Below are 57,671 nucleotides of genomic sequence, written 5' to 3'. Positions count from 1 at the left end.
CTTGCTGATGCGCTCCACCAACTGGCCCTTTTTGCAGGCCGGGCAGTCAAACTGCTCGGTTTGCGTAGCCTCTTCATGCACCACAAAGTCACATGCCGGGTAATTGCTGCAACCGATAAACATGCCATAACGCCCATTTTTTACCGCCAGCGGCTGGCCGCAGCTTGGGCAAGGCTCGTGTGGCAACACTTTAACCAGGCTGTGCTCATGTTCGTGCAGGGGCTTGAGGTAATGACAGGTCGGATAATTGCTGCAACCAAGAAAAGGGCCACTTTTGCCAGATTTGATCTGCAACGGATGTTGGCACAAAGGGCAGTCGCCCTGATGCTGAGGCAGTTTGAACAGTGGATCGGAAGGCGACGACATAGCTCAGGCTACCAACTTTAAACGAAGGTAGCCAGTATGCCATAACCTTAGGCCGGACCCAACCAAGCCATGACTATCAGTGCAGCTGGCCGTCAGGCTCGTCAAAGATCAGATCTTCCATCTGAGCATAAGCGCTTTCCCGGCCGGGTACATTAAACAACACCATCAGTACCACCCACTTCAGATCGTCCAGGCAAATGCTCTGGCCATCCAGGTCCATCACCCGATCCAGTACCATCTCACGGGTGCTGGCATCCAGCACATTGATTTGCTCCAGGAACATCAGAAAACCCCGGCACTGCGCATCCAGCTTGCGACTCTCTTCCACCGTATAGATACGGACAGAGCTGACCGTCAACTTGGTCAGATAGGGCTTAACATGACTTTCCTGCAGTTTGGAGAGACTATCGAGCCACTGCAAAGCCCGGAAAATATCGTCATCATGAAAACCGGCCAGGCTGAGCTCTTTGGTCAGGTCAGCACGATCCGCATAAATTTCCGATTCATTGTGGATGTAGTTTTCGAACAGGTAAACGAGGATATCAAACATACTTAGGTACTCCTCACTCTGATGTAGCCACCAGGCACTACTGCCACCAGACCTGCCAGCTCAAGCTGCAGCAAAGCAATGGTCGTATCCGCCACCGACAGTTGAGACCGTTCTGCGATCTGATCAACCGCAGTAGCTTCATCTCCTACGTTAGCTAACAAAGTGTCATCGAACAAGTCCGGCGTTGAGTTTTTTTCACTTTGCTGCTGTTTTAGACCCGATTTTGCGAAAAAAGTCCATTCTTCCAAAATATCGGCAACACAGGTGGTTAATTTAGCCCCTTGCTGGATCAGAGCATGGCAGCCAGCAGATTGCGGGTGGTAGATCGAGCCTGGGATAGCAAATACATCCCGATTGGCTTCCACCGCCAAATGCGCACTAATCAAGGAGCCACTTTTTAGCGCCGCTTCCACCACCAAAGTTCCTTGCGACAGGCCCACCACAATGCGATTTCGCTGCGGAAAATGTGCTGGCCTGGCATCCACCTCAGGGAAATACTCTGACACCAGGGCACCTTGCTGCACAATCTGTGCAGCCAAAGCCTGATTGGACTTAGGATAGACCCGTGACAAACCATGGCCCAACACAGCTATGGTTGGCCCATCTAGCGACAAAGCGCCTTGATGGGCACAGCTGTCGATGCCTCGCGCCATGCCACTGGTGATCACATAACCCTGCCGCACCAACTCGGCGGCAAATTGATGCGCGGTTTTTTTGCCGGTAGGGCTAGGCTGACGACTGCCAACAATGGCAATTTGAGGCTGACTGAGTAAAGCTGGATTGCCAGCGACAAAAAGCAAAACAGGAGGCTGTCGACTTTGTTTGAGCAAAGCAGGATAACGCGGATCTTCATAGCCAATCAGCTGATGCAGTTCACTTTGCAGCAGCCAGCGTTCGGCTTGCCGTAATAAAGCGGGATCTGGTTTTTGTATCCCAGAGGCCTGACGTTCAGTCAGGCCCAATTGGCGTAAAGTACTGGCTGGTTGTCGGCAAAGCTCAGCAAGAGTGCAATGCGGTGCCAGCCGCTGCAGGTGATAACCATTGATGCCAGCCTGAGCCAACACCAGATAATGCAGTCTATCTTCCATGATAGATTCCCTATCGCATTAAAAACTCACTGGAAAAAAACGCTAGGGGCTAACGATATGATCGCCTACCCTCACCGGCCGATAGGTATCCGTGACAATGGCAAAGCTGGCTTGCTCTGTCACCTTGAAGACCATTAAATGACCGACTCTTTCTCGCGGCATTTTGATTTGTTCATGACCGAAATTACTGGCTAAACGCTGATAACGGCTGGAGTCTTCCAGATAGACCGGCTGGCCATTTCGACTGTCCACTACGGTCGGGGAAGGCCGCAGGATATCCAGCATATGTCCTGGCTTTAGCTGATCGCTTGCGCCACGATTAATGATCACAATATCCCACTTTGAAAACTCTCGCAGCTTGGAGGTGGTATCAATAATCAAGCCATTGAGCTCCTGCTCTGGTCGGCTCATATGAAAATAAGCCGGCAACGACTCACTATCAATGGCAGGCAATACAAGATCACCCTGCCGGATTTCCCGTTTTACATCCAAAATGTGCAAGGAAGCTGGTTCACTGCGCTCGGCATTACCAGCCCGAAAAGCCCGGCTGGTCGCAACCAGCGTCATGGCATAACCCAGATTATCACCCGTTTCCGGATCGATGTAAGGCCGCCCTTTCCGATAAATGGCATAGCCTTTTCCAGGCTCCAGCTCACCTCTGGCATACAACGTATGACCTACAGTGGCATTTTTCACATTGCTGCTGGCGCCAAGAATATAAGGTTTGCCTTCCAGCGCCGAGGCGCTTAGTAACTGATCATGCGCCAGAAACGGTCGGATCATCGCCAGCGGCAATGTGGTGATTGCATCCGGCTGAGTGTCGGTGACCCGAGTGTGCGGCGATAATCGGCGGACCCGCTCATCACGCACCAGCATCGGCCGACCATCAGCATCATAAATCAGCCGAAGTACATCACCGGGGAAAATCAAATGTGGGTTTTCGATTTGTGGGTTCATTCGCCACAGCTGTGGCCAACGCCAAGGCTGACTGAGATAAATTGCTGAAATATCCCAAAGGGTATCGCCTTTTTTCACCACATAGCGCTCTGGTGCATCCTCACGCACCTGCAGCACATCAGCAGCAGCGGTAACAGCAAAGCAGAAAGCGCAAAGCGCTAAAAAGTTAAGGACAGGTTTTAACATGCCAGCATCCCCAGCGTGATCTTGTTGTAATTATGACAGACGAAGCTGTTCATTGCGCACATTAATGGCTAAAATTAGACCTTAGCACAGTTATTTCCTTTAAGCATAGTATTTGTGGAGCCTATGAGCGTACTACGAGTGTTGCATTTTCCCGACGACAGACTGCGAACCGTCGCCAAGCCGGTTGCAGAGATTACTCCTGAAATTCAGCAGCTTGTCAACGACATGCTGGAAACCATGTATGATGAGAATGGCATCGGATTGGCGGCAACGCAAGTTGATCGTCACGTCCGGGTGGTGGTGATTGATGTCTCAGAGCAGCGGGATGATCCTTTGGTGCTGATTAACCCGGAAATTATCAGCAAAGGTGGCGATACCACCTACGAAGAAGGCTGTCTGTCTGTACCGAATAGTTACGCCAAAGTAGAGCGTGCGGCGGAAGTTACCGTTAAGGCGCAACATGCCAATGGTGACTGGTTCGAGCTGCAAGCCGATGGTTTATTGGCTATTTGTATCCAGCACGAACTGGATCATTTAATGGGCAAACTTTTTATTGATTACCTGTCGCCGTTAAAACGGGATCGGATCCGCAAAAAGCTGGAAAAAGAAGCCCGGCTGGCTGCCCGCCACGCCCTCTAACACAGGATAGATTGTGACTGCCCCACTGCGAATAGTTTTTGCCGGCACCCCCGACTTTGCTGCCGAGCACCTGAAAGCATTGCTTGACAGCGATCACCAAATCCTGGCGGCTTATACCCAACCAGACCGCCCAGCTGGTCGCGGCCAGCAACTTACGGCCAGCCCGGTCAAACAACTGGCACAGCAGCACCAAATACCGGTCTTTCAACCAGCCAACTTCAAAGATCCGGCGGCACAGCAACAACTGGCAGAGCTGAATGCTGATGTTATGGTGGTGGTGGCCTATGGCCTGTTACTGCCTCAAGCTGTGCTGGATACGCCCCGTCTTGGTTGCATCAATGTGCACGGCTCTTTGCTGCCACGCTGGCGCGGTGCTGCGCCTATTCAACGCGCTATCTGGGCCGGCGATCATCAAACCGGCATTACCATTATGCAAATGGATAAGGGGTTGGATACCGGCGCCATGCTGAGCAAAGTGGCTTGTGCCATCAGTGATCAGGATACCAGCGCCAGCCTGTATGGAAAATTAGCAGAGCTTGGCCCACAAGCCCTGCTAAGCGCTCTGGATGACTTACCCGCCTTGCAACAAAAAGCTGAAGTGCAGGATGAGCGCCAGGCTTGCTATGCAGCGAAACTCAGCAAAGACGAAGCCGAACTGGATTTTGACAAAACTGCAGCTCAGCTGGAACGGGAAATTCGTGCATTTAACCCCTGGCCTATCAGTATGCTGGCACATGGTGCCCACCGCATCAAGGTGCTGGCGGCACAGATAGAGCCAACGGTTGAGCAAGCACCACCTGGCCAGATCCTAGCACTGAACCGCCAGGGTCTTAAGATTGCCACTGCCGAAGATGTGCTGGTAATCACCAAGCTGCAGCCTGCCGGCAAGAAACCCATGGCCATCGCCGACTTTCTGAATGGCCGCGCCGACTGGTTTCAGGTCGGCAGTCTGATCCAAGCCAGCACTAGTCAAGCAAACAATGCCGGTTAATCTGCGCGCGCTGGCAGCGCAATCCTGTTACCAGGTCGTCGATCAGGGGCGCTCGTTATCCGAAGTACTGCCCAAAGCGCAGCAACAATTGCCAGACAGCAAAGATCAGGCGCTGCTACAGGAGATCTGCTTCGGTGTGCTGCGTCATCTGGCTCAGTTGGATCATGTCTGTCGTCAGCTGATGGATAAGCCGCTGGTGAAAAAGCTCCGGCCCCTGCAGTTTTTACTCTATGTCGGGATTTATCAGCTGCACTGGCTCCGAATTCCGGATCATGCCGCCATCAGCGAAACCGTCGATGGTGCCCGGGAGCTAAAAGGCAAATCCATGACCGGTCTGATTAACGGCGTGCTGCGCTCAGTGCAGCGGCGGCCGGAGTTATTGCAATTTGATCAGCAGCCCCCGGCCATTCGCTTTAGCCATCCTGGCTGGTTGGTGCAGCAGTTGCAGCAGGACTACCCGGAGCAATGGCAGGACATCTTACTGGCGAACCAGCAAAAAGCGCCGCTTTGGCTCAGGGTCAATCAACAGCAGATCGCCGTCACCGACTTTACCGCCGCCCTTAGCGCGGAAGATATTGGCTGGCAACAGCCTCTGGCCGATGTGCCGGAAGCCATTTTGCTGGAACACGCCCGCGATATCACCAGCCTGCCCGGCTATCAGCAAGGCTGGTTTGCCGTGCAGGATGGCGCTGCTCAATACGCGGCACATTTACTTCAGCCAGCCAATGGTCAACGCATTCTGGATGCTTGTTGTGCGCCTGGCGGTAAAACCAGTCACCTTTTGGAGTTGGCTCCTCAAGCCCGGGTGCTGGCGCTGGATGTCGATGCCAGCCGTCTTGAGCGGGTGCACGCTAACCTGGCACGTTTGCAGCATCAGGCAGAGGTACGGGCTGCCGATGCCAGCGAGCCGCACCAATGGTGGGATGGCGAAAGCTTTGACCGCATCCTGCTGGATGCCCCCTGCTCGGCTAGTGGCGTGATTCGCCGCCACCCGGACATACGCTGGCTGCGTAAAGCATCCGATATTGCCGCTTTGACCGGGATCCAGGCGCGTATGCTCCAGCAGCTCTGGCCCCTTCTCAAACCAGGTGGCATCTTGCTTTATGCAACCTGCAGCGTGTTCAGCGCCGAGAATCAACAGCAAATGCAGCACTTTTTACAGCAGACCCCGGATGCCGAGCTACTGCCGATAAACGATAGCGCCAATAGCTGGCAAATCCTACCCGGCCAGCAGCAGATGGATGGCTTTTTCTATGCTAAAGTGATGAAACGGCTTGAGGCAGAACAAACTTCATGAAAATCATCATTCTTGGCGCAGGACAGGTCGGCGGTACCCTGGCAGAAAATCTGGTTGGGGAAATGAATGAAATCACCGTAGTCGACACCAATATGGAGAAACTGCGGTTATTGCAGGATCGTTTCGACTTGCAGGTGATCCATGGCTATGGTGCTCACCCCGACATTTTGAAAAAAGCCGGCGCCGAAGATGCCGATATGCTGGTGGCCGTTACCAGCAGCGATGAAGTCAATATCGTCGCTTGTCAGGTCGCGTACAGTATTTTTCATACCCCGCTTAAAATTGCCCGCATTCGTAGCAATCAATACCTGAAATACCGCGATCAACTATTTCGCCGCGAAGACATGCCGGTCGATCACTTTATTGCCCCGGAAACTCTGGTCACCGACTACATCCGCCGGCTGATTGATTACCCCGGCGCCCTGCAGGTGGTGGAATTTGCTCAGGGTAAAGTCAGTCTGGTTGGCTTACGGGCCTATTATGGTGGCATGCTGGTTGGGCACGCGCTATCGACTCTGAGAGTGCATATGCCCAATATTGATGCCCGGGTTGCCGCCATTTATCGCCGTGGCACCTCGATCAAACCATTGGGGACCACGGTCATTGAAGCCGATGACGAAGTGTTTTTCGTGGCAGCCACCAAGCATATCCGGGTGGTGATGAGCGAGCTGCAAAAGCTGGAAAGCAGCTACCGCCGCATCATGATTGCCGGCGGCGGCAATGTGGGCTATGGCCTGGCACGAGCGCTGGAGAACCATTACAGCGTCAAACTGATTGAGCGCAGCAAAGAGCGGGCCGAATTTCTGTCCGGCGTGCTGGACAACACGCTAGTCTATGTCGGCGATATCTCCGATCCCGAGTTACTAGAAGAAGAGAACATCGAGCAAATCGATGTCTTTATTGCTGTCACCAATGATGACGAAGCCAATATTATGTCGGCCATGCTGGCCAAACGGATGGGTGCCCAGAAAACCATCGTGCTGATTAAACGCGGCGCTTATGTCGATTTGCTGCAAGGTGGTGAAGTCGATATTGCGGTATCCCCGCAGCAGGCCACTATTTCGGCGCTGCTAACCCATATTCGCCGTGGCGATATCGTCAATGTCCACTCACTGCGCCGCGGTGCGGCCGAAGCCATTGAGGCCATTGCCCATGGCGATGAAACCACTTCCAAGGTGGTTGGCCGCGCTATTGGCGATATTAAACTACCGCCGGGCGCCACCATAGGGGCTATTGTGCGGGGCGATGAGGTGATTATTGCCCACGATCATATCCGCATTCAGACCGACGATCACATCATCCTGTTTCTGGTGGATAAAAAGCACATCAGTGAAGTGGAAAAACTGTTCCAGGTTAGCGCCATCTTTATTTAGCGCCCCCCCGGTTAGTTTTTCCAGAAGGCCGGCGTAAAGAGCACCAGCAAGGTGAAAATCTCCAACCGGCCAAATACCATTGCGATCACCAACAAGTACTTGCTCACATCCGGGATATCACCAAAGTGTGACGCCACATCGCCAAGGCCAGGCCCCAGGTTATTCAGGCAAGCGGCCGTGGCTGAAAAAGCCGTCATATTGTCCAGCCCGGTCATAATCAGCAGCAGCATAATAATCACAAACACTAGCGCGTAAGCGGCAAAAAAGCCCCAGACCGCCTCCACCACCCGATCTGGCACCGCGCGACGCCCCAGCTTAATGCTATAGATGGCGCGCGGATGCACCAGCCGGTTCAGCTCCCGCTTGCCTTGCAAGAACAGCAATAACACGCGCACCACCTTCATGCCGCCCCCGGTCGAACCGGCGCAGCCACCAATAAAACTGGAGAAAATCAACAGAATCGGCAGATACAAGGGCCAATAGGCAAAACCATCTGTGGCAAAGCCTGCTGTAGTTGAAATAGAAACCGCCTGAAATAAACCATGATCAAAAGCTTCCCAGGTGCTGTCGTACACCTGGCTGCGCAAGAGACCAATAAATATCAGCAGCACCAAAGAGCCCTGAATAAACAAAAAGGCTCTAAGCTCGGGATCACGCCAGTAGGTCAAAATATTTTTGCCGCGCATGGCGGCAAAATGCAGCGGGTAGTTCAGCGCACTTAGCAACAAAAACACCACACAGATGATATTGATAGTACTGCTGTTGAAGTGACCAATGCTGGCATCGTAGGTAGAAAAACCACCGATAGCAACGGTAGAAAACGAATGCCCCACCGCATCAAACCAACCCATGCCTGCCAGGCGATAGGCCAACGCACAGCTAACGGTAAGTACCACATAAATCAACCACAGGTGCTTGGCGGTATCGGCAATGCGCGGTGTAACTTTGTTGTCTTTCACCGGGCCGGGGGTTTCCGCTTTGTACAGCTGCATGCCCCCAACGCCCAGCATCGGCAGAATAGCCACCGCCAAAACGATGATCCCCATACCGCCCAACCATTGCAGTTGCTGGCGATAAAACAAAATGGCTTTCGGCAGGGTTTCAATGCCAGTCAGTACGGTGGCCCCTGTGGTGGTGAGACCTGAGAAAGCCTCAAAAGTAGCATCGGCCAGGTTCATGCCGGTTTCCGGCGATAAATAAAGCGGCAAGGTACCAACGGCGCCGAGCACCAGCCAGAACATCACCACGATCAAAAAGCCATCACGAACTTTCAAATCGCGCTGATAACTGCGGTTGGGGTACCAAATTAGCAAGCCAGCCGTGACACAAATGACAAAGGACAGCAGGAAAGGCACGCCAGCGCCATCTTGATACCAGAGCGATACCAATGCCGGCGGCAGCATGCTGACGCTGAACACAGCGACCAGTAACCCCAGAATGCGGATAATGGAGCGATATTGCATAGTTCCCCGAACTGGCCCTGCGCCAGACGGCTGCTCGCTGGTTAATCCAGCTGCAGCTCTCTGGTCATATTTTCATTGCGCTCCCGGTGTACGATGACATTGTCTTCGATCCGGATGCCACCAAAAGGCTTAAATGCCTGAATTTTATCCCAGTTTAGCAGTTTTTTCTGCGCATCAGGCAGTTCATCCAGTAAGGAGTCGATAAAGTACAGACCAGGTTCAATGGTGTAGACCATAGATGGCTCGATCAAACGGGTGCAGCGCAAAAACGGATGTTGCTCTGGTGGCGGCAAATGGGTACCACGCTCATCCAGCATAAAGCCACCGACATCGTGTACTTGCAAGCCAAGATGATGGCCCAAACCATGCGGGAAAAAGGCCCGGGTAATTTGTTGCTCCACCATAGCTTCAGCATCCAGCCGGACAAAATCAAAGTCTGCCAGCACTTCGGCAATCAACCGGTGCGTTTGCAGGTGCAACTCAGTGTATTTGATGCCCGGTTTCAGGCCATCGACCATCTGCAGCGTAATGGCATCCACCCGCTCGATCAGCTCAGCAAACTCGTGGCCGCTATCAAAGCTGTAGGTGCGGGTAATATCGGCAGCATAGCCGTGAAACTCGGCACCGGCATCGATCAGAAAACTATGGTGGTGTGTTGGCTTTTTCCGTTCCAACGCGGTGTAGTGCAAAATAGCGCAGTTTTGATTCAAGGCAACGATGTTGCCATAAGGCACCTCGTTCTCGGTCTGCCCGACGGCAGCCAGGTAGGCCAACTGAATATCAAACTCACTGCCACCGGCGTAAAACGCGGCTTTAGCGGCCCTGTGGCCAGCCACCGCCATGCAATTGGCCTGGCGCAAGCACTGCAATTCATACTCGGTTTTGTAAGCCCGGTGGTAATGCAGGAAATTCAGCACCGGCTCCGGGTTGATTTCGCTAAAACCAAGCGCCTGAGCCACTTCCAGGTATTCACCAAGGTAAGCCAAGCGTCCTTTGTCATAGGGCAGTAACTGCTCTACCTGGTTAGCCTTTTCCAAAAGTTGAATATCAAAATGCTCGGCCCAAAAGTCGCCCGGAACATCCGGCACCTTGTGCCAGAAATCTTTTGGCCGGTAAAAAATCAGTTTCGGTTTATTGACGCCATCCACCTGCAACCAGCAATGCGGGTTATCCACTACCGGTAGCCAAGCCTTAAAGTGTGGGTTGGCTTTAAAAGGATAATCCATGTCATCAAGGAATTTGCGCTTGGTCTGGCCGGAGTGAATCACCATGCCGTCCAGGTTTTCCCGCTCCAGTAACTGGCGGGTTCGTTGTTGCAGAACCTGAATATGGCTGGCATAGCTTGCAGGATCAATCACCGTCATAGCATCCTTCTTCCTGTGTTGTAGCGACGAGAATACGATGCCTCATGATAGCATCAATCCTGGCCCTGCCCAATCCGCATCCCCACCAGAGGCGCAAACACATCCACCGGCTGATCCATGCGGATGTTGTAAATCTGGTAATACGCCATCACGGCTTTGACGTATTCGCGGGTTTCCCGAAACGGAATGGTTTCAATCCAGATATCGGCCGGGATGGCTTCATCTTTCGGGATCCACTGCCGTACCCGGCCATAGCCGGCATTGTAAGATGCAGTCGCAATCAGCAGGTTGCCATCGTTACGGCGCATCAGGTAATTCAGATAGTTGGTGCCATAGTCGATATTGGTGATGGGGTTGTACAACTGGCCCAGCTGCACCGGCTGGCGGGCGATGTAATTGGCGGTATCCGGCATAATCTGCATCAGACCACGGGCCCCAACTGGCGAATTAGCATCCACCATAAAGGAGCTTTCACGCCGGGTAATCGCCATGGCCCAGGCGGGATCCACCTCGGCTTTGCCGGCAAACTCTGCCATTTCCTCTTTGAAAGCCAGTGGAAAGCGCAATTCTATATCATCCCAAAAACCAACATCAGCTAATGAAAAAATCGACCGCTCGTACCAATGCATCTGTGCTGCTAGGCGAGCAGAAGCCAACTTGGTTTGCTCATCGGCCGTACGCTGCAAATGGTTCCACTCGCGCCGGGCCTCCGTCATCCGACCCAGCGCCAGCCACTCCTGCGCCCGCCGTACAGAGGGATGCCCACCCAGCTCGGCCACTTCTCCGTCGGTCACAGGCACCGGCCGATGCGATAAGCTGGGCGGCAACCCTAAGCGCGATGCCGCCATAAAGCCATAATAATTGCGCCGCTGTGCCAGCTCACGCCATAGCACATCGGCAGCAGTTTGCTTGCCCTGTTGTTCCAGCGCCCGCGCCAGCCAGTATTGCCAGGCCGCACCTTGCTGCAGCTCATGTGGCATGCTTTCTATCAGCTGCTGCACTCTGGGCCAGTCCTGCTGCTTTAACACATGGGCAATGCGCCAATGTGCCAGTGTATCGTCCATATGTTCAACCGGTACCTGCACCATCCAGGCATCGGCCCGTTCATCGCCGCGGCTGGCCAAAGCCACAGCAAAAGCACGGATCACCATCTGGCGCTGAGCCTCCGTAAAGTGCGGGTCCTCAGCAAAGCGCTGCCAGGTACTCAGGGCCTGATCCGGATTACGCCAGATCAAGCGGCGCAGCCCATAGGCCAGCACCTCGCGCTCACGCGGGTCGCGGCGTGGAAAAAAGTTACTCTGCGCCACCACAACAGGGTTGCGCCTGGCCCGGATCCATAAATCCACCAAATACTGATCACGCGCAGGCAGCAAACCACGCAAATAGGGCAATAAATTGGCCTGACCACCATCGGCTACCTTGCCTACCCGCTGCCAGATCACCTCCGGCGTCATCTGACCGGCATCACGCCAACGGGCGAATAGAGGATCACAAGCTCTTGGCTGCGATACCCCTACCGTCCAGAGTTCACGCACCTCTGGCCAAATCTGTGCTGGCGCTTCTTTTTCCAGCCGAAAACGCAGCGCATGGCAATGCAGCTCGGCATCCTGGGTGGGGCGGTAATTGGCTAAAAATAATTCGGCTGAGCGGCGCTGCGCCAGATACAGCAGCCAACGTTTGCGTAAGGGCCAGTCCATTGGCGTACCCTGATAGCGGGTTAAAAAACGCTCTATGGCATCGCTGGCCGATAAGCGTCCTTCCAGCCAGCGTTGCTCCAGATAGGGTTGCAAAGGGTAGTCGGCCAGTTGCTCAAGCCATGCTTCGGCTTGGGCTCGGTTGGTTGAGCCAATCCGCAGCTCCGCATGCAGAAATTGCTCGCGTTGCTGGCTAAGCAATAAGGCGTCTTCGTCCACGGGTTCGCCAGCAAAAAGCCCTGCCGGCAACACCAGCCAGGCACTGAGTGCCATCCACCATCCTGCCCGCTGTTTTATCGAACGCTTTAGCATGCTTTCAATCCATTTCCTGCCTATAGTTAGTTGCATTGTCGTGCTAACATCGATGGATCTGGCAAAAATCAAACACCTGTTTAAAAAATAGTTGAATTTTTCAGGCATCCACGACACACTGAACATAACGCTATCTCATCGTACCAGTTAGCGCGTGACCGTACGCAACATGACCTGACTTAAAGGGAGACCATGCATGATGTATCAAAGTCCACGCATTACCGTCGAAAAACTCGTCGACGGCATTGCCAAGTTTACCTTCAATGCTGAAGGCTCCGTCAACAAGTTCGACCAACAAACCTTAGCAGATTGCAAGGCTGCTTTGGAACAGCTGCAGCAAGATAAATCGGTAACTGGCGTGCTTTTCACCAGCGGCAAAGACAACTTTATCGTAGGCGCCGATATCACCGAGTTCTTGCCTATCTTCCAGCGTGACGAACAAGAACTCATCCCCTGGATTAAACAAGCTTCCGATGTTTTTGATCTCTGCGAAGATCTGCCAGTTCCAACGGTGGTTGCTGTTGGCGGTTTCGCCTTAGGCGGTGGCTGTGAATGGACCCTAGCCTGTGATTACCGGGTCGGTGACAGCAGCACCAAAATTGGTCTGCCGGAAGTAAAACTGGGCCTGATGCCTGGTTTCGGTGGCACGGTCCGCTTGCCACGTATTATTGGTGCCGATAACGCCATGGAGTGGATCACCACCGGCAAAGATCGCAATGCGGCCAAAGCGCAGCAGGAAGGCCTGATTGATGCAGTGACCACTCCGGACAAACTGGAGACAGTGGCCCTGTCGATGTTGCAGGATGCCATTGCCGGCAATCTGGACTGGCGGAAGAAGCGTTCGGCCAAGCTGCAACCACTGAAACTGAATAAAACCGAAGCCACTATGAGCTTCACGACTGCCAAAGGTATGGTGTTCGCCACCGCTGGCAAGCATTACCCGGCGCCCATGGTGGCCGTACAAACCATTGAAGCCGCTGCTGGGCTGGATCGGGCTGGCGCTATGGCGCTGGAAAATCAGGGCTTTGCCAAACTGGCGAAGACCGATGCAGCGATCGCGCAAATTGGCCTCTTTCTGAACGACCAGCTGATTAAGAGCAAAGCGAAAAAAGCGGCCAAAACTGCCAGTAAAGCGGTGCATAAAGCGGCGGTGCTGGGTGCCGGCATTATGGGTGGCGGCATTGCCTACCAGTCTGCCAGCAAAGGCGTGCCGGCGGTGATGAAAGACATCAGTCAGCAAGCGCTGGAGCTCGGTATGGGCGAAGCCACCAAGCTACTGGCCAAGCAAGTTGAGCGCGGTCGGCTGGATGCAGTCGGTATGGCCAAAGTGATTGCCAGCATTACCCCATCGCTCAGCTACGACAGCGTGAAAGACGTTGATATCGTGGTGGAAGCCGTGGTGGAAAACCCGAAAATCAAAGGCGCCGTGTTAAAAGAAACCGAAGCCTTACTCAGCGAGGATGCCATTTTAACCTCCAATACCTCGACCATTTCCATCAACTCACTGGCAGAAAATCTAAGCCGCCCGCAAAACTTCTGTGGCATGCACTTCTTCAACCCGGTGCACCGGATGCCATTGGTCGAAGTGATCCGTGGTAAAGACACCTCGGAAGAAACCGTAGCGGCTGTGGTGGCCTATGCCGCTAAAATGGGCAAGTCCCCGATTGTGGTCAACGACTGCCCTGGCTTTTTTGTCAACCGGGTGCTGTTCCCTTACTTCGCTGGCTTCAGCAAACTGGTGCTGGATGGTGCCGACTTCACCCAGATTGATAAGGTGATGGAAAAGCAGTTCGGCTGGCCGATGGGTCCGGCTTATTTGCTGGATGTGGTCGGCTTAGATACCGCTTTCCACTGTACCGATGTGATGGCGGCAGGTTTCCCAACCCGCATGGCCAAGCTGGACAATGATCCGGTGGCAGCCATGTACCAGGCCAACCGCTATGGTCAGAAAAACGGCTTTGGTTTTTATGCCTACAGCAAAGATGCCAAAGGCAAGCCAAAGAAAGCCGTGGATGACGCCAGCCGCGAGCTGCTGGCCGGTATTTGCCATAGCGCGACCGAGTTTAGCGCCGAAGAAATCATTGCCCGCACCATGGTACCGATGATCAATGAAACTATTCGCTGTCTGGAAGAAGGCATCGTTGGCAGCGCGGCTGAAGCCGATATGGGCCTGATTTACGGCCTGGGCTTCCCGCCCTTCCGCGGTGGTCCGTTACGCTACGTCGATACCATTGGCCTAGCCAACTTTGTGTCCCTGGCCGATAAATACGCCCACCTGGGTGAGATTTACCAGGTTACCGACAAAACCCGCGCCATGGCCGCCGATGGCCAGCGTTTCTTTCCGGTCTAAGCGCAGGAGTAAAGCAGATGAAAAACGCCGTAATTGTTGATTGCATCCGAACCCCGATGGGGCGTTCTAAGAATGGCATCTACCGCAATATCCGCGCCGAGTCGTTATCAGCGCATGTGATGGCTTCCTTGCTGGCCCGTAACCCCCAGCTGGACGCCAGTGAGGTGGACGACATCATCTGGGGTTGCGTACAGCAAACCCTGGAACAAGGCTTTAACGTAGCGCGCAATGCCGCCTTACTGGCCGGTATCCCGCACTCGGTACCAGCTGCAACCATTAACCGCCTGTGTGGCTCTTCGATGCAGGCGCTGCACGATGCGGTCAAATCCATTCAGACCGGCATGGGTGACGTCTACCTGATTGGCGGGGTGGAGCATATGGGCCATGTGCCGATGAACCATGGTGTCGATTTCCACCCAGGCCTGGCAACTTCGGTCGCCAAAGCCGCTGGTATGATGGGCCTTACCGCCGAACTGCTGGGCAAGATGCATGGCATCAGCCGCCAGCAACAAGACGAGTTTGCCGCCCGCTCACACCGGCTGGCGCATGAGGCCACGGTGCAGGGCCGCTTTAAAAACGAAATCATCCCAACCGAGGGCCACGATGCCGATGGCGCTTTGCGGGTGTTCGATACCGATGAAGTGATCCGGCCGGAAACCACGGTCGAAGGCTTAAGCCAGCTGCGGCCGGTGTTTGATCCTGCCAATGGCACAGTCACTGCCGGCAGTTCGTCTGCCTTGTCGGACGGTGCCTCAGGCATGCTGGTGATGAGTGAAGACAAAGCCAAAGCGCTGGGCTTGCCCATTCGTGCCTATGTCCGCGGTATGGGTGTGGCTGGCTGCGATCCATCCATTATGGGGTATGGCCCGGTGCCAGCGTCGAAAAAAGCGCTGAAAATGGCTGGTATCAGCATCAGCGACATCGACTACGCCGAGTTAAACGAAGCTTTTGCCGCTCAGGCATTGCCGGTGATGAAGGATTTGGGCCTGCTGGAAGTGGCCGAGCAGAAAGTCAACCTGAACGGTGGCGCCATTGCGCTTGGCCATCCACTCGGCTGCTCGGGCTCACGCATCAGCACCACCTTGCTGAATGTGATGGAAGATAAAGGCGGTAAATTCGGCCTGGCGACCATGTGCATTGGCTTAGGTCAGGGCATTGCCACCGTGTTTGAGCGGCCGTAAGCTGGCAGCAACCAACACAATCACTTAGAATAAGGGCCCTATACAGGGCCCTTTTTTATGCTCCCGATAACGCCCGAACCTTTGCAGCGAGAAAAGGCTGCACGCTTAGGGTTGAAACGCAGCAGAAACACCCTATTTACTGAAGTGAGCACTGTGGAGTACTGATGCAACAACTATTTGAAAATGCCAGCCAGACGCTGGATGCACTGGGCCTGCGTTGCCCGGAGCCGGTGATGATGATCCGGCTGGCCATCCGCAAAATGGCAGTGGGTGAAACCCTGCTGATCATTGCCGATGATCCGGCAACGACACGGGATATCCCCAGTTTCTGCCGCTTTATGGATCATCAGTTGCTGGCCAGCGATACCACGGAGTTGCCTTATCGGTATCTCGTAAAAAAAGGAACTTAATATGCTTTGGCCCTACATCAAAAATTCCCGGACCACTCAAGCGCTGCTCTCTCTGGGTATCCTGCTGCTTATTTTTTGGCAGGGCTACTATGTGGTGTTGCTGCTGTTGATCTTCGCCATTGTGGAAGGATTGACAGCCTTTTACTTTCAACGCAACACGTCGGAATGGACTGACATCCGCGATGTCCAGGCACTCCTTTCCATCGACAAGGATGGCAAGCTCCGCGTTGGTATGGAGCAGGCGGCCAGCCCAGAGGCGGTAAAGATTCAGCTTAAATGCGATAAAAAATACGGCTACCTGCAAATCACCCTGAATTATCATGGTCCTTTATTTTACCGCTTCCCTTTAGAGCAGCTCGAGCCATTGCAGCAGTGGTTTAGCACAGAGCTGCCCGATGTTCAGGTTGAGTATCAGCTTAGAAACTAAGCCTCCGACAAGCGCTGCTTTTTTGTGCTAGCATCTAAGCATCTGTTTGCAAGTAGGATGCTCATTTGACGCCAGGCCTGAATCAGCAGCGCAGCCAGCAATCCCAGCATATTGATGCCCGCCGACGGCATCATATTCTTGCTTTCGTCAGTTACATCACCAGTGCCGTCATGTTTGTCTATGGCTATAAAAATCTGCACGCCGAGCAATGGCTGTTACCGCTGATTTTATTTATCACCGGTTCCTGCTTTCTGCTGAACGTTCTTATCTACCAGGCAACCCAAAAATTGCAGCGCGCCTGTACCATAGAGGCGCTGCTGGTGGGTGCTTTTGTGCTTAGCCTGGTCTATCAGGGGGGGCATCAAAACACCGCCTTGTACTGGGTGTTTCCATTTCCGGCCATTCTGTTTGGTTTGCTGGGTGTGCGCCACGCCCTGATCAGCAACGCTGCACTGGTAATGATCCTGGCCGTGATGTTGTTTATCCCCGAGTTGATCCTGGCTGAATACAAAGAGGCTGAAGCCAGCCGTTTTCTGGCCTCGTTATTGATCGTCATCATTGTCTGCTGGATTAACGACCATTACAGGGAACGCAGCCATCAAGCAATGGAGCTGCTGCAGCAGAGCAAAGAGCTACAGGCCAATACCGATGCACTTACCGGACTGGCCAACCGCCGCTTTCTGGATTCCAGCCTACTGCCGGCTCTGGCGCAGCAAAGTAATGAGTTCTTTCCGCTGGCAGTTATTATGTGTGATATCGATCACTTTAAGCAGCTGAACGATCAATACGGACACGATGTTGGGGATGAAGTGCTGAAAGGCGTCGCCAATTTATTTCAGCAAAACCTTCGCCAACAAGACATTGCCTGCCGTATTGGCGGTGAAGAGTTTTTACTGATCCTGCCCCACACCAGCGCCACAGATGCCCGCAATGTCGCGGAAAAAATCCGCCAGCAATTCGCCCAGCAGCGCTGGGTTACCAGTGATAAAGACTATAAGGTCACTGCCAGCTTCGGCGTTGCCGAATGCAACCAGGCCGAGCAATTTAACGAGGCAGTGAAACTGGCCGATCAGCAACTCTACCAGGCCAAACATTTGGGCCGTAATCAGGTCTGTGGTTAGTACGCGGCATCTGAAAACGACCATATCGCAAAATACAGGGTGTTCATGGCCTGCTGCTGGCTTTGCCCGTATGCTGTTGCCACACTGAAAAGAAAACACGAGGCCCCTATGCGAACTTTACTCCTTGGCGTATTACTCGCCAGCCTGTTATACCCACTCCACGCTACTGAACGAACCCCCTCCGCGCCGGAGCGCGATCAAGGTGATGGCCCATATTCACGGCTGATTTTACGCGGTGGTACCTTGATCAGCGGCGAGGGTGCGCCACCGGTTGGCCCGGTCGATATCGTCATTGAACAAGACCGCATTGTTCAGGTCGCCATTGTCGGGTACCCGGACGTGCCCATCCTGGAAAACCGCCGGCCAAAGGCTGCAGCTGGTGATAAGGAGATGGATGTCAGTGGTATGTACATCCTGCCTGGCTTTATTGATATGCATGCCCATATCGGTGGTTCAGCCCAGGGGATCCCCGCTGAGTATGTGTTCAAACTTTGGTTGGCCCATGGCATTACTACAGTGCGTGAACCCGGCAGCTTTAATGGCCTGGAGTGGACCTTACGCCACGTCAAAGCAGCCGAAGCAAACAGCATTGTAGCGCCACGCATTATTCCTTATGTCGGCTTTGGACAGGGCCTGAGCCGCCCAATAGGCAATGCCGAACAAGCCAGACAGTGGGTACGGCAGCTCAAACAGGCCGGTGCCGCTGGCATCAAGTTTTTTGGTGCTACCCCAACCATTATCTCCGCCGCGCTGGATGAGGCACAACAGCAGGGACTTGGTACCATGATGCATCATGCTCAGCTGAATGTGATGCGTACCAATGTGCTGGACAGCGCCCGTATGGGCCTGAACTCGATGGAGCACTGGTATGGCTTGCCGGAAGCCTTATTTACCCGTCAGGTGATTCAGCATTACCCCGCCCATTACAACTATCAGAACGAGCAGGATCGCTTTGGCGCCGCCGGAGAGCTCTGGCGCCAGGCCGCAGAGCCTGGCTCCGATAAATGGAATGCCGTACGGGATGAACTGATTGCGCTGGACTTTACCATCAACCCCACCCTTACCATCTATGAAGCCAGCCGCGATGCCGCAGCGCAGCGTAATGCCGAGTGGCATCAGCACTATACCCTGCCCACCTTGGAGCGTTTTTTTACCCCCAGTCGCTATGCCCATGGTTCTTACTGGTTTGACTGGACCACCGATCATGAAATCAGCTGGCGCGAAAACTACCGGATCTGGATGCAGTTTTTAAATGACTTTAAAAATCATGGCGGCCGGGTCACGGTTGGTTCAGATGCCGGTTACATCTACAAAATCTATGGTTTTGCTTTTGTGCAGGAACTGGAGCTGCTGCGCGAGGCTGGTTTTAATGCGCTGGAAGTGATTCAGTCAGCTACCTTAAACGGCGCCATTGCCCTTGGCATGGAAGATGAGATTGGCAGTGTGGTTCCCGGTAAAAAGGCCGATTTGCTGATTGTGGCAGAAAACCCGTTGGCTAATTTTAAAGTGCTGTATGGTACTGGTCATTATCGGTTGGATGACAAAAACCAACCGATGCGAACGAAAGGTGTTCGTTATACCATCAAAGATGGCATTGTGTATGATGCCCAGCGCCTGCTGGCCGATGTACGTGTCATGGTGGAGCAGGCCAAAGCAGCCGAAGCAAAGCCATAGCACCATCTCTTTTCCTGCCTGTAAACAGCCCCACCTCTTTGGGGCTGCTCAATGCCCTAACTATTTCGGTCAGAACTTAATGGCTTTATACTCTTTAAAGGTTGTGCCAGAATAAAATTTTGCAGTAGGAATCAGTATGCAGCTTTCAACTCAGGACCTTGATATTTTGCTGGCCGAGCCTTCGGATGTGCAGCGCAAGATTATCCGGCAAAAACTTAAAGCAGAAGACGTGCATCAGGTGGCGGAAGCGGCCAGTTTGCAACAAGCCATTACGGCTATCCGCCAGCACAGGCCGGACGCCATTGCCAGCGCGCTGCATTTTGCCGATGGCACTGCGCTGGAGCTGCTGCAGCAGCTAAAAACTGAGCCTGCCACCGCTGATATACCGTTTTTACTGGTCTCCAGTGAAACTCGTAAAGAACAGTTAGAAGCCTTCAAGCAATCCGGTGTGATTGCGATTTTGCCCAAGCCCTTTGATGCCGAGCAGCTTGGAAAAGCGCTTAATGCCGCCATCGATTACATCAGTCCTTCTGAGCTGGAACTGGATTTATTCGATGTGCATGATGTGCGGGTGCTTATTGTTGATGACAGCCGGCTGGCACGCAATCATATTCGCCGGGTGCTGCAAAACCTTGGCATGCAGCACATCAGTGAAGCAGACGATGGCAAGGCTGCGATGGAGTTTATGCAACAACAGTTAGTTGATCTGGTGGTCACCGACTACAATATGCCGGAAGTCAATGGCGAGGAGCTTACCCGCTTTATCCGCGAGCACAGCACCCTGTCACACATCCCCATCCTGATGGTCACCAGTGAAGCCAATGATGCCCATCTGGCCAATATCGCCCAAAGCGGTATCAATGCCCTGTGCGATAAGCCCTTTGAGCCAGCCGCGGTGAAAGAGTTGCTGTATCGCATTCTGGGTCAGGACTAAGCCGGCTGGCAACGTGTCACAAAAAAGCCAGCATCGATGCTGGCTTTTTCAAATCGTACTGCGCTGTTAGCTTTGCAACAGCGAAATATCCGCTACCTGCAAGAACAGTTCACGCAGCTGCTTCAACAGCGCCTGGCGGTTAGCGCGAATGGCCGCATCCTCGGCATTGACCATCACCTGATCAAAGAAATTATCGATGGCCGTGCGCATTGCAGCCAGATGGGCCAGCCCATCGCTGTAGAATGGTGCTGTTGCCTGGTACTGCTGTTCAGCGACAATGGCCTGATACAGTGCCTGCTCTGCGGCTTCTGACAACAGCTCCGGTTTCACTACTTCCGCGATGTCACCTTCGACTTTAGCCAAAATATTGGCGACCCGCTTATTAGCCGCCGCCAGTGCTTCAGCAGCGTCCAGCTCGCGAAAGGCTGCCACGGCTTTGATCCTCCGATCAAAATCAGCTGGCGTGGTTGGCCGACGAGCCAGCACCGCCTGGATTACATCCACCGCATAGCCTTGCTCCTGATACCAGCTACGGAAGCGCCCCAGCACAAAATCCAGCACATCCTCTGCTACCTGAGTGTTGCTAAGCTTGCTACCAAAGCTCTGTTTGCTGGCGTCAATCAAGGCTACCAAATCAAGCGGCAATTGTTTTTCTACCAAAATACGTAAAGCACCTATTGCGGCCCGACGCAAAGCAAAGGGATCTTTATCACCTTTCGGTGCCTGACCAATGCCAAAAATACCAACCAGCGTATCCAGTTTATCGGCGATGGCTACTGCACAGCTTTCCAGTTGGGTTGGCAAGTCGTCACCGGCAAAGCGCGGCATGTACTGCTCGTTTAGAGCCAACGCTACGGCTTCGTCTTCACCATCCAGCCGGGCGTAATGCATGCCCATAATACCCTGCACTTCCGGGAACTCGCCCACCATATTGGTCATCAGATCGGTTTTCGACAACAAGCCAGCCCGGCTGGCCGCGGTCGCATCGGCGTCAATCTGCCCTGCGATCCAACCAGCTAGCTGACTGATCCGATCTGACTTTTCAGCCAGAGTACCCAGCTGTTGCTGGAACAACACCGTAGCCAAACTTGGCAGGCGATCCGCCAGTTTGGTTTTCTGATCGGTGACAAAGAAAAACTCGGCATCGGCCAAACGAGGCCGTACCACTTTTTCATTGCCTTCAATGATTTGCTGTGGATCCTTACTGCGAACATTGCTGATAAAAATAAACTGATTCAATAATTTACCATCAACATCCTGCAGTGGGATGTATTTTTGGTTGTCTTTCATGGTGGAGATCAATGGCTCAGCCGGCACCGCCAAAAAGCGCTGCTCAAAACTGCCAACCAACAACTCGGGCCATTCCACCAAAGCAGTAATTTCATCCAGCAAGGCCTGGTCCAGCAAAGGCACGGCCTTAAGTTCTTTGGCTGTACTGGCCACTGCGTCAGCAATCAGCTGCTGCCGCTCAGCAAAGTCAGCCACCACGAAAGCCGCTTTGAGCTGTGGCAGGTAATCGTCGGCATGGTTAAAACTGACTTTGTCCGGGGCATGGAAGCGGTGGCCATAGCTTTGCCGGCCAGCCTCACGTCCCAAGATGGTAGCAGGAACCACCTCAGTACCATACAACATCACCACGGTGTGTACCGGCCGGATAAACAAGGCATCCGAGTTACCCCAGCGCATCGGCTTGGCAATGGGTAGCTTCTGCAGCGCCATCTTCACCACATCGGCCAGCAGTTGTCGGGTATCACTACCAGCTTGCTGTTGCTTAAACAAAAGCCAGGCGCCCTTCTCGGTTTCCAGTCGCTCTGCTTCAGAGACATCAATACCCAAGCCTCTGGCCCAGCCTGCAGCTGCCTTGCTGGGATTACCATCGGCATCAAAAGCGGCACTAAGCGCTGGCCCGCGCTTTTCCACCAACTTGTCGGCTTGCTTGGCTTGCAGCTGATTGACCCGAACAGCCAAACGGCGTGGTGCGGCGTACCAGCTAACGTCGCCATGCGTTAGCTCCAGTGACGCAAGCTCGGCCTTAATGTTGTCGGCAAAAGCCGTTGCTAATGTTTTCAGCGCTTTCGGTGGCAACTCTTCGGTACCAATTTCTACCAGAAAATCCTGCGTCATTGCGATGCCTCCTGCGCTGAAGTTTTACAAAGAGGAAAGCCCAGCGCTTCGCGGGCGGCGTAGTACGCTTCGGCACAGGCTTTCGCCAGAGTACGTACCCGTAGGATGTAACGCTGGCGCTCAGTCACCGAAATCGCATGGCGGGCATCCAGCATATTAAAGGCATGTGATGCTTTCATCACTTTCTCATAAGCTGGTAATGGCAGGCCCTGTTCGATTAAATAGTGACTTTCTTTTTCGCATTGATCAAATAAGGCAAACAAGGCGGGTACGTCGGCATGCTCGAAGTTATAACGCGACTGTTCTACTTCATTTTGATGGAACACATCACCATAACTGACTTTTCCAAGCGGGCCATCGGCCCAGACCAGATCATAGATGCTATCCACACCCTGGATGTACATGGCCAGGCGCTCCAGACCATAAGTAATTTCGCCTGATACCGGTTTGCACTCCAGGCCACCAACTTGCTGGAAATAGGTAAACTGCGTGACTTCCATGCCATTGAGCCAAACTTCCCAGCCCAACCCCCAGGCGCCTAAAGTTGGTGACTCCCAGTTGTCTTCAACAAAGCGGATATCATGCACCAGGGTATCGATGCCCAGTTCACGCAAAGAGCCCAGATACAGCTCCTGGATATTGTCCGGAGAAGGTTTCAGTAGCACCTGAAACTGATAGTAATGCTGTAAACGGTTTGGGTTTTCGCCATAGCGGCCATCGGTTGGCCGACGACAAGGCTGCACGTAAGCTACATTTGTCGGCTCAGGGCCCAGGGAGCGCAAAAAAGTCATCGGGTGAAAGGTACCTGCGCCCACTTCCAAGTCCAGCGGCTGTACGATAACGCAGCCCTGGCGTGCCCAGTAGTCCTGTAAAGCCAGGATCAGGCCCTGAAAGGTATTTAAGTCATACTTTTGCATGGGTTTTGTATTCCATCTATGTAAAAAGGGGCAGGCAGATGCTGGCCCCTTTTGGGTTCGTTTCGTCAATCGCTACCGGGGGCTTAAACGTCCAGGTTAGCGACCCGCAACGCATTCTCTTCAATAAAGGCCCGGCGCGGCTCAACGTGATCACCCATCAGGGTGGAGAACAGCTGATCGGCACCAATGGCATCTTCAATGGTCACCTGCAGCATGCGGCGGGTATTCGGGTCCATGGTGGTTTCCCACAGCTGGTCCGGGTTCATTTCGCCCAGACCTTTGTAGCGCTGAATGTAGAGCCCTTTTTTCGACTCGCTCATCAGCCACTCCAGCGCTTCTTTAAAGCTGCTCACCGGCTTGGTCTTCTCACCACGGCGTACGTACGCGCCCTCTTCCATCAGATCGCGGATTTCATTACCAAGTGCAGCAATGCTCAGGTAATCTCTGGAGCTGATAAAGTCGTGGTGCAGGACATAGTCGTATTCGATACCATGCTGACGAACGGTGATTTTAGGCAAGAACAAATGACGCTCGCGGTCTTCATGCACCTGATGTACATAGCTGGTGCCATTGCCTTCCAGTTGTTGCAGCTGCTCGACCAGGTTCTTCACCCAACCACTGACAAAATCATGATCTTTACACTGCTCAACGCTAAGCGATGGCACATAAATCAGTTCATGCAGTAACAGATAGGGAATTTTTCGGGCCAGCCGATCCAGCGTATCCATCACTTTGTGGTATTGGCGTACTAAGGTTTCCAGCTGAGCACCACCGATACCAGGCGCATTCTCGTTGACATGCAAACTGGCTTCATTCAACGCCAGCGTGGTCAGGTACTCAATCCGGGCAGCTTCATCTTTCAGGTATTGCTCCTGCTTGCCCTTTTTCACCTTGTACAGTGGCGGTTGGGCAATGTAGATATAGCCTTTTTCAATCAGTTCCGGCATCTGCCGATAGAAGAAAGTCAGCAACAGGGTGCGGATATGTGAACCGTCGACGTCCGCATCCGTCATCAGAATGATGCTGTGGTAACGAATTTTATCCGGGTTGTACTCTTCGCGGCCAATCCCACAACCAAGCGCTGTGATGAGTGTGCCTACTTCCTGCGAAGAAAGCATCTTATCGAAACGGGCTTTTTCCACGTTCAGGATTTTACCTTTCAGTGGCAAAATGGCCTGATTCTTTCGGTTACGGCCTTGTTTGGCGGAGCCACCGGCCGAGTCACCCTCCACGATGTACAGTTCAGATAAAGCAGGATCTTTTTCCTGACAATCGGCCAGCTTACCGGGTAAGCCAGCGATATCTAAAGCGCCTTTACGTCGCGTCATTTCCCGCGCTTTACGCGCAGCCTCACGGGCTCGGGCAGCATCCACAATTTTGGTCACGATGATTTTAGCATCGTTCGGGCTTTCCAGTAGGTACTCGTTCAGGCGCTCGTGCATAGCACTTTCAACAGCCGATTTGACTTCCGACGACACCAGTTTGTCTTTGGTCTGCGAACTGAACTTCGGGTCCGGTACCTTGACACTGATAACAGCCGTTAAGCCTTCACGGGCATCATCGCCAGAAGCTGCCACCTTCATTTTTTTGGCGTAGCCTTCCTGATCAATGTAGGTATTCAGAACCCGGGTCAAAGCTGAGCGAAAGCCAGCTAAATGGGTACCACCATCGCGCTGTGGGATGTTGTTGGTAAAGCAGAAAATATTTTCCTGGTAGCTGTCATTCCACTGCATGGCCACTTCAACCGAAATACCATCTTCCCGCTCTTGCGTAAAGGTGAAGACTTTGGGGTGAATGGCGGTTTTATTCTGGTTCAGATAAGCAACAAAGGCCTGAATACCACCTTCGTATTTGAAGTGATCCCGTTTGTCGGTGCGCTCATCGGTCAGAATAATGCTGACACCTGAGTTCAGGAAGGATAATTCACGCAATCGCTTGGCCAGGATATCGTAGTGGTAATTGATGTCGGTAAATACGGTAGGACTTGGCCAGAAACGAATTTCGGTGCCACTGTCTTCAGTTTCACCAATAACGGCTAAAGGAGCTTGTGGTACACCCAGGTGGTATTCTTGCTCAAACACCTGCCCTTTACGACGGATGGTCAGCGCCAGTTTATCGGATAGCGCATTCACCACCGATACACCTACTCCGTGCAAACCACCGGATACTTTGTACGAGTTGTCGTCGAACTTACCACCGGCATGCAGGACTGTCATAATGACTTCAGCGGCTGATACGCCCTCTTCATGCATATCAGTCGGAATGCCACGACCATTGTCACGCACGGATACCGAGTTATCGCTGTAGATAGTGACCCAGATATCGCTGCAATGCCCTGCCAGCGCTTCGTCAATGGAGTTGTCCACCACCTCGAATACCATGTGATGCAAGCCTGAGCCGTCATCGGTGTCACCGATGTACATGCCCGGGCGTTTACGAACTGCATCCAGTCCTTTTAATACTTTGATACTCGATGAATCATAATCATGTTCGGCCATAATCGTCTGTCCGTAGTGTCAATGTACCATGTTCCACGTGAAACACCGCTGTACTGTCTTGCGGCATAAATTGCAGAACTGGTTCAGGTTCAATTGCGGTCACAAAAACCTGTGAGTTAATTGTTTTAAGTAATTGAAACACCTGCTGCATGGAGTCCGCATCCAGCTCGGAAGCCAGATCATCGATCAACAGGATTGGTTGCTTACTAGCAACCGCGCCAATTACATTGCTCTGAGCAATTTTAAGTGCAAATAATAACATCTTTAGCTGCCCACGTGATAACACTTCTTCTGCAGGCTGCTGCTCTACTTTAATCCGTAAATCTGCTTTTTGCGGCCCGGCTTGGGTAAAGCCCATTTTGGCATCCGTAGCCCGGTTCTGCTGCAACAAATCGGCCAGGCTGTGTTGTTGATTCCAGCCAGGATAAAATTGCAGTTGCACTTGACTAAGCAACGCATGGCTGGCTACCAAGCGCTGAAATTCATCACTAAGTTGCTGCAAGTAGTTTTCTCGCAGTGAAGTGATCGCCTCGGCACTCTGGCAAAAAAAGTTATCCCAGTAGCGGAACTGCTCTGCCGTGGCTCCTTGCTTTAACAACGCATTGCGCTGCTTATTCGCTTTACTGAACACTTGCCAGTGTTGATAAAAGGAAGGTTCCACGTGAAACAATCCCATATCAAAGAAATGCCGTCGCTCTTTCGGCCCGCCAAAAAAAATACGAAAGCTATCAGGAGTAATCAATTGCACCGGCAATAGGTGGGCAATGTCCGCCAAGCGTTTTGCTGTTTCGCCATTTAACCGCAGCGTCAGCTCCCCTTGCTTACTGCGCTGCATACCAACTACATTCAACTGGCCGGCTTGCATGATTTTGGCATGCACAACGCTGAGCTCAGACTCAAAGCGAATCATGCGTTGCAGCCTGGCCGTGCGGAAGGAGCGGCCATGGGCCAAAAAATAAATGGCCTCCAGCAAACTGGTTTTGCCGCTGCCGTTGGCCCCGCAGATTAAATTAAAGCCGGCGGCGGGCTGAAACTGCTGGCTGGCAAAATTACGAAAATCGGTGACGGATAACAGCTGAAGCGACATGCCGGTGCGAATTCTACAGACGCATCGGCATTACAACGTAGGACGCCTGGGCGTTGCCAACCCCTTCAATCAACACACTGGAATTGCTATCACTCAAATGCAGCATCACCAAATCGGTATTTAAGCTGTTCAGAACATCCAGCACATAGCTAACATTAAAACCAATCTCAAGTGCATCGCCTTGATACTCGACCTCAATCACTTCTTCCGCTTGCTCATGCTCTGGGTTATTGGCGGTGATCTGTAGCTCACTGGGTGCCAGATTAAAGCGCACACCACGGTATTTTTCATTGGACAAAATCGAAGCCCTAGTACAGGCATCTTTTAACACGGGTCGATGAGCCGTTACCTGCTTGGTGCTGTTACGTGGGATCACCCGGCGGTAATCGGGAAAACGCCCATCAATCAACTTGCTGCTGAAACTAAAAGCAGCATGGACCAGACGGATATGATTTGAGCCCAGGCTCAGCGTCAGGCTGCCATCATCATCTGGCAATAAGCGCAGCATTTCCAACACGCCTTTGCGGGGAATAATCAGCTGTTGCTGGGCATTGACGGGTTCACTGAGTTGCAACTGGCTCATGGCCAGTCGATGCCCATCGGTGGCGACGGTCCGCACCAGTTGCTGATCCACCTCAAACAACAGGCCATTTAAGTAATAGCGCACATCCTGATTTGCCATGGAAAAAGCGGTCTCTTCCAGCAAACGCTTTAACTCAGCACGTGACAACTGCAGATTGACCTCTCCCTGCCAACTTTCAAGATTCGGATAGTCCAAGGCTGGCAAGGTAGTCAGGGTGAACTTTGCTTTGCCGGAACTTATCACAAAATGCTCGCCAACCAGTGTCAGCTCAATTTGACAGCCATCCGGTAAGCTACGACAGATATCCAGCAATTTACGCGCAGGCACAGTAATGCGCCCTTGCTGATGCACCTGACTGACCGATACACTGGCCACCATTTCAATTTCCAGATCAGTTCCGGTTAACGACAACTGATCCTGTTGCACATCCAGCAGCACATTGGAAAGGATCGGCAAGGTATGACGGCGTTCGATGGCGCCAGAAACCATTTGCAGTGGCTTTAACAGTGTTTCTTTGTCGATGCTAAGGTGCATAACGGGTCCCTATTATGACGATAAGGTGCGCAGTAAATTCTGAAAATCTTCTTTGATTTCGTGCGTTTCTTCTTTTAATGACTCAATCTTACGACAGGCATGCAATACCGTGGTGTGATCGCGACCGCCAAAAGCATCACCAATTTCCGGCAAGCTATGATTGGTCAACTCTTTTGCCAATGCCATTGCCATCTGCCGTGGCCGGGCAACTGAGCGACTGCGACGTTTCGATAGCAAATCGGCGACACGGATTTTGTAGTATTCGGCGACGGTCTTCTGGATATTTTCAATAGTAACCAGCTTGTCCTGCAGGGCCAGCAAGTCGCGCAGCGCTTCACGGACAAAGTCGATGGTGATCGGACGACCGGTGAAATTGGCATTGGCAATCACACGGTTAAGTGCACCTTCGAGCTCACGCACATTCGAGCGCAGCCGTTTAGCAATAAAGAACGCGACTTCTTCCGGCAAACGGATCTGATTCTCTTGCGCTTTACGCATCAGGATCGCCACCCGGGTTTCCAGCTCTGGCGGTTCAATGGCAATGGTCAGGCCCCAGCCAAAGCGGCTTTTCAGCCGATCTTCCACGCCGTCAATTTCTTTCGGGTAGCGATCGCTGGTCAGAATAATTTGCTGATTGCCTTCCAGCAGCGCATTAAAAGTATGGAAAAACTCTTCCTGTGAACGCTCTTTGTTGGCAAAGAACTGGATATCATCGATTAGCAATGCGTCCACAGATCGATAATAGCGTTTAAACTCTTCAATGGCGTTGTTCTGCAGCGCTTTGACCATATCTTGGACAAAGCGCTCGGAATGCATATAGATGACTTTGGCATTTTCCTTTTGCGCCAGGATGCCATTACCGACGGCATGCAATAAGTGAGTCTTACCTAAACCGGTACCACCATAAATGAACAGCGGGTTGTAGGCCGTACCTGGATTATCCGCCACCTGACTTGCAGCAGCCCTGGCCAACTGGTTTGATTTACCTTCAACAAAGTTTTCAAAGGTATAGCTGGCCTTGACATTGGATTTAACGATTGATTTAGGCGCTGGCTCTGGCATGGCAGGGCGGCTACTGGCAGGTGCACTTGCCGGTGCCGCATGCGGCTGCTCATTCTGATGACCTTCCTGAGGTTGTGGCCGGCTGCCAACATCAAATCGCAGCCTAGGTGCATTATCCCCGCAGTAATCATGAATCAACTCATTGATTCTATTTAGGTATTTCTCACGAACCCAGTCAAGCACAAAGCGATTAGGCGCATAGAGTGTCAAAGCTTCATCAGAGCTTGCGGCTTGCAGCGGTCGGATCCACATGCTGAAATGTTGTGCTGGCAATTCCTGCTGCAACGTTTGCAGGCAATTTTTCCATACGGACTGGTACACCCTAGCTCCCTGAATCGTTTCTTATGGCTGTAGCGCATCTTAAAATAGGTAAGCGAGCATTATGAGCCTAGTTATCCACAACTTCAATATTGACTTTTTATAAAAAGCTCCTCGCTTAGACAGTTAATGGCAAGCCATTGAATATATACAATATTAATTTCCAGGCAATGGCTTTTTATCCATATGGTCAGAGCTGCTGCCAGTGCCCGTCACCATGGATAGGCAAACAAAATTGCACACACTTTATTCAAAGCGAACGACGCGCCTGTGGAAAACAGTGGATCGGCCAGGATCTTGACAGATATTCCTTAGGATCGCATTGACTTTCAAGTCAGGACTACGTAAAATTCGCGCTCATTTTTATCAACTGTGTTTTGGTGTTTCACTGAGGTAATACTAAAACAGAGCTAATTCTTAGTATTATCTTAAGCGGACGGACAAGAATATGAGCAAAAGAACTTTTCAACCTAGCGTATTAAAGCGTAAGCGTGTGCACGGTTTCCGTGCTCGTATGGCGACTAAAAATGGCCGTCAGGTCCTGGCGCGTCGTCGTGCCAAAGGCCGTAAGCGTTTAGCTGTCTAACCGACAGCTAAGTGCTACGTGCAAAACTTTAAATTCGGCAGGGAGTTACGTCTGCTAACTCCTGGCGAATTTAATGCCGTCTTTCAACAGCCATTTCGGGCTGGCTCTCCTCTCTTTACCATCCTTTGCAGCAACAATAACCTCGATCATCCAAGGTTAGGTCTGATTATTGCCAAAAAACGTGCTAAATTAGCCGTGGATCGCAATCGCATCAAACGCTGCATCCGGGAAAACTTCCGTTTGCAACAGCATCGCCTGCCCGCCATTGATTTGGTGGTGATGGTAAAAGGCCCGATCTCAGACACTGAGAACCAAGAACTCAGCAAGCAACTGGAGCGGTTATGGAACAAAATCTGTCGCCATTACAGCGTCTAGCTTTGGCCTTGTTGCACGGCTATCAAAAACTGATCAGTCCGCTGTTCGGTCCCAGTTGCCGGTTTCATCCCAGCTGCTCCCACTATGCCATTGAGGCCATCACCCGCTTTGGGGTGCTCAAAGGGACTTGGTTAGCAGCGAAACGTCTATTAAAATGTCACCCCTTACATCCTGGGGGTCACGATCCCGTTCCTGAAAAGCACAATGAGAAAAGCTAACCTATGGACTCGCAACGTAGTATTTTAATCATCGCGCTCGCTTTCGTCAGTTTTCTGCTGTGGAAACAATGGCACCAAGACTATGGACAAGAGCCTGTCGTCAGCCAGCCTCAGGCTGAGCAGCTGGACAGTTCCGGCGAGCTGCAACTCTCCGCCGATGAGTTTGGCACCCAACCGGTGGCCAGCACACCAGCTGTAGGCCCAGCCAGCAGCCAGCATGAGCAAATTGTGCGGGTTGAAACCGATGTGCTGCAGGTAGAAATCAGTACACGCGGTGGTGACATTGTCGGCCTGAAGCTTTCACAATACGAGCTGACCAAAGACAGCCAGACTCCTTATGTGATGATGCGTCGCCAGACCGGCTTCAACTACATTGCCGAGTCGGGCCTGATTGGCCAGCATGGACCTGATGCCCGCAGGGGTAATCGCCCGGTGTATCACACCGATCAACTTAACTTCACGCTTGCATCCGGCCAACAGGAGTTGGTGGTCCCTCTGCATTACGAGTATCAGGGACTGCAGATTGAAAAGCGCTTTATTTTTCGCCCGGGCCAGTACGATGTCAGCGTCGAATACCACCTGAGCAATGCCAGCGATGAAGTACGGGTGGTACAAAACTACCAGCATTTGCGTCAAACCATTGATGGCGGTAAGGACAGTAGCTTTTTTATGCCGATTTACCGGGGTGCCGCTTACGGCACTGCCTCGGATCGCTATAAAAAGTACAACTTCAAAGACATGCAAAAGAGCAACCTGTCGATCCCGACTCAGGGCGGTTGGGCTGCCATGCTGGAGCATTACTTTGTGGCCGCCTGGGTTCCGGAGCAGCATGTCGATAATTTGATTTATAGCCGTTACCATCAGGGCCAAGGGTTGATAGGTACCTCCGGCCCCATGTTGCAACTGCAACCTGGTGAGCAAACACTTATCACGACTACCTTCTACGCCGGTCCGAAAATCCAGGACAACCTGGCCGAGCTGGCTAATGGCCTGGATTTAACCGTCGATTATGGTTTCCTGTGGTTTATCTCCCAGCCACTGTTCTGGTTACTGACCTTGATCCAGGGCTTTGTAGTGAACTGGGGTCTGGCCATTATTCTGATCACCATCATCGTCAAAGGGGTGATGTACCCACTGACCAAAATTCAGTACGAATCGATGGCGAAGATGCGCAACCTCAAGCCTAAAATTGAGGACCTGCAAGCCCGCTACAAAGATGACCGCCAGAAACTTGGCCCGGCCATGATGGAGCTGTACCGCAAAGAGAAAGTCAACCCTATGGGCGGCTGCTTACCCTTGCTGCTGCAAATGCCAATCTTCCTGGCGCTGTATTGGGTCTTTGTCGAAAGTGTGGAACTGCGTCATGCGCCCTTTATGCTATGGCTGCAGGATCTGTCGGCGCCGGATCCATGGTTTATCTTACCTGTGTTGTTTGGTGCCAGCATGTTCATGATGCAGAAACTGACGCCAATGACTGTCACCGATCCAATGCAGCGCAAGCTGATGATGTGGATGCCGGTCGCTTTCTCGGTGTTCTTTATTTGGTTCCCAAGCGGCCTGGTGCTGTACTGGCTGGTCAGTAACCTGATCTCACTGGCCCAAATGCTCTATATTTACCGGGGCATGGAGAAAAAAGGCCTGCATAGCCGTAAGGCGTAAGCCAAGCAATGCAGAAAAAAGCCTGTGATTCACAGGCTTTTTTTATAACCCCGAACGAGGATTTTATGTACAGCACCGAAACCATTGCCGCCATTGCTACTGCCACCGGACGCGCCGGCGTCGGCATTATCCGTATTTCCGGCCCGGCTGCCAGCCTGGTTGCCCAAGCGGTGCTGGGTAAAATCCCCAAAGCCCGCACGGCAAACTATCTGCCGTTTCTGGATGCGGATGGCAAGGCATTGGATCAGGGCATTGCGCTGTATTTCCCCGGGCCCAACTCCTTTACCGGCGAAGATGTGCTCGAGCTGCAAGGCCATGGAGGCCCCGTTCTACTGGATATGCTGCTGCGCCGGGTCATCACCCTGCCCCAGGTGCGCATAGCCCGGCCAGGAGAATTCAGCGAACGCGCTTTTTTGAACGACAAATTGGATCTGGCTCAGGCCGAAGCCATCGCCGATCTGATTGATGCCAGCTCGGAGCAGGCAGCCCGCTCTGCCATGCACTCCTTGCAGGGGGAGTTTTCCGCCCGCATTCATGCGCTGGTAGAAAAAGTCATTCACCTGCGCATCTATGTGGAAGCCGCCATCGACTTCCCGGATGAAGAAATCGACTTTTTATCCGATGGCAAAGTGGCCGCGGATTTGGCCAGCATCATCGACGATTTGGCCAGCATTCGTCGCCAGGCCAATCAGGGCAGTATTTTGCGCGAAGGTATGCGGGTGGTCATCGCCGGGCGGCCCAATGCCGGTAAATCCAGTTTACTGAATGCCCTGGCGGGTCGTGAAGCGGCCATAGTGACGGATATTGCCGGTACCACCCGGGATGTACTGCGCGAGCACATTCATATCGATGGCATGCCACTGCATATCATCGATACCGCCGGGCTGCGTGAAGCCAGTGATCAGGTGGAACAAATCGGTATTGAACGCGCCTGGCAGGAAATAGAGCAAGCCGATCGGGTGCTCTTTATGGTGGATGGCACCACCACAGATGCGACCGATCCGCATAGCATCTGGCCGGATTTTATCGACCGGCTACCAGCTAAGCTTGGCATCACGGTGATACGCAATAAAGCCGACTTAACTGGCGAACCAATGCAGGCCGAGCTCCAGCAAAGCGTACCGGTCTTTCGGTTATCAGCCAAAACCGGCGCTGGCATCGAGGCACTGCGGGAGCATTTAAAGCAATGCATGGGCTTTGAGGGCACCAATGAAGGCAGCTTCCTGGCCCGCCGCCGTCACCTGGATGCGCTGGAACGTGCCCATGAACACCTGACAACCGGCCAGGAGCAACTGCACAGTTTTATTGCCGGTGAGATCCTGGCCGAAGAGCTTCGCTTAACCCAGCAACACCTGAATGAAATCACCGGCGAATTCAGCTCCGATGATTTATTGGGGCGGATTTTTTCCAGTTTCTGTATCGGTAAGTGACCTACCACCAACCCTTCTTGCGGAAATACCAGAGCAGGCCGCCGGCGATGGCGGCCATCAGGCCTAAGATCAGGCCGTAGCCATATTGCCAGCCGAGCTCAGGCATAATCTCAAAGTTCATGCCGTAAATACCGGCAATAAAGGTCAGCGGAATAAAGATACTGGCCATCATGGTGAGGACTTTCATCACCTCATTGGTGCGATTGCTGACACTGGTAAGATACAGATCCAGTAAGCCACCCAGCACATCACGCAAGGTTTCCATGGTATCGATGATATGCACACAGTGGTCGTAGACATCGCGTAGAAAAATACGGGTTTCCGGTTTAATCAGTGCGTATTCATCGCGCAGCAGACTGCTGAGTAACTCGCGTAGGGGCCAAACGGCTTTGCGCAGCATCAGCATTTCGCGCTTAAAGTGATGTATTTTGCTAAGCACAGCAACGGTCGGGGAGTCCATCAGCTCATTTTCCAGCTGTTCAATATGATCGCCACACTGCTCCAGCAAGGTAAAGTAATGATCGACCACTGCATCCAGCAGGGCGTAAGCCAGGTAATCGGCGCCAAAGCCCCGCAAGCGCCGACCTGCCTGCAGCCGCTGCAAGACACCTTCAAATACATTCCCCGGCATCTCCTGCAAACTGATCACGGTGTTTTCTAACAGGACCAGACTGATCTGCTCCGCTCGGATTTCTCGGCTTTCCGGGTGAAAATGCAGCATTTTAAATACAATAAACAAATAATCAGGATGCGCCTCAACCTTAGGCCTGTGGTCGGTATTCAGCATATCTTCCAGCACCAGCGGATGCAGGTTGAACTGTTTACCCAGCTGCTCTACTGGCGCAACGCCCGTAAGACCACAGATATTCAACCAACGGACCATACCGGTAGGCTGCGCTGGGAGTTGCCCCAGATCAGTGAGAGTATCGTCCAGCATCCGACTGCTGTCGTACTGAAGCAATTGCCAGATAGAGGCTTGGCTTGATGGATGGCCGGTATAAACCAAGGTGCCGGGTGCCGAACCTGCTTTTTTGCCTTTTTTACGAACCAGTCTGCCAGCCATTCATCTATCCTTTTCCACAATAAAAACTTCGATCTGGGCAAAGCTCAGCTTGTCCAGCAAGCCAGGTTTGGATAACCGGGCATCAGTACACCAGTGCTAAAACGGGATATGCACCTGCACATTGCCGCCGCCAAAGGACAGGTTATGCAACTCGATGGTCGGGTTTATCCGGATCACCGCGCCACTTTGCTGATGCAGATGCAATTCAACCACAGGCACAAGCTTGGCCAGCACGCCACTGAAATCGAGTGGTTCCTCATCATCCGGCCTTAGGCCCTGAAGATCGGCATAACTGAGCATCAAGGCTGGCTTGAAACGGATCCACGGCCGCCAGTTCCAGGCCATACCAGCGTACAACGTCCATTCATTTCTGTGTTCTAACACGGCCTGCTCCGCCAGCTGGGTTTGATCGCGCTCGCGCAACGTCTGATAGCGAATACCACCCCAATACTCTACCGGCTGAGCGCGTCGTGATTGCAGCTCCAGACTGGTGTCGGTAAATTGCCGGCGCAGTGCAAACGCCAGTATATCGCCCTGAAACTGTTGCCGTAAGCCATAAAGCCCCTGCGTCTGCAGACCCAGCTGCCAGCTGGCCGTAACAGGGTACAGCCAGCCAAGGCCTGCTGAGTACTGCTTATCGGTCCACTGCTGCGCCAAATCCGGCTGATGGTACTCCATCTGCCGGTTCAGATTGGTAAAGCCATACAGCTGCTGGCCAGCGGGCAAGGAAGTGCCAGCCGCCAGGTGCAAGGTTAAGGGCTTCTGCTGATAAAAGCTGCTGTCGTAGGTTTTGCTGTTGTACATCGCATCCGGCGACACCAGGGTTGCCCGCAGCCAGCGCTCAGGGCGGGGCCGCCAGTAAGCTTCCAACTGCAGATCTATTTCATCCTTACCGCCACGAACATCGCCCCAAACACCAAGCTCCAGGCTGCCATCGGCATTGACATAACCACTGCCAAACAAGGTACGATCAAAGCGACCATCCAAGTCTTCATCACGGCGAAAACGCACGCCGACAAACATAGGCACATCGAATTGAACCCGTTTTTGCAGATGTGACTGCACAAAAAACTCGCGGCTACGGGTACTGCCGGCAGTACCATACCAGCCATCCTTGGCCCAGCTATGCTGCATCCTGACCACCGGCAACGGCTGAAAGCTGGCACGATGCAAAAAACTCTCTTCGGTCAGCACAAAGTTACGACCTTCCAACCGTTCCAGCCGAAAGGGCTCTGGCCCACCCCAGCCATACGCCAGCACGGAACTGCTAACAAACAGGGTCGTTAAAGCGGCCAATGGACGTCGCATGCATGCATCCTTTTTGCAAAGTTCAAATCCGTTACAGAGTAGCATAGCAATCAGGTTGCAAGCGATGGCAGACTGGTCTGATACCATCCATTGAACGTAATCAATACTCTAAGATACAGGAGGCACGCATGCATCGGCTGGGGTTATTTTGGTTTCAACAGGATGTACGGCTCAGCGATCAACCGGCACTGACGCAAGCCTGTGCTGAGTGTGATCAGCTGATCCTGCTGTACTGCGCCGAGCCTGGCTGGTTCAGCCCGGGCCGTTATCACAGCAAACGCATGGGCATGCAGCGTTGGCGCTTTCTGGTGGATAGCCTGCAAGAGCTTAGTCACCAGCTGCAACATCGTCAGCAACAATTGGTGCTGCGCTTTCAGTCACCGGTCGAAGCCATCAGCCAACTGATCAGCCAGTACAAGGTTGATGCCATCTACCAAAGCCGCCAGCCTGGTTATTACGAGGCCCGTCAGTGGCGGCAGTTACAACAGCGCTTTCCTTATCTGAGCTTTCAAAGCCTGGACAGCAACACCCTCTTTAGCGAACAGCAATTGCCCTTTGCCCTGACAGAGCTCCCAGCCAGCTTTAGTCAGTTTCGCAAGCAAGTGGAGGATTTACCGCTGAGCACAGCCATCGCTGCCCCGCAACGACTTCCTCCTGCCCCCAAAGGCATAAACAATGATCAGCTCCCCGGTTACCCGGCCTGGCTGAGCTCAGTGTTCTCCGGTGGAGAATACAGTGCCCAGCAGCACCTGCAGCGTTACTTTGCCAGCGACCTGCCCGGTTTTTATAAAGAAGTGCGCAATGCGCTGGATGGGTTTGATAATTCCACCAAGTTCTCACCCTGGCTGGCAGCCGGTTGTTTATCAGCCCGGCAGGTAGTGACGGCACTACAGGCGTTTGAAGCACGTCATGGTCGGAATGACTCCAGTTACTGGATCTACTTTGAACTCTTGTGGCGTGAGTATTTTCATTGGTACAGCCATCGCTATGGCAAAGCTTTGTTTCTTCGCCAGGGCATCAAACAACGAGCCCCGCTAACCAGCTTTTATCCACAACGTTTTCGCGCCTGGTGCGAGGGCAATACGCCTTTCCCACTGATCAATGCCTGCATGCGCCAGCTGAAACAAACCGGTTACCTATCCAATCGGGGTCGTCAACTGGTTGCGAGCTGTTTTGTCCACGAGTTACAACTGGACTGGCGCTACGGCGCCGCCTGGTTTGAACAACAGCTGATTGACTACGATGTGGCCATCAACTGGGGCAATTGGCAGTATCTGGCCGGCGTTGGTGCCGATCCCCGAGGCCATCGCCAGTTTAACCTGGTTAAACAACAGCAACTCTATGATCCCGATGGCAGCTATATCCGCCAGTGGCAGGGCGAGGCCAATGCACTGGCGCTGGACAGTGTCGATGCCGCTGACTGGCCTTGCTCAGGCTAAAAGGCGTACTGCCTGGTTGCGGGAACAAGGACACCCAGTTAATTGCGGCTGGCCGTTTTACCAAGTACCAACATAGCAATACCAGCTACAGCGGCTGCCGCGCCAAAGATTAGAAACCAGATGGTGGAATCGGTAAAGCGACCGGTAACCGCTTCTTTGACCTGATCGCCTAGGCTTTGCGATGATTGATAGGCGAAGAACAACAAAATCAACCCAACCACCACCAGAACGATGGCCAACACCCTGCTATTCATCAGTTCAGTCATCGTTAATTTCTCCTAATACGGTTCCTTCCTTGTAACCATGCTTCTTAGTTTTCCCTTTTTTAGCGGTATCCTTGTTATCTGTCTCCTTGTCTGCAACCTGCTGTTCTTTTCCTTTATTGGTATTTTTGCTCCAACTGTGTTTATTCTGATTTGCGCTCATATATCTTGCTCCAGCGGTTAGTGTCGTTTAAATCTGCCTCTTGCCATCGTGGTTTTGAATGCAGAATGAGCTTTCAGGCTAACTGAAGCACAATCTCTGGTCTGTACGCTGACGAACCTATAGCGCGTATTTTTTTCAGCGCCTGATATAAATAAGAACGGCAGAGACTTTCGCCTCTGCCGCTTACTCCCTCACGCTTTAATAAGCGTACCAACCTCTAATCACGACTGGCAAACTTCGGTGCTGAGTTCAGATCCTCGCGTGTCACATCAACCAGCAGTTCCTGCTTATCCCCAGTGCCTGAACGGGTAACATTGTCCCAACCGATGGCAACGTCTTTTTGGCCCATACCAAGGAAGCCACCAACGCTGACGATAATAGCGACAATCTGGCCCTGCTCATTCAGGATCAAATCACCTACAGAGCCAATATCTTCGTTGTCATTGGTGCGAACATTGGCACCAATCAGGTTGTTGGCGTGACTGCCCCTGATTGGCGTTGAGTCGATGTGGCCGCGGTTTTGCTGGCGAGACTGGTCACGAGCGCTGCGTTGGTCCGTTCTTGTCTGCATATCAGACGGCTGGGCACCTTGTTGCATGTTTTGCGCTGCACGCTGCTGGGCACTTTGCTCTCGCTGGGTGTTGCTGGCTGCGCTGGATTGCTCGCGTTTGACAAACTTCGGTGCAGAACGGAGATCATCGCGTGTTACATCAACCCGCAACTCCAGCTTATCCGCAGTGCCTGAGCGGGTAATATTATCCCAACCGATGGCTACGTCTTTTTGGCCCATACCAAGGAAGCCGCCAACGCTGACGATGATAGCAACAATCTGGCCTTGTTCATCAAGGATCAGATCGTCTACGGAGCCTATATCTTCGTTGTCATTGGTGCGGACATTGGCACCAATCAGATTGCTGGCGTGCGCTCCCTTGGCTGGCACAGCGTCGATATGCCCCCGATTTTGCATGCGAGCCTGATCATGCGGTTTGCGTTGACCGAGCTCAGTCTTGCGCTCAGCAGAACTGCTTTTGTCGTAGTTGCCCGTCTTATTACTGCTTTGCTGGTTAAGCTGGGTACTTTGTTGTAAAGCACGACTGTCTTGCTCAGCTGAGGACTGAGCCAGCACTGAGGCTGCGCCTAAAGTAAGTGCTGGCGTGACCAAGGCATAAAAAACAAGCGAATGTAACTTTTTCATGTGAATCTCCTTTGAATCGGCTGTGTTAGTCAGACGAGATGCCTGAGATAACCGCTTCATCACAGCTTTTCTTGCCCGGTTTTATTACCGGGCAGGGTCTGAATCGCCATGAGGTATGGAATTCAGGATGAGGTTTAAAGCTACACCTACAAAGCCAACCGATCGGTGCGTTGCAGCACTTAACACAGTAATGACCATCAACTACTGCTAAAGCGCTGGGGAAATCAGCGCAAAACCGTTACAATAGCTGTTTGCAAAAAATTCGCGGACCCTTGCTTCATGCCCGATCCCCAGACTCAGCTGTTTCCACTGTCGGATTACGAACTCAAACTGCGTTATGGCGCAGCCGTCTATCAGCGCGCCCAACCCTATCTGGAGCAAAATAAAGTGTTCCGGCTGGATGTAGCCGATGACTACAGCCGGATTGATGCTCAGGTCTGGGGCAATTCTTTGATCCCTTACCGTCAGACCATCCGGCTGCTGCGTCAGGGCCGCGACTGGCAACTGCAGGCTCGTTGCAGCTGCCCGGTGGCTGTCAATTGCAAGCACACCCTGGCGGTGTTGCTCAAAGTCATCCAGCTACAGGAGCAGCAACATCAGCAGCAGCAAGACAAAGTCCAGCTCTGGCTTAATAGCTTGCAGCAACTGGAGCAGCAACCTGTCGAGCTGGAATACAAAGATCGGGTGTTGTTTTTACTGGATCTGACCGAACAAGGCCTCAGTGTCAGCCCACGCCGGGCCAGACGACTGAAAAAAGGCGGTTTTGGCCAGGGCAGCCTGCTCAGCGAGCACGATTACCGTCAGGGCTATATACCGCACTGGGGCTGCAGCGAAGATTTCCGTCTGCTTGGCCTTATCAGCAGCCAGAATCGCTTTGGCCAGATGCTGTTAAAAGAGCGCTGGGGAGCGCTGGCGCTGCAAAGCATGCTGCAAAGTGGCCGCTGCTTCTGGCAAAAAGTGCAGCAAGACATTAAATCAGGCCCAAACCGGCCATTGCAGCTCAGCTGGCAGCAACAGGATGAACACCACCTGTTGCAACTCACGCTGGAAGGCTTACCGAGCTGGCGCCTGATCGATACCACACCGCCGATGTACCTGGATGAAAGCCGCTTTGAAATGGGGCTGATCCAAACCCGGCTCACTGGTGAACAGCTGCAGCACCTGCTGAACATCCCCAAGGTACCCGAAGCCGAACTGGCACAGCTTTGGCTGGGTATGCAGCAGGCATTACCAACCGAACAACTGCCGGCACCGGCCGATATTCAGATTAAAAGCATTCAAGAAGTACCCAGGCCAGTGCTCAAACTCGGGATGCAGCGCCAGGGTCGGCGCAACCTGCCGGTGGCAGAGCTTTGCTTTCGCTATGGTTCGATAGAGCTGGCGGTCATGCCAGCCGATGCGCCGCAGGTGTTTCATCATTGCCAGGGCCAGCAGCATTTCGCCATCGAGCGCCAACCCAGGCAGGAACAAGCCGCCATCGAGCAATTGCAAGATACCCAGCTGTACCCGCAACATTCGCACCACAGCGCTGAGCGCTTTTTTTCGGTGGTGGACGACAGTCCAGTGGCCTGGCTGGAATGGCTGGAGCGCGATAAACCCTGGTTGCAACAGCAGGGTTGGTCCATTATACAAAATGCAGACTTTGATCTGGGCATTATCGAGGCCGACACCGAATTTGAAGTGCACAGTGATCAGCCAGGTTGGTTTCAGCTGGATATGCATGTCCAACTGGGCGATGAACGTCTGCCAATGCTGCCATTGGTGCAGCAGTGGCTGCAACAGCACGGTGAGCCCGAGCCCGACAGCATACTCTGGCTGCCCCTGCCGGATGGCAGAACCCTGAAGCTGCCAGCCAATCAGCTGCAGCCTCTGTTCAGTACCTTGCAGGAGTTTTTGCAGCAAGGCAGCGAGGCCAGCAGCCTGCGTTTACCCTCCTTCCGCAGTGCCCTGTTGCAACAACTGCCTGAACAACAGCTGAGTTTTCATCAGGCCAGTGATATTCGGGCACTGAGCCAGAAGTTACAAAATTTCCAGGGCATTGAAAGCATCGCTGTGCCGGCGGGTTTACACGCCGAGCTTCGACCCTACCAGCAACAGGGCCTGAACTGGCTGGTCTTTTTGCAGCAATACGGCTTTGGCGGCATTCTGGCCGATGATATGGGGCTTGGCAAAACCCTGCAAACCCTGGCGTTTTTGCTGCAGCAAAAGCAACAAAGCCGGTTGCAGGCTTTGGTAATTTGCCCCACCAGCCTGATTGGCAACTGGCAGCAAGAAGCAGAGCGCTTCACGCCAGAACTGAATGTGCAGGTGATCCACGGCCAGCAGCGTGGCAAAGCTTTGCAGGAACTGGCCGAAGCCGAACTTATCATTACCACCTACCCATTGATGGCCCGGGATCTAAAGTTTTATCAGCAGCACCAGTTCAGCCACATCGTGTTGGATGAAGCTCAGCAAATTAAAAACAGCCGTAGCCAGACCACGGCGGCTATTCGCAAATTGCAGGGCCATTTTCGCCTGTGCCTATCCGGTACACCACTGGAAAACCATTTAGGCGAACTGAAGTCACTGTTTGACTTTGCTCTGCCCGGCCTACTGGGCAGCGATGCCTTTTTCCGTAAGCAGTTTCGTCGGCCGATAGAGCGCGAGCAACATCCAGAGCGTGGGCTGGAATTGCAGCAACGGGTGGCACCGTTTTTACTGCGCCGAACCAAAAGCGAAGTGATGAGCGAATTACCAGAAAAAGTCGAAATCGACCAGTATCTGGCGATGGAAGCCGATCAGCGCCAGTTGTACGACAGCATCAGGCTGAGCATGGAAAGCCATATCCGCCAGTTGTTTGCAGAGAAAGGCCTGGCCAAAAGCCAGATTGAGTTCTTGGATGCACTGCTGAAGTTGCGCCAGGCTTGCTGTGATGCCCGCCTAGTGAAGCTCGCCAGTGCCCAGAAAGTGCAAAGCAGCGCCAAACTGGACTGGCTGACGCAAAATGTGCCAGAAATGATTGAAGAAGGCCGCAAAATCATTATTTTCAGCCAGTTCACCAGCATGCTGGCGCTGATAGAAGAGGTAATGCAGCAACTCAGCATTCCTTACGCCAAACTGACCGGCCAAACCAAAAAGCGCCAGCAGCAGATCGACAGTTTCCAGCAAGGGGAAGTGCCACTGTTTCTGATCAGCTTAAAAGCTGGCGGCACCGGCTTGAATTTAACCGCTGCAGATACGGTGATCCACTATGATCCCTGGTGGAACCCAGCCGTGATGCAGCAAGCCACCGACCGGGCGCACCGGATTGGCCAAGATAAGAAAGTATTCGTTTACAAGTTGATCGCCAAAGATACGGTCGAGCAAAAAATACAGCTGCTGCAACAACAAAAGCAGGCGCTGGCCGATAGCCTGTTCAGTGGCAGTCAGCAGGGCGTCTGGCAGGGCAGCGCCGACGAACTGTTGCAGCTCTTTAGCTAGTGCCCTGTAAGGCGGCCACTAGCTAAACGGCATGGATGCCGCTTCTGGAAGAAAACTGTCTAGCGCAACTCTCGCTGTAACCACTGCATCAGTTGCTGTTTTGGCATGGCTCCGCTTTGCTGCGCCAGCAGCTGGCCCTGTTGAAACAGCATCAGCGTTGGGATCGAACGAATGGCAAAGCGGGCAGCCAATGCCTGCTGTTGCTCGGTATTGATCTTCGCCAATCGAAGCCTTGGTTCCAATTCGCGGGCCAGGCCAGCAAAAACTGGTGCAAATTGCACACAAGGGCCACACCAGGGCGCCCAGAAATCAACCAGCAAAGGCAGTTCAGATTTTTCTGCATGCGGCGCAAAGTTAGCGGACGTAAGCTCCAGCACCTGGCCGGAAAACAGCGGTTGTTTGCACTGACCACAACTGGGGTGCGCTGTCAGGCGCTCCTCCGGCAGGCGGTTTAAACGGTGGCAATGCGGGCAGGCAAGGATCATACAAAACTCCAACAAAGGGTATGGCATGGATCTATGGGGTCTTATGGTATTTTTCAATAAAAAACCTGCCGCGAAGGGCAGGTCTTTAGGCTCACATCCGAACCGCGAAGTTTACTGCGAACGGCGCTTAGGCGCAGCGCCAGGACGCGGACCTGCACCCGGACGAGGACCAGGTCCTGGAGCACGACGCTCTGTGCTACCCTGATCGACCGAGATGTTCAGCTTTTGCTTACGCACATAAACCTTTTTCAGGTGCTGAAAAATCTCTGCCGGCATGGTCGCTGGCAGTTCAACGGTACTGAACTGATCAAACAATTTGATGTTGCCGATAAACTGACTGTCAATGTTGGCTTCATTGGCAATAGCGCCGACGATATCACCAGCACGTACACCATGCTCTTTGCCCACTTCAATACGATAGGTGGTGTAATCACCTTTCATTTCGCGGCGAGGCTTAGGGCCACGCTCACCGCGCTCAGGCCGCTCACCACGCTCTCGTACCGGGCGATCACTACGTTCCCGATCACGCTTATTGCTTGGCTCACGCAATGCAGGGAACTGAGCTGCCACATTCAGCGGCTGATCTTTTTGCGCCATGAAAAGCAGAGCGGCTGCCAGCTCGTTATCCGCACAATCCAGCGTTTCCTGCCACTGAGCAATTAATCCCTGGAAGAAGGTAAGATCCTGGGTTTCAATTGACTGCGCCAGTTCGGCGCGGAAGTTTTGGATCCGGCGTTGTTCTATCACCGCACCGGTAGGCAACGTCATCTGCTCAATCGGCTGACGAGTAGCCTGTTCAATGCTGCGCAGCAAGCGACGCTCACGTGGCGACACAAACAAAATTGCCTTACCTTCACGACCAGCCCGGCCAGTCCGGCCAATGCGGTGTACATAGGCTTCGCTGTCGTATGGAATATCGTAGTTCACCACCAGGCTGATGCGCTCCACATCCAGACCACGGGCCGCAACATCAGTCGCTACGATCACATCCAACTGGCCATCTTTAATGCGGCGAATGGTTTGTTCACGGTGCGTCTGGTTCATATCGCCATTTAAACTGGCCACCGCATAACCGCGAGCACCCAGTTTCACCGCAATTTCTTCGGTGGCACTTTTGGTGCGGACAAAGACGATGCTGGCATCGTAATCTTCACCTTCCAGCAAGCGGGTTAATGCGTCCAGTTTCTGGTTGTTTTCCAGCAATACAAAGCGTTGGGTAATCCGCTCTACCGTGCTGGTTTTGGTGACAATTTTAATTTCATGCGCATTGCTCAAATGCTTCTGAGCAATGGCGCGGATCTGCGTTGGCATGGTCGCTGAGAACATCGCCACCTGACGGCCTGGCGGTGTTTTATCCATGATCACCTGCACATCATCGATAAAGCCCATCCGCAGCATTTCGTCGGCTTCATCCAGCACAATGGCTTTTAACCTATCCAGCACCAGGGTGCCGCGATCCAAATGATCCATGATACGACCGGGCGTACCCACCACGACCTGGCAACCACGCTTTAACGAGCGCAGCTGGTTGCTGTAACTCTGGCCACCATAAATAGGCAGCACATGAAATTGTGGCAGGTACTTGGCGTAGGATTGAAAAGCTTCTGCCACCTGGATAGCCAGTTCGCGGGTTGGTGCCAGCACCAGAATTTGTGGCTCACGCTGGCCAGCATCCAGCCGCGCCAGTAGTGGCAAAGCAAAAGCCGCTGTTTTACCGGTACCCGTTTGGGCCTGGCCAAGCAAATCATTGCCTGCCAATAGTTTCGGGATCGACTCGGCCTGAATAGGCGATGGTGTTTCATAGCCAAGTTCAGCCACGGCTTTTAATAACGCTTCTGGCAGATCCAGTTCAGCAAAAGATGTCACTTCAGACATAAATAATAAAACCTCAATACACAGGCAGGCAGCATGGTTGTGCTATTCTGGTCTTTACCTTGCCTGCCTGGCAGTAAAAACACCAAAAATCCGGCAATGCCCAGTGCACCGCCAAATCATCTTCCAGTTGTAGTATAGTCAAACATCCAACAAACTTAAGGACAGATCAATGATCCAAATCCTTGTCGGCAGCCAGATGGGTGCAGCGGAATATGTGGCAGAACAGGTTGCGGAAACCATGGCTTTAGGAGGCGTTGAAGCAAAACTTCATTTGGCTCCTGAATTGGATCACATCGCAGCCAGCGACAGCTGGCTGGTGATCACGTCCACTTATGGCGCAGGGGATCTGCCTGATAATATTCAACCCTTCGCGGATCGATTAGCACAAGATCAACCAGATCTTACCACAATTTCCTTCGCTGTGATCACTTTAGGTGATTCCAGCTACGATACTTTTTGTCAGGCAGGCCGAACCATGGCCACTTTGTTGCAGCAACTGGGTGCGAAACAACTGCTGCCAGCGCTGGAGATCGATGTGCAAACGCCAGAGTTACCAGAAGATCAGGCCCTGGTTTGGTTGCCTGATTACCTGGCCACACTTAGTTAGCCGGATCCTTTGACGGTGATTGATCACTGCTTACCAGCAGCTTATACACAGATTTCCGTGTTAAAAATTAATTTTGTGTATAAGTCAGGTATAAACCTAGGCATAAACTGTATTTATCCTCTTTATAGAATTTAGTCAGCCTTACCATGTGGATAAGTAGCCTGGTTATCCATAGGTTCGATCCTGCAGGATCCGGTCTTGATCACAGGATCCGATCGGATCTAATGCAATGATCTTTCTTAGAAAACTGACCTTACACACTGAAAACTAGCTGCTTAGTAGTAACAGTAATAAAAGATCTTTAAAAAAGATCCTTTAATTAGATCTTTACTGATCCCTAGGATCTGAGTTGATTTTCAGGTTGGTTCCATCCGCTGAAACAGGGTACAATACGTGCCCTTTTTGCATAGTAGCAAATTAGTAGCGAAATCATTCGAGGCACGCAATGCACTACCAAACCACCTTTGATGTGATCGTAATTGGCGGCGGCCATGCCGGTACTGAAGCTGCGCTTGCTTCAGCACGCATGGGCATGCAAACGCTGTTGCTGACACACAATATTGATACGCTGGGACTAATGTCCTGTAACCCGGCGATTGGTGGTATTGGTAAGGGCCATCTGGTAAAAGAAATTGATGCCTTAGGTGGTGTCATGGCATTGGCTGCTGATCAAGCCGGGATCCAGTTTCGCACTCTGAACGCATCCAAAGGCCCAGCGGTTCGGGCTACCAGAGCCCAGGCCGATCGTCAGCTGTACAAGGCAGCTATTCGACACAGCCTGGAAAACCAACCTAATTTGTTTATTTTTCAGCAAGCCTGTGACGATCTGATTGTGGAACAGGATCAGGTCAAAGGTGTCATCACTCAGATGGGCTTGCGCTTTATGGCCAAAGCTGTAGTGCTTACCACAGGTACTTTCCTCGGTGGCCAGATCCATATTGGTTTGCAAAATTACAGCGGCGGACGCGCCGGCGATCCACCGGCTATTGCGCTGGCCAAACGTCTGCGGGAATTGCCGTTTCGGGTAGATCGGCTTAAAACCGGCACCCCACCCCGCATCGATGCCAGAAGCATTGATTTTTCTGTGATGCAGCCACAACCTGGTGATACGCCTTTACCGGTATTTTCCTACATTGGTTCAGTCGCTCAGCATCCGCGGCAGATCCCGTGTTACATCACCTACACCAACCTGCACACCCATGAGGTGATCCGCGGCGGTTTGGATCGCTCTCCCATGTATTCCGGGGTGATTGAAGGCATTGGCCCACGCTATTGCCCGTCGATTGAAGATAAAATAATGCGTTTTGCCGATAAAGATCAGCATCAGATCTTTGTGGAACCAGAAGGCCTTACCACGCATGAAGTCTACCCAAACGGCATCTCCACCAGCTTGCCTTTTGACGTACAAATCGAGCTGGTGCGCTCAATCAAAGGTTTTGAGAATGCGCATATCACCCGCCCTGGCTACGCCATTGAGTACGACTTCTTTGATCCGCGCGATCTGAAACACTCGTTGGAAACCAAATTTATCCGTGGCTTGTTCTTTGCCGGACAAATCAACGGCACCACCGGCTATGAAGAAGCCGGAGCCCAGGGGCTTTTGGCCGGTCTGAATGCCGCATTGCACGTGCAAGGCAAGGACAGCTGGGCGCCGGGGCGGGAGCAGGCTTATTTGGGTGTTTTGGTAGACGATCTGACTACCCTTGGTACCAAAGAGCCTTACCGCATGTTTACCAGTCGGGCCGAGTACCGGTTGATGCTGCGGGAAGACAACGCCGATGCCCGCCTAACTGCCAAAGGCCGCGAGCTTGGCCTGGTGGATGATCTGCGCTGGGCTCGTTTCAATGAAAAAATGGAACAAATTGCGCTGGAGCGTCAACGTTTGCAGCAGCAATGGATCCACCCGCAACATCCGGCACTTGCCGATGTCAATGCCTTGCTGAAAACACCGCTTAGCCGTGAAGCCAGTTTGGAAGAGCTGATCCGTCGCCCTGAAGTGAACTACCACGATCTGGTGGCGATTGAGGGGCTGAGGGTTGAAGGCATCGATCCTTTGGCCGCTGAGCAAGTGGAGATCCAGATCAAATATCAGGGCTATATTGAGCGGCAACAGGACGAAATTGACAAACAAAAGCGTCATGAGAAAACCCGTTTGCCAGCTCAGTTTGATTACAGTCAGGTGAAAGGCTTATCCAACGAAGTAGTGACAAAGTTGAACCAGACTCAACCAGAGACTGTCGGCCAGGCAACGCGGATTTCCGGTATTACCCCGGCAGCGATTTCCTTGCTGTTGGTGTATCTGAAAAAACAGGGTTTGCTGAGGAAAACGGCCTGATGCTGCGAGCTGAACTCGATCGTCAGCTGGCGCAAACCAAGCTGAGTGTCAGCGAGCTGCAGCGTGACCAATTGATCGGTTTTTTGCAGTTACTGCACAAGTGGAACAAAGCCTACAATCTGACCTCGGTGCGTGATCCGCTGCAGATGGTCAGTCGTCACTTGCTGGACAGTTTGGTGGTAGGCCCTTACCTGGAGCAGTTGGATTGTCAGCGAATTATCGATGTGGGTACAGGCCCGGGTTTACCCGGTGTACCGCTGGCGATTTTATTTCCGGAAAAACAGTTTGTACTGCTCGATAGTCTTGGTAAGCGCATTCGCTTTTTAAACGAAGTAAAACGCCAGTTGGGTTTAACCAATATCGAACCACTCCAAAGCCGGGTTGAAGACCACCAACCAATGACTGGCTATGATGTGGTTCTAAGCCGTGCTTTTGCCAACTTGAGTGATATGCTGCATTGGTGTCAGCATCTGCCAGCCAGCCAGGGTCGTTTTCTGGCGATGAAAGGCGCTGCGGTGGAAGAAGAAATTGCAGCTTTAGCGGATTTTGTTAGAGTAACGGCTGTGCATAGACTGAAGCTGCCAGAGCAGGATGCTGAGCGCTATCTGGTGGAATTGAAAAAAATTACAGCCTGACAGCAGGCATACAAGGGGTTGGTGTGGGAAAAGTCATCGCAATTGCTAACCAGAAAGGTGGGGTCGGAAAAACCACCACAGCGGTGAATCTTGCTGCTTCGATGGCAGCAACCAAACGCAAGGTATTGCTGATCGATTTGGATCCTCAGGGCAATGCCACCATGGGCAGTGGCGTCGATAAATACGAGGTACCTGCTACTGCTTATGAGTTGCTGGTGGATGAAAAGCCACTGGATCAGGTGGTGGTCAAAGAAACCAGCGGTGGCTACCATCTGGTGGCCGCCAATTCCGACGTAACTGCCGCTGAAGTGCGCTTGATGGATGTGTTTGCCCGTGAGCTTCGGCTGCGCAATGCGCTGAAACCCTGGCGCAACAGTTATGACTTTGTTTTTATCGATTGCCCTCCTTCGTTGAATATGCTGACGGTCAATGCTATGGCTGCTGCCGATTCGGTGCTGGTGCCAATGCAGTGTGAGTACTATGCGCTGGAAGGCTTAACGGCACTGATGGACACCATTCGCCAACTGGCCGCTGTGGTGAATGCCGATTTGAAAATCGAAGGTATTTTGCGCACCATGTATGATCCGCGCAACCGACTGGCCAACGACGTATCCGAGCAGCTGAAGCAGCATTTTGCCGACAAGGTGTACCGCACAGTGATCCCTCGTAATATCCGGCTGGCGGAGGCACCAAGCTTTGGCTCACCAGTAATGTACTACGACAAAAGCTCGACCGGTGCCAAGGCCTATCTGGCGCTGGCCGGTGAGTTGTTGCGTCGGGCCGATAGCAAAAGCAGCCAGCAGCCAAAAAGTACTCTGACAGAATCATAAGGAATAACAAGCAGATGGTGGTAAAAAAACGAGGGCTTGGCCGCGGATTGGATGCACTGCTCACCGCCAGTCAGCCGGCCGACCAAGGCAACCGCAGCAACAGCACTGAACTGCAAAAGCTGGCCATCGAATTCTTGCATCCTGGCAAGTACCAACCACGTAAAGACATGTCGCAACAGGCGCTGGAAGATTTAGCGCTTTCCATTCGTGCTCAGGGTGTGATCCAACCGATCGTGGTACGTAAAGTGGCCACCGACAGTTATGAAATTATCGCCGGTGAGAGGCGCTGGCGGGCATCCCAGCTGGCTCAACTCAGTGAAGTGCCTTGCATTGTGCGCGATGTACCGGATGAAGCTGCCGTTGCCATTGCACTGATTGAAAATATTCAGCGCGAAGATCTGAATGCGATGGAAGAGGCGGTCGCGCTGGAGCGGTTGCTGACGGAATTTGATTTAACGCACCAGCAAGTAGCCGATGCCGTTGGTAAATCCCGTACCAGCATCACCAACTTATTGCGCCTCAATCAACTGAATGACGATGTCAAAGTCCTGCTGGAGCATGGCGATATCGACATGGGCCATGCCCGGGCTTTGCTGGCACTGGATGGCGAACAACAATCGGAAGCCGGACGCCTGGTGGCTGCCAAACAGCTGACGGTGCGTGAAACTGAAAATCTGGTGCGGCGCTTGTTGCAGCCGCCGGCAGAAAAGCCCGCAGTACGAAAGGATCCGGATGTTGCTGCACTGGAAACTCGTCTAAGCGAGCATCTGGCGGCGCCAGTACAGATTGATTACAACCGCAAAGGCAAAGGCAAAATGGTGATTGCCTATTCCAGCCTGGCAGAGCTGGAGCAAATACTCAGTAAAATGCAATGGCAAGGCCAGACAGATTAAGGCGTACGGGCTTTGTGGTAATAGTCGGAACTACGCCGCTTTTGGTTGCAAATTAAGGCCAGATAAGTATACTTACGCAGGTTTTTTACCCCTGAAACCGGCACTGTGGTCAACAATGGAGCCAGGATGCAGCCAACAGCACGTCAGGTACGAATTTCTGCCTACAAGTTGATTGCTGCACAAGTGCTGGTAGCAGCCTTGATGATGCTGCTTTTTTTACTGTTGCAGGGGGCTCAGGCGGCCTATTCCGCCTTGCAAGGCGGCTTGATTGCCGCTTTGCCGAATTTAGTATTTGCACTCTTTGCGTTTCGTTATCTAACGCAAGGCAGTGCCGATCAGGCCCGCACATCGTTTATGCGAGGTCATGCGCTAAAAATTTTGCTGACGATTGGATTATTTATTGCGGTGATGCGACAGGATGATGTGGTGGCCTCTGCACTACTCACCAGCTACATCGTCACCTTGCTAGCGCAATGGTCGGCCGTTTTTTTCTTTAAACATTGATAATTAGGATGAAACATGGCTGATAGTAACATTTCAGTCCAGGGTTACATTAAACACCACTTAACCGATCTCACCGTAGGGGAAGGCTTTTGGGCCGTGAACCTGGGATCGCTTGGCTGGTCTTTGATCCTGGGCTCACTCTTCATTATTTCCTTTGCTTGGGTTGGCCGCAAGGCGACTACAGGTGTTCCTGGCAAGTTTCAGTGTCTGGTGGAAATGATCATCGAGTTCGTCGGTAACTCGGTAAAAGAAGCCTTTCACGTCAAAGACAAACTGATAGCCCCTATCGCCCTGACCATCTTTATGTGGATTTTCCTGATGAACCTGATGAAGCTGGTGCCAGTGGATTGGTTCCCGACGGTAGCAGGCTTGGCTGGTATGGCATTTAACAGTGGTGCTATGCCGGAATACGCCGCCGATTACAGCTTCCTGGAGCGCGTGATGGCGCATCCGTGGAGCTATCTGACCATTGCCCCGACCACCGATCTGAACATCACCATGGGCATGGCGCTGGGGGTCTTTATTCTGATCCTGGGCTATTCCATTTATTACAAAGGTTTAGGTGGCTTTGCCAAAGAGCTGTCCTTTACCCCGTTCAATCACTGGTCGCTGGTGCCATTCAACCTGGTGCTGGAGTTGGTGACCTTACTGGCCAAGCCGCTATCACTGGGTCTGCGTTTGTTCGGTAACCTGTATGCCGGTGAAGTTATCTTTATTCTGATTGCATTGGTTGGATTGGCGCAATTGCCGCTGCACTTTGCCTGGGCGGTGTTCCATATCCTGGTTATTTTGTTGCAAGCCTTTATTTTTATGATGCTGACCATTGTGTATTTGAGCATGGCGGCTGAGAAACACTGATTTTAGTTGTTTTAACCTTTAATTTTTAACCTTAACTTTTGAAAACTGGAGAAACTCAATGAGTATTGAAACTGCAACTTTATTCGCTGTGGCTATTATTCTGTCTACTGCGGCTTTGGCTACTGCTATCGCTTTCGCCCTGATGGGTGGTAAGTTCCTCGAAGCCAGTGCGCGTCAGCCGGAAATGGCTCCTCAGCTGCAAACCAAAATGTTCATCCTTGCAGGTCTGATCGATGCGATCTCCATGATTGGTGTGGGTGTTGCTCTGTTGCTGTTGTTCGCTAACCCGTTTGCTTAAGAGTCCCCCGATAACCAACTTTTAAAGGAGGCTCGTTGTGGATATTAACGCAACCCTTATAGGTCAGTCGATTGCGATGGCTGTCTTCGTGTGGTTCACACTGAAATTTGTGTGGCCACCGATCAACGCAGCGATTGAAGAGCGCCAGAAGAAAATCGCCGAAGGTCTGGCACATACTGATCGGGCAGAAAAAGATCTGCACATCGCTCAGGATAAAGCCAAAGACATTCTACGCGACGCGAAAGAGCAGGCAGCTGCCATCATCGAGCAAGCGCGCAAGCGTGAAGGCAAGATGATTGACGAAGCAACCAGCAAAGCCAACGAAGAGCGGGATCATATCCTGACTCAGGCGCGGGCTGAAGTGGATGCCGAGCGCAGTCGCTTACGCGAAGACTTGCGCAAGCAAGTGGCGGCTCTGGCGGTTGCAGGTGCTGAACGCATTCTGCAGCGCGAAATTGATGACGCTGCGCATAGCGACATTCTGGAAAAACTGGTTCAGGAATTGTAACGGGAGCGAGCCATGTCAAACTTGACGAATATTGCTCGTCCTTACGCAAAAGCCGCTTTTGAGTACGCGCGTGACAACAACGCCCTCAGTGGCTGGCAACAGATGCTGGCTTTTGCTGCAGAAGTAGCAAAAGACCAGCAGATGGCTGCTTTTTTGCTAAGTAACAGTACCGCCGACACTCAGGCATCGTTGTTTAATCAGGTCTGTGCTGATCAGTTGGATCAGCCAGCACAGAATCTGATTCGGATGATGGCTGAAAATCAGCGCTTGCTGGCACTGCCTGAAGTTTTTGTCCAGTTTACTGAGCTGAAAGATGAACACGAGCGTGAAATCAACGTGGATGTGATCGCGGCAACCGAACTGAGTGCCGCTCAGCAGGAAAAACTGGCTGCTGCGTTATCCAAGCGTCTGGCGCGTAATGTGAAATTGAACTGTAGCGTTGATCCGAATGTGGTCGGCGGTATGTTAATGAAAGCGGGTGACATGGTCATCGATGGTTCGATCCGTGGCAAGCTGGATCGCCTGATCACCACGCTGCAGTCCTAATTGGGGAACAGAGTATGCAACTGAATTCCACTGAAATAGCCGAACTGATTAAGCAACGTATTGCTCAGTTCGACGTGGTCAGTGAAGCTCGCAATGAAGGTACCATCGTTCAGGTAACGGACGGTATTATTCGGATCAATGGCCTTGCGGATTGTATGCAAGGTGAGATGATCGAGCTTCCTGGCAACCGATATGCGATTGCACTCAACTTAGAGCGCAACTCGGTCGGTGCTGTGGTGATGGGTCCGTACGCGGACTTAACCGAAGGCACCAAAGTTAAAAGCACCGGTCGTATCTTAGAAGTTCCGGTAGGTGAAGCTCTGCTGGGCCGTGTAGTGAATACCCTGGGTGCTCCTATCGACGGTAAAGGCAGCATCGAAGCGGCTCGTTTTGAGCCGGTCGAAAAAATTGCTCCTGGTGTTATCGATCGTCAATCAGTCGATCAGCCACTGCAAACCGGTTACAAATCAGTCGACTCGATGATCCCAATCGGCCGTGGCCAGCGTGAGCTGGTGATCGGTGACCGTCAGACCGGTAAAACGGCACTGGCCATCGATGCCATCATCAACCAGAAAGGCACCGGCGTAAAATGTATCTATGTTGCCATTGGTCAGAAAGCCTCGACCATTGCCAACGTGGTTCGTAAGCTGGAAGAACACGGCGCTCTGGCTCACACCATCGTAGTGGTAGCTTCTGCTTCTGAAGCAGCGGCGCTGCAGTTCCTGGCACCTTATGCCGGCTGTACCATGGGTGAATACTTCCGTGACCGCGGTGAAGATGCACTGATTGTCTATGATGACTTGTCGAAGCAAGCGGTAGCCTACCGTCAAATCTCGTTGCTGTTACGTCGTCCACCAGGTCGTGAAGCTTACCCGGGTGACGTGTTCTATTTGCACTCCCGTTTGCTGGAGCGTGCATCACGCGTCAATGCTGACTACGTCGAGCGCCTGACCAAGGGCGAAGTGAAAGGTAAAACCGGGTCACTGACCGCTCTGCCGATCATTGAAACCCAGGCCGGTGACGTTTCTGCTTTCGTACCAACCAACGTGATCTCCATTACCGATGGTCAGATCTTCCTGGAAACCGATTTGTTCAACGCCGGTATTCGCCCTGCGGTGAATGCGGGTATCTCGGTATCGCGGGTTGGTGGTGCGGCTCAGACCAAAGCCATCAAGAAGCTGGGTGGCGGTATTCGTCTGGCCCTGGCACAGTACACTGAACTGGCTGCCTTTGCTCAGTTTGCTTCCGATCTGGACGACGCAACCCGTGCCCAGCTGGAGCATGGTCAGAAAGTGACCGAGCTGATGAAGCAGCTGCAGTATGCGCCAATGAGCGTAGCGGATATGACGCTGTCGATTTATGCCATTGAAAAAGGCTTTATGAAAGACGTAGCAACCGACAAGATTGGCGACTTTGAAGCTGCCTTGTTGTCTTATGCCAAGTCTGAGCATGCTGGTCTGATGGCGGAAATCAACAAAACCGGTAACTACAACGACGAGATTGAAGCAGGTTTGAAAAACGTGGTTGAGACTTTCAAGTCCACCCAAACCTGGTAATCAGACGTGGGTGGCTGCGGCCACCCTTCGTCGTTGAATGAAACGGAGACAACGTCATGGCCGGTGGTAAAGAGATAAAAAGCAAGATTGGGAGTATTAACAATACTCGCAAGATCACCAGCGCTATGGAAAAGGTTGCGGTCAGCAAAATGCGCCGCGCGCAGGAGCGAGTCGCTGCATCCCGCCCATACGCTGAAGGTATGCGCAAAGTGATCGGTAACATGGCCGGTGGTAACCTGGATTATCGTCATCCTTATATGGTGGAACGTGAAGCAGGCACCGTTGGCTACATCATTATCTCAACCGATCGTGGACTTTGTGGTGGCCTGAACAGCAATGAATTCAAAGCTGTAGTTCAGGAACTAAAAAGTTGGAAAGAGAAAGGAGTGCCTGCTGAGTTTGCTTTAATCGGCAACAAAGCCACTGCTTTTTTCCGTCGTTTTGGTGGCAAAGTACTGGCCCAGCAAGCCGGTTCGGGTGAAAACCCGAAGCTCGCGGATATCATTGGTACCGTGCAGGTGATGCTGAAAGCCTATCTGGAAGGTCGTATTGATCGCCTCTATCTGGTGTACAACCAGTTTGTCAACACCATGAAACAAGAGCCAACGATTGAGCAACTGTTGCCTTTGCCAACCCATGATGCGCCTAAGCGTAAATACAAGTGGGATTACATTTACGAGCCGAAGCCAGAGCCGATTATCGACATGCTAATGGATCGGTACATTGAGTCGCTGGTGTATCAGGGGCTGGTGGAAAACGCCGCCTGTGAACACGCTGCCCGTATGGTCGCCATGAAAGCGGCCACCGACAATGCCGGCAACCTGATGGATGAGCTGAAGTTGGTTTACAACAAAGCCCGTCAGGCCGCCATCACTCAAGAGCTGAGTGAGATTGTATCGGGTGCAGCTGCGGTTGGTTAAGTGAACAGTTTTGAGACATTTGAGGAAACAACATGAGTCAAGGTAAGGTAGTCCAAATTATTGGCGCCGTTGTGGATATCGACTTTCCACAAGATTCGGTACCTGGTATCTATGACGCGTTGAACGTAACTGACGGTGACCTCTCAGGTCTGGTGCTGGAAGTACAGCAGCAGCTGGGTGGTGGCACAGTGCGTACCATCGCTCTGGGCACAACTGACGGTCTGCGCCGTGGCGCTACAGTCAGCAATACCGGTAAAGCCATTCAGGTTCCAGTTGGCAAAGCCACACTGGGCCGTATTATGAACGTACTGGGCGAGCCAATCGATGAAGCTGGCCCTATCGGTGAAGAAGAGCGTTGGTCTATCCACCGCGAAGCACCAAGCTACGAAGATCAGGCAGCTTCCAACGCCCTGCTGGAAACCGGCATCAAGGTTATCGACCTGGTATGTCCGTTCGCCAAGGGTGGTAAAGTTGGTCTGTTCGGTGGTGCTGGTGTAGGTAAAACCGTGAACATGATGGAGCTGATCCGGAACATCGCGATCGAGCACAGTGGTTACTCGGTATTCGCCGGTGTGGGTGAGCGTACCCGTGAAGGTAACGACTTCTACCATGAGATGAAAGACTCCAACGTACTGGATAAAGTATCGCTGGTGTATGGCCAGATGAACGAACCACCAGGTAACCGTTTGCGTGTTGCTCTGACCGGTTTGACCATGGCGGAGAAATTCCGTGATGAAGGCCGTGACGTGCTGTTCTTCGTCGATAACATCTACCGTTACACCCTGGCCGGTACCGAAGTATCCGCGCTGTTGGGTCGTATGCCATCGGCCGTAGGTTATCAGCCGACTCTGGCTGAGGAAATGGGTGTGCTGCAAGAGCGTATCACCTCAACCAAAACTGGCTCCATCACCTCCATTCAGGCGGTTTACGTGCCTGCGGATGACTTGACCGATCCATCGCCAGCTACCACCTTCTCGCACTTGGATGCGACGGTTGTACTGAGCCGGAACATCGCTTCTTTGGGTATTTACCCGGCGATCGATCCGTTGGATTCGACCTCGCGTCAGCTGGATCCATTGGTCATCGGTAAAGAGCATTACGAAGTAGCTCGTGGCGTACAAACTGTATTGCAGCGTTACAAAGAGCTGAAAGACATCATCGCCATCCTGGGTATGGACGAGCTGTCGGATGAAGATAAAACCACGGTATTCCGGGCACGTAAAATTCAGCGTTTCCTGTCACAGCCGTTCTTCGTGGCGGAAGTATTTACTGGTTCTCCTGGTAAGTACGTGTCATTGAAAGATACCATCCGCGGCTTTAAAGGCATCCTGGAAGGCGAGTTCGACCATTTGCCAGAGCAGGCTTTTTACATGGTTGGTTCCATTGAAGAAGCCATCGAGAAAGCGAAGAAGCTGAAATAATCAGCTGAGGAGGCAAGATGGCGATGACAGTGCATCTGGACGTAGTCAGTGCAGAAGATAAAATCTTCTCCGGCCTGGTCGAGTATGTCGAAGTAACCGGCACCGATGGTGAGCTGGGTATTCTACCCTTCCACACCCCGTTGCTGACGACAATCAAGCCAGGCATGGTGCGCATCGTCAAGCAATTTGGTGAAGAGCACTTCATCTACGTTGCTGGCGGCGTGCTGGAAGTGCAGCCGGATGGCGTCACCGTATTGGCTGATGTAGCCAAGCGGGCGGAAGATCTGGATGAGCAGGCTATTCTTGAAGCACAAAACCGTGCTAAAGAAGCCATGCAACACGCCAGCGCCGACTTCGACTACGCCGAAGCGGCGGCTCAGTTGGCAGAAGCCATTGCGCAGCTGCAATTGATCCGTAAATTGCGCAAAACCAAATAAGCGGGCCCTGCGCCTTGCCAAAAAGCCACCTTCGGGTGGCTTTTTTATTGGCCAACAGTCAACCAAAGGCAGGCGTCTCTAGCTGTCAGCGGGAACCTTTGATGAGCATTGCCTAACCGAAGATGACTTTGAACAGATAGTTTGTTCTCATAATATTTAGATAATAATTTTTACCTTTAAAAATCAGTTGTATAGCTCATTACCTTTCAAGATAAATTACTAATAGTTCGATAAGCGACAGCTCGTATTTTGTAAGCGTCCGGCGATCACATCTTTTATTTGCTGACTGATCACGCATCATACCT

General features: G+C 52.5%; 52 protein-coding genes (1 of these 52 running past the window's edge). 32 read left to right on the top strand and 20 right to left on the bottom strand.

What is annotated here, in order from left to right:
- The 4 genes from JJU14_RS07395 to JJU14_RS07380 form a co-directional block, all read right to left on the bottom strand.
- On the bottom strand, nucleotides 1–366 hold the 5' portion of the coding sequence (locus JJU14_RS07395; protein ID WP_228612120.1) for a type I DNA topoisomerase. It extends 189 nt beyond the left edge of the window; 366 of the gene's 555 nt are visible here — the first part of the coding sequence; it begins with the start codon at nucleotides 364–366; the stop codon falls past the left edge of the window.
- A 76-nt stretch (nucleotides 367–442) separates the two neighbouring features.
- Nucleotides 443–916, bottom strand: coding sequence for a DUF494 family protein (locus JJU14_RS07390; protein WP_091342652.1), 474 nt, complete (start codon nucleotides 914–916; stop codon nucleotides 443–445).
- 2 nt (nucleotides 917–918) lie between these two features.
- Entirely contained in the window at nucleotides 919–2,004 is a 1,086-nt protein-coding gene (gene dprA, locus JJU14_RS07385) for a DNA-processing protein DprA (protein ID WP_228612118.1), read from the bottom strand.
- A 42-nt stretch (nucleotides 2,005–2,046) separates the two neighbouring features.
- Nucleotides 2,047–3,147, bottom strand: coding sequence for a LysM domain-containing protein (locus JJU14_RS07380; protein WP_228612116.1), 1,101 nt, complete (start codon nucleotides 3,145–3,147; stop codon nucleotides 2,047–2,049).
- 123 nt (nucleotides 3,148–3,270) lie between these two features.
- On the opposite strand from JJU14_RS07380, the gene def reads away from it, so the two are divergent.
- From def to trkA, 4 genes are read left to right on the top strand one after another with little or no spacing between them, the layout of a single operon-like run.
- Nucleotides 3,271–3,786 carry a peptide deformylase gene (gene def, locus JJU14_RS07375; protein WP_091342659.1) on the top strand — a complete coding sequence of 172 codons (516 nt, stop codon included), beginning with the start codon at nucleotides 3,271–3,273 and terminating at the stop codon, nucleotides 3,784–3,786.
- A 13-nt stretch (nucleotides 3,787–3,799) separates the two neighbouring features.
- The gene (fmt, locus tag JJU14_RS07370) at nucleotides 3,800–4,777 is read left to right on the top strand and encodes a methionyl-tRNA formyltransferase (protein WP_228612114.1); all 978 of its coding nucleotides are present in this window, start codon (nucleotides 3,800–3,802) and stop codon (nucleotides 4,775–4,777) included.
- On the top strand, nucleotides 4,767–6,074 hold the full coding sequence (rsmB, locus tag JJU14_RS07365) for a 16S rRNA (cytosine(967)-C(5))-methyltransferase RsmB (RefSeq protein ID WP_228612112.1): 1,308 nt from the start codon (nucleotides 4,767–4,769) through the stop codon (nucleotides 6,072–6,074). The genes fmt and rsmB overlap by 11 nt, the downstream gene beginning before the upstream one ends.
- Nucleotides 6,071–7,447 carry a Trk system potassium transporter TrkA gene (trkA, locus tag JJU14_RS07360; protein WP_228612110.1) on the top strand — a complete coding sequence of 459 codons (1,377 nt, stop codon included), beginning with the start codon at nucleotides 6,071–6,073 and terminating at the stop codon, nucleotides 7,445–7,447. Before rsmB ends, trkA begins: the two co-directional genes overlap by 4 nt.
- 11 nt (nucleotides 7,448–7,458) lie before the next feature.
- Here the strand turns inward: trkA and JJU14_RS07355 are convergent, their stop codons facing one another.
- Genes JJU14_RS07355 through JJU14_RS07345 form a run of 3 tightly spaced genes read right to left on the bottom strand, consistent with a single transcriptional unit; the run spans nucleotide 7,459 to nucleotide 12,280 of the window.
- Nucleotides 7,459–8,910, bottom strand: a complete 1,452-nt coding sequence (locus JJU14_RS07355) for a TrkH family potassium uptake protein (protein WP_228612108.1) — start codon at nucleotides 8,908–8,910, stop codon at nucleotides 7,459–7,461.
- 41 nt (nucleotides 8,911–8,951) lie between these two features.
- Complete coding sequence (gene pepQ / locus JJU14_RS07350; protein WP_228612106.1) at nucleotides 8,952–10,274, bottom strand: Xaa-Pro dipeptidase; 1,323 nt, start codon at nucleotides 10,272–10,274, stop codon at nucleotides 8,952–8,954.
- 53 nt (nucleotides 10,275–10,327) lie between these two features.
- Entirely contained in the window at nucleotides 10,328–12,280 is a 1,953-nt protein-coding gene (locus tag JJU14_RS07345) for a transglycosylase SLT domain-containing protein (RefSeq protein WP_228612104.1), read from the bottom strand.
- Between the two features lie 196 nt (nucleotides 12,281–12,476).
- Between JJU14_RS07345 and fadB the strand changes: the two genes are divergently transcribed.
- From fadB to JJU14_RS07310, 7 genes are all read left to right on the top strand, one after another.
- Nucleotides 12,477–14,630, top strand: coding sequence for a fatty acid oxidation complex subunit alpha FadB (fadB, locus tag JJU14_RS07340; protein ID WP_228612102.1), 2,154 nt, complete (start codon nucleotides 12,477–12,479; stop codon nucleotides 14,628–14,630).
- A 17-nt stretch (nucleotides 14,631–14,647) separates the two neighbouring features.
- Complete coding sequence (gene fadA, locus JJU14_RS07335; RefSeq protein ID WP_228612098.1) at nucleotides 14,648–15,811, top strand: acetyl-CoA C-acyltransferase FadA; 1,164 nt, start codon at nucleotides 14,648–14,650, stop codon at nucleotides 15,809–15,811.
- 164 nt (nucleotides 15,812–15,975) lie between these two features.
- Nucleotides 15,976–16,221 carry a sulfurtransferase TusA gene (gene tusA, locus JJU14_RS07330; protein ID WP_228612097.1) on the top strand — a complete coding sequence of 82 codons (246 nt, stop codon included), beginning with the start codon at nucleotides 15,976–15,978 and terminating at the stop codon, nucleotides 16,219–16,221.
- A gap of 1 nt (nucleotide 16,222) precedes the next feature.
- Entirely contained in the window at nucleotides 16,223–16,648 is a 426-nt protein-coding gene (locus JJU14_RS07325) for a hypothetical protein (protein ID WP_228612094.1), read from the top strand.
- A gap of 65 nt (nucleotides 16,649–16,713) precedes the next feature.
- Nucleotides 16,714–17,769, top strand: coding sequence for a GGDEF domain-containing protein (locus JJU14_RS07320; RefSeq protein ID WP_228612092.1), 1,056 nt, complete (start codon nucleotides 16,714–16,716; stop codon nucleotides 17,767–17,769).
- 108 nt (nucleotides 17,770–17,877) lie between these two features.
- Nucleotides 17,878–19,443 (top strand): amidohydrolase family protein, encoded by a 1,566-nt coding sequence (locus JJU14_RS07315; protein WP_228612090.1) that lies wholly within the window; start codon nucleotides 17,878–17,880, stop codon nucleotides 19,441–19,443.
- Nucleotides 19,444–19,579: 136 nt separating this feature from the next.
- Entirely contained in the window at nucleotides 19,580–20,377 is a 798-nt protein-coding gene (locus tag JJU14_RS07310; RefSeq protein WP_228612088.1) for a response regulator, read from the top strand.
- A gap of 66 nt (nucleotides 20,378–20,443) precedes the next feature.
- Here the strand turns inward: JJU14_RS07310 and glyS are convergent, their stop codons facing one another.
- The 6 genes from glyS to dnaA form a co-directional block, all read right to left on the bottom strand.
- The gene (gene glyS, locus JJU14_RS07305) at nucleotides 20,444–22,501 is read right to left on the bottom strand and encodes a glycine--tRNA ligase subunit beta (protein ID WP_228612086.1); all 2,058 of its coding nucleotides are present in this window, start codon (nucleotides 22,499–22,501) and stop codon (nucleotides 20,444–20,446) included.
- Entirely contained in the window at nucleotides 22,498–23,418 is a 921-nt protein-coding gene (gene glyQ / locus JJU14_RS07300) for a glycine--tRNA ligase subunit alpha (RefSeq protein ID WP_228612084.1), read from the bottom strand. Before glyQ ends, glyS begins: the two co-directional genes overlap by 4 nt.
- A gap of 83 nt (nucleotides 23,419–23,501) precedes the next feature.
- Nucleotides 23,502–25,916, bottom strand: a complete 2,415-nt coding sequence (gyrB, locus tag JJU14_RS07295; RefSeq protein ID WP_228612082.1) for a DNA topoisomerase (ATP-hydrolyzing) subunit B — start codon at nucleotides 25,914–25,916, stop codon at nucleotides 23,502–23,504.
- Nucleotides 25,903–27,003 (bottom strand): DNA replication/repair protein RecF, encoded by a 1,101-nt coding sequence (recF, locus tag JJU14_RS07290; protein WP_228612080.1) that lies wholly within the window; start codon nucleotides 27,001–27,003, stop codon nucleotides 25,903–25,905. The genes gyrB and recF overlap by 14 nt, the downstream gene beginning before the upstream one ends.
- 13 nt (nucleotides 27,004–27,016) lie before the next feature.
- Nucleotides 27,017–28,120 (bottom strand): DNA polymerase III subunit beta, encoded by a 1,104-nt coding sequence (gene dnaN, locus JJU14_RS07285; RefSeq protein WP_228612078.1) that lies wholly within the window; start codon nucleotides 28,118–28,120, stop codon nucleotides 27,017–27,019.
- A gap of 12 nt (nucleotides 28,121–28,132) precedes the next feature.
- Nucleotides 28,133–29,503, bottom strand: coding sequence for a chromosomal replication initiator protein DnaA (gene dnaA, locus JJU14_RS07280; RefSeq protein WP_228612076.1), 1,371 nt, complete (start codon nucleotides 29,501–29,503; stop codon nucleotides 28,133–28,135).
- Between the two features lie 445 nt (nucleotides 29,504–29,948).
- Between dnaA and rpmH the strand changes: the two genes are divergently transcribed.
- The 5 genes from rpmH to mnmE all read left to right on the top strand — a co-directional run bounded on the left by rpmH (nucleotide 29,949) and on the right by mnmE (nucleotide 33,768).
- Entirely contained in the window at nucleotides 29,949–30,086 is a 138-nt protein-coding gene (gene rpmH / locus JJU14_RS07275; protein ID WP_091342706.1) for a 50S ribosomal protein L34, read from the top strand.
- Between the two features lie 18 nt (nucleotides 30,087–30,104).
- Complete coding sequence (rnpA, locus tag JJU14_RS07270) at nucleotides 30,105–30,461, top strand: ribonuclease P protein component (protein WP_091342708.1); 357 nt, start codon at nucleotides 30,105–30,107, stop codon at nucleotides 30,459–30,461.
- The gene (gene yidD / locus JJU14_RS07265; protein ID WP_228612074.1) at nucleotides 30,428–30,679 is read left to right on the top strand and encodes a membrane protein insertion efficiency factor YidD; all 252 of its coding nucleotides are present in this window, start codon (nucleotides 30,428–30,430) and stop codon (nucleotides 30,677–30,679) included. The genes rnpA and yidD overlap by 34 nt, the downstream gene beginning before the upstream one ends.
- Before the next feature lie 3 nt (nucleotides 30,680–30,682).
- Nucleotides 30,683–32,338: a membrane protein insertase YidC gene (gene yidC / locus JJU14_RS07260; RefSeq protein WP_228612072.1), complete on the top strand. Its 1,656-nt coding sequence runs from the start codon at nucleotides 30,683–30,685 to the stop codon at nucleotides 32,336–32,338.
- A 65-nt stretch (nucleotides 32,339–32,403) separates the two neighbouring features.
- Nucleotides 32,404–33,768: a tRNA uridine-5-carboxymethylaminomethyl(34) synthesis GTPase MnmE gene (mnmE, locus tag JJU14_RS07255; protein ID WP_228612070.1), complete on the top strand. Its 1,365-nt coding sequence runs from the start codon at nucleotides 32,404–32,406 to the stop codon at nucleotides 33,766–33,768.
- Between the two features lies 1 nt (nucleotide 33,769).
- Here the strand turns inward: mnmE and corA are convergent, their stop codons facing one another.
- Both corA and JJU14_RS07245 read right to left on the bottom strand, forming a co-directional pair.
- Nucleotides 33,770–34,831, bottom strand: coding sequence for a magnesium/cobalt transporter CorA (gene corA, locus JJU14_RS07250; protein ID WP_228612068.1), 1,062 nt, complete (start codon nucleotides 34,829–34,831; stop codon nucleotides 33,770–33,772).
- 96 nt (nucleotides 34,832–34,927) lie between these two features.
- Nucleotides 34,928–36,139: a hypothetical protein gene (locus JJU14_RS07245; protein WP_228612066.1), complete on the bottom strand. Its 1,212-nt coding sequence runs from the start codon at nucleotides 36,137–36,139 to the stop codon at nucleotides 34,928–34,930.
- Nucleotides 36,140–36,267: 128 nt separating this feature from the next.
- On the opposite strand from JJU14_RS07245, the gene JJU14_RS07240 reads away from it, so the two are divergent.
- Nucleotides 36,268–37,578, top strand: a complete 1,311-nt coding sequence (locus JJU14_RS07240) for a DASH family cryptochrome (RefSeq protein ID WP_228612064.1) — start codon at nucleotides 36,268–36,270, stop codon at nucleotides 37,576–37,578.
- Nucleotides 37,579–37,616: 38 nt separating this feature from the next.
- Here the strand turns inward: JJU14_RS07240 and JJU14_RS07235 are convergent, their stop codons facing one another.
- From JJU14_RS07235 to JJU14_RS07225, 3 genes are all read right to left on the bottom strand, one after another.
- A complete protein-coding gene (locus tag JJU14_RS07235) occupies nucleotides 37,617–37,844 on the bottom strand; it encodes a DUF3185 family protein (RefSeq protein ID WP_228612062.1) in 228 nt (75 codons plus the stop codon).
- Nucleotides 37,837–38,004, bottom strand: coding sequence for a hypothetical protein (locus tag JJU14_RS07230; protein WP_228612060.1), 168 nt, complete (start codon nucleotides 38,002–38,004; stop codon nucleotides 37,837–37,839). The genes JJU14_RS07235 and JJU14_RS07230 overlap by 8 nt, the downstream gene beginning before the upstream one ends.
- Before the next feature lie 217 nt (nucleotides 38,005–38,221).
- Nucleotides 38,222–39,199, bottom strand: coding sequence for a PRC-barrel domain-containing protein (locus tag JJU14_RS07225; protein WP_228612058.1), 978 nt, complete (start codon nucleotides 39,197–39,199; stop codon nucleotides 38,222–38,224).
- A gap of 279 nt (nucleotides 39,200–39,478) precedes the next feature.
- On the opposite strand from JJU14_RS07225, the gene JJU14_RS07220 reads away from it, so the two are divergent.
- Nucleotides 39,479–42,658, top strand: coding sequence for a DEAD/DEAH box helicase (locus JJU14_RS07220; protein ID WP_228612056.1), 3,180 nt, complete (start codon nucleotides 39,479–39,481; stop codon nucleotides 42,656–42,658).
- A gap of 59 nt (nucleotides 42,659–42,717) precedes the next feature.
- Here JJU14_RS07220 and trxC read toward each other — a convergent pair whose 3' ends face one another.
- Complete coding sequence (gene trxC / locus JJU14_RS07215; RefSeq protein WP_300976187.1) at nucleotides 42,718–43,143, bottom strand: thioredoxin TrxC; 426 nt, start codon at nucleotides 43,141–43,143, stop codon at nucleotides 42,718–42,720.
- Nucleotides 43,144–43,254: 111 nt separating this feature from the next.
- Nucleotides 43,255–45,018, bottom strand: coding sequence for a DEAD/DEAH box helicase (locus JJU14_RS07210; protein ID WP_228612054.1), 1,764 nt, complete (start codon nucleotides 45,016–45,018; stop codon nucleotides 43,255–43,257).
- 169 nt (nucleotides 45,019–45,187) lie between these two features.
- On the opposite strand from JJU14_RS07210, the gene mioC reads away from it, so the two are divergent.
- The 14 genes from mioC to JJU14_RS07140 all read left to right on the top strand — a co-directional run bounded on the left by mioC (nucleotide 45,188) and on the right by JJU14_RS07140 (nucleotide 57,366).
- A complete protein-coding gene (gene mioC, locus JJU14_RS07205) occupies nucleotides 45,188–45,625 on the top strand; it encodes an FMN-binding protein MioC (protein ID WP_228612052.1) in 438 nt (145 codons plus the stop codon).
- Between the two features lie 445 nt (nucleotides 45,626–46,070).
- A complete protein-coding gene (mnmG, locus tag JJU14_RS07200; RefSeq protein ID WP_228612050.1) occupies nucleotides 46,071–47,960 on the top strand; it encodes a tRNA uridine-5-carboxymethylaminomethyl(34) synthesis enzyme MnmG in 1,890 nt (629 codons plus the stop codon).
- Nucleotides 47,960–48,595: a 16S rRNA (guanine(527)-N(7))-methyltransferase RsmG gene (gene rsmG / locus JJU14_RS07195; protein WP_228612048.1), complete on the top strand. Its 636-nt coding sequence runs from the start codon at nucleotides 47,960–47,962 to the stop codon at nucleotides 48,593–48,595. The genes mnmG and rsmG overlap by 1 nt, the downstream gene beginning before the upstream one ends.
- 23 nt (nucleotides 48,596–48,618) lie before the next feature.
- Entirely contained in the window at nucleotides 48,619–49,425 is an 807-nt protein-coding gene (locus JJU14_RS07190) for a ParA family protein (RefSeq protein WP_091342742.1), read from the top strand.
- Between the two features lie 14 nt (nucleotides 49,426–49,439).
- Nucleotides 49,440–50,318: a ParB/RepB/Spo0J family partition protein gene (locus JJU14_RS07185; RefSeq protein ID WP_228612046.1), complete on the top strand. Its 879-nt coding sequence runs from the start codon at nucleotides 49,440–49,442 to the stop codon at nucleotides 50,316–50,318.
- Nucleotides 50,319–50,444: 126 nt separating this feature from the next.
- Complete coding sequence (locus tag JJU14_RS07180; RefSeq protein WP_228612043.1) at nucleotides 50,445–50,822, top strand: ATP synthase subunit I; 378 nt, start codon at nucleotides 50,445–50,447, stop codon at nucleotides 50,820–50,822.
- 15 nt (nucleotides 50,823–50,837) lie between these two features.
- Complete coding sequence (gene atpB, locus JJU14_RS07175) at nucleotides 50,838–51,680, top strand: F0F1 ATP synthase subunit A (protein WP_228612041.1); 843 nt, start codon at nucleotides 50,838–50,840, stop codon at nucleotides 51,678–51,680.
- Nucleotides 51,681–51,738: 58 nt separating this feature from the next.
- Nucleotides 51,739–51,978, top strand: a complete 240-nt coding sequence (gene atpE, locus JJU14_RS07170; RefSeq protein ID WP_091342752.1) for a F0F1 ATP synthase subunit C — start codon at nucleotides 51,739–51,741, stop codon at nucleotides 51,976–51,978.
- A 37-nt stretch (nucleotides 51,979–52,015) separates the two neighbouring features.
- Nucleotides 52,016–52,486: a F0F1 ATP synthase subunit B gene (gene atpF, locus JJU14_RS07165; protein WP_091342754.1), complete on the top strand. Its 471-nt coding sequence runs from the start codon at nucleotides 52,016–52,018 to the stop codon at nucleotides 52,484–52,486.
- Nucleotides 52,487–52,498: 12 nt separating this feature from the next.
- Entirely contained in the window at nucleotides 52,499–53,032 is a 534-nt protein-coding gene (gene atpH / locus JJU14_RS07160; RefSeq protein ID WP_228612039.1) for a F0F1 ATP synthase subunit delta, read from the top strand.
- 14 nt (nucleotides 53,033–53,046) lie between these two features.
- Nucleotides 53,047–54,588 carry a F0F1 ATP synthase subunit alpha gene (gene atpA, locus JJU14_RS07155; protein ID WP_228612037.1) on the top strand — a complete coding sequence of 514 codons (1,542 nt, stop codon included), beginning with the start codon at nucleotides 53,047–53,049 and terminating at the stop codon, nucleotides 54,586–54,588.
- 56 nt (nucleotides 54,589–54,644) lie between these two features.
- Nucleotides 54,645–55,508 (top strand): F0F1 ATP synthase subunit gamma, encoded by an 864-nt coding sequence (gene atpG, locus JJU14_RS07150; protein WP_228612035.1) that lies wholly within the window; start codon nucleotides 54,645–54,647, stop codon nucleotides 55,506–55,508.
- 32 nt (nucleotides 55,509–55,540) lie between these two features.
- Entirely contained in the window at nucleotides 55,541–56,929 is a 1,389-nt protein-coding gene (gene atpD / locus JJU14_RS07145) for a F0F1 ATP synthase subunit beta (RefSeq protein WP_228612033.1), read from the top strand.
- 17 nt (nucleotides 56,930–56,946) lie between these two features.
- Nucleotides 56,947–57,366, top strand: coding sequence for a F0F1 ATP synthase subunit epsilon (locus tag JJU14_RS07140; protein WP_228612031.1), 420 nt, complete (start codon nucleotides 56,947–56,949; stop codon nucleotides 57,364–57,366).
- The last annotated feature ends 305 nt before the right edge of the window (nucleotides 57,367–57,671 follow it).

The organism is Alkalimonas sp., assembly GCF_020831925.1.
In the GTDB taxonomy this organism is placed as follows: domain Bacteria; phylum Pseudomonadota; class Gammaproteobacteria; order Enterobacterales; family Alteromonadaceae; genus Alkalimonas.
This window is presented reverse-complemented; position numbering and strand designations above follow the sequence as displayed.

Coding starts and splice junctions, on each gene's coding strand:
- JJU14_RS07390 (WP_091342652.1), bottom strand. CDS start 916: ATGTTTGATATCCTCGTTTACCTGTTCGAAAACTACATCCACAATGAA.
- dprA (WP_228612118.1), bottom strand. CDS start 2,004: ATGGAAGATAGACTGCATTATCTGGTGTTGGCTCAGGCTGGCATCAAT.
- JJU14_RS07380 (WP_228612116.1), bottom strand. CDS start 3,147: ATGTTAAAACCTGTCCTTAACTTTTTAGCGCTTTGCGCTTTCTGCTTT.
- def (WP_091342659.1), top strand. CDS start 3,271: ATGAGCGTACTACGAGTGTTGCATTTTCCCGACGACAGACTGCGAACC.
- rsmB (WP_228612112.1), top strand. CDS start 4,767: ATGCCGGTTAATCTGCGCGCGCTGGCAGCGCAATCCTGTTACCAGGTC.
- trkA (WP_228612110.1), top strand. CDS start 6,071: ATGAAAATCATCATTCTTGGCGCAGGACAGGTCGGCGGTACCCTGGCA.
- JJU14_RS07355 (WP_228612108.1), bottom strand. CDS start 8,910: ATGCAATATCGCTCCATTATCCGCATTCTGGGGTTACTGGTCGCTGTG.
- pepQ (WP_228612106.1), bottom strand. CDS start 10,274: ATGACGGTGATTGATCCTGCAAGCTATGCCAGCCATATTCAGGTTCTG.
- JJU14_RS07345 (WP_228612104.1), bottom strand. CDS start 12,280: ATGCTAAAGCGTTCGATAAAACAGCGGGCAGGATGGTGGATGGCACTC.
- fadB (WP_228612102.1), top strand. CDS start 12,477: ATGATGTATCAAAGTCCACGCATTACCGTCGAAAAACTCGTCGACGGC.
- fadA (WP_228612098.1), top strand. CDS start 14,648: ATGAAAAACGCCGTAATTGTTGATTGCATCCGAACCCCGATGGGGCGT.
- tusA (WP_228612097.1), top strand. CDS start 15,976: ATGCAACAACTATTTGAAAATGCCAGCCAGACGCTGGATGCACTGGGC.
- JJU14_RS07325 (WP_228612094.1), top strand. CDS start 16,223: ATGCTTTGGCCCTACATCAAAAATTCCCGGACCACTCAAGCGCTGCTC.
- JJU14_RS07315 (WP_228612090.1), top strand. CDS start 17,878: ATGCGAACTTTACTCCTTGGCGTATTACTCGCCAGCCTGTTATACCCA.
- JJU14_RS07310 (WP_228612088.1), top strand. CDS start 19,580: ATGCAGCTTTCAACTCAGGACCTTGATATTTTGCTGGCCGAGCCTTCG.
- glyS (WP_228612086.1), bottom strand. CDS start 22,501: ATGACGCAGGATTTTCTGGTAGAAATTGGTACCGAAGAGTTGCCACCG.
- glyQ (WP_228612084.1), bottom strand. CDS start 23,418: ATGCAAAAGTATGACTTAAATACCTTTCAGGGCCTGATCCTGGCTTTA.
- gyrB (WP_228612082.1), bottom strand. CDS start 25,916: ATGGCCGAACATGATTATGATTCATCGAGTATCAAAGTATTAAAAGGA.
- recF (WP_228612080.1), bottom strand. CDS start 27,003: ATGTCGCTTCAGCTGTTATCCGTCACCGATTTTCGTAATTTTGCCAGC.
- dnaN (WP_228612078.1), bottom strand. CDS start 28,120: ATGCACCTTAGCATCGACAAAGAAACACTGTTAAAGCCACTGCAAATG.
- rpmH (WP_091342706.1), top strand. CDS start 29,949: ATGAGCAAAAGAACTTTTCAACCTAGCGTATTAAAGCGTAAGCGTGTG.
- yidD (WP_228612074.1), top strand. CDS start 30,428: ATGGAACAAAATCTGTCGCCATTACAGCGTCTAGCTTTGGCCTTGTTG.
- yidC (WP_228612072.1), top strand. CDS start 30,683: ATGGACTCGCAACGTAGTATTTTAATCATCGCGCTCGCTTTCGTCAGT.
- mnmE (WP_228612070.1), top strand. CDS start 32,404: ATGTACAGCACCGAAACCATTGCCGCCATTGCTACTGCCACCGGACGC.
- corA (WP_228612068.1), bottom strand. CDS start 34,831: ATGGCTGGCAGACTGGTTCGTAAAAAAGGCAAAAAAGCAGGTTCGGCA.
- JJU14_RS07245 (WP_228612066.1), bottom strand. CDS start 36,139: ATGCGACGTCCATTGGCCGCTTTAACGACCCTGTTTGTTAGCAGTTCC.
- JJU14_RS07240 (WP_228612064.1), top strand. CDS start 36,268: ATGCATCGGCTGGGGTTATTTTGGTTTCAACAGGATGTACGGCTCAGC.
- JJU14_RS07235 (WP_228612062.1), bottom strand. CDS start 37,844: ATGACTGAACTGATGAATAGCAGGGTGTTGGCCATCGTTCTGGTGGTG.
- JJU14_RS07230 (WP_228612060.1), bottom strand. CDS start 38,004: ATGAGCGCAAATCAGAATAAACACAGTTGGAGCAAAAATACCAATAAA.
- JJU14_RS07225 (WP_228612058.1), bottom strand. CDS start 39,199: ATGAAAAAGTTACATTCGCTTGTTTTTTATGCCTTGGTCACGCCAGCA.
- JJU14_RS07220 (WP_228612056.1), top strand. CDS start 39,479: ATGCCCGATCCCCAGACTCAGCTGTTTCCACTGTCGGATTACGAACTC.
- trxC (WP_300976187.1), bottom strand. CDS start 43,143: ATGATCCTTGCCTGCCCGCATTGCCACCGTTTAAACCGCCTGCCGGAG.
- JJU14_RS07210 (WP_228612054.1), bottom strand. CDS start 45,018: ATGTCTGAAGTGACATCTTTTGCTGAACTGGATCTGCCAGAAGCGTTA.
- mioC (WP_228612052.1), top strand. CDS start 45,188: ATGATCCAAATCCTTGTCGGCAGCCAGATGGGTGCAGCGGAATATGTG.
- mnmG (WP_228612050.1), top strand. CDS start 46,071: ATGCACTACCAAACCACCTTTGATGTGATCGTAATTGGCGGCGGCCAT.
- rsmG (WP_228612048.1), top strand. CDS start 47,960: ATGCTGCGAGCTGAACTCGATCGTCAGCTGGCGCAAACCAAGCTGAGT.
- JJU14_RS07185 (WP_228612046.1), top strand. CDS start 49,440: ATGGTGGTAAAAAAACGAGGGCTTGGCCGCGGATTGGATGCACTGCTC.
- JJU14_RS07180 (WP_228612043.1), top strand. CDS start 50,445: ATGCAGCCAACAGCACGTCAGGTACGAATTTCTGCCTACAAGTTGATT.
- atpB (WP_228612041.1), top strand. CDS start 50,838: ATGGCTGATAGTAACATTTCAGTCCAGGGTTACATTAAACACCACTTA.
- atpE (WP_091342752.1), top strand. CDS start 51,739: ATGAGTATTGAAACTGCAACTTTATTCGCTGTGGCTATTATTCTGTCT.
- atpH (WP_228612039.1), top strand. CDS start 52,499: ATGTCAAACTTGACGAATATTGCTCGTCCTTACGCAAAAGCCGCTTTT.
- atpA (WP_228612037.1), top strand. CDS start 53,047: ATGCAACTGAATTCCACTGAAATAGCCGAACTGATTAAGCAACGTATT.
- atpG (WP_228612035.1), top strand. CDS start 54,645: ATGGCCGGTGGTAAAGAGATAAAAAGCAAGATTGGGAGTATTAACAAT.
- atpD (WP_228612033.1), top strand. CDS start 55,541: ATGAGTCAAGGTAAGGTAGTCCAAATTATTGGCGCCGTTGTGGATATC.
- JJU14_RS07140 (WP_228612031.1), top strand. CDS start 56,947: ATGGCGATGACAGTGCATCTGGACGTAGTCAGTGCAGAAGATAAAATC.